The organism is Pseudoduganella sp. GW821-FHT12E03, from assembly GCF_058807115.1.
The window spans coordinates 524,645-581,070 of record NZ_JBXAQJ010000004.1 but is presented as its reverse complement, the minus strand read 5'-3'; the positions used below and the strand labels follow the sequence as shown (position 1 = coordinate 581,070).

The 56,426-nt window shown below is 62.8% G+C and carries 54 protein-coding genes (1 of these 54 cut by a window edge); 23 read left to right on the top strand and 31 right to left on the bottom strand.

Features of this window, described 5'->3' with window-relative positions:
- From AC1RRC_RS13475 to AC1RRC_RS13465, 3 genes are all read left to right on the top strand, one after another.
- Window positions 1-153, top strand: partial view of a Tex family protein gene (locus AC1RRC_RS13475; protein WP_493055978.1) — the 3' portion only. Its footprint begins 2,199 nt before the window's first position; 153 of the gene's 2,352 nt are visible here — the last part of the coding sequence; its start codon lies off the left edge, out of view; its stop codon occupies window positions 151-153.
- Window positions 154-307: 154 nt separating this feature from the next.
- Entirely contained in the window at window positions 308-625 is a 318-nt protein-coding gene (gene grxD, locus AC1RRC_RS13470; RefSeq protein ID WP_493055977.1) for a Grx4 family monothiol glutaredoxin, read from the top strand.
- On the top strand, window positions 618-1,280 hold the full coding sequence (locus AC1RRC_RS13465; protein WP_493055976.1) for a UbiX family flavin prenyltransferase: 663 nt from the start codon (window positions 618-620) through the stop codon (window positions 1,278-1,280). Before grxD ends, AC1RRC_RS13465 begins: the two co-directional genes overlap by 8 nt.
- 166 nt (window positions 1,281-1,446) lie before the next feature.
- On the opposite strand, the gene AC1RRC_RS13460 is transcribed toward AC1RRC_RS13465, so the two are convergent.
- From AC1RRC_RS13460 to AC1RRC_RS13450, 3 genes are all read right to left on the bottom strand, one after another.
- Window positions 1,447-1,623, bottom strand: a complete 177-nt coding sequence (locus AC1RRC_RS13460) for a hypothetical protein (protein WP_493056003.1) — start codon at window positions 1,621-1,623, stop codon at window positions 1,447-1,449.
- A gap of 148 nt (window positions 1,624-1,771) precedes the next feature.
- The gene (locus tag AC1RRC_RS13455) at window positions 1,772-2,179 is read right to left on the bottom strand and encodes a hypothetical protein (protein WP_493055975.1); all 408 of its coding nucleotides are present in this window, start codon (window positions 2,177-2,179) and stop codon (window positions 1,772-1,774) included.
- Window positions 2,180-2,421: 242 nt separating this feature from the next.
- On the bottom strand, window positions 2,422-3,486 hold the full coding sequence (locus AC1RRC_RS13450; protein WP_493055974.1) for an MBL fold metallo-hydrolase: 1,065 nt from the start codon (window positions 3,484-3,486) through the stop codon (window positions 2,422-2,424).
- A gap of 125 nt (window positions 3,487-3,611) precedes the next feature.
- Between AC1RRC_RS13450 and AC1RRC_RS13445 the strand changes: the two genes are divergently transcribed.
- The 6 genes from AC1RRC_RS13445 to AC1RRC_RS13420 all read left to right on the top strand — a co-directional run bounded on the left by AC1RRC_RS13445 (window position 3,612) and on the right by AC1RRC_RS13420 (window position 10,360).
- Window positions 3,612-4,016 (top strand): MerR family transcriptional regulator, encoded by a 405-nt coding sequence (locus AC1RRC_RS13445; protein WP_493055973.1) that lies wholly within the window; start codon window positions 3,612-3,614, stop codon window positions 4,014-4,016.
- A 91-nt stretch (window positions 4,017-4,107) separates the two neighbouring features.
- Window positions 4,108-5,292, top strand: coding sequence for an isovaleryl-CoA dehydrogenase (locus AC1RRC_RS13440; protein WP_493055972.1), 1,185 nt, complete (start codon window positions 4,108-4,110; stop codon window positions 5,290-5,292).
- Between the two features lie 95 nt (window positions 5,293-5,387).
- A complete protein-coding gene (gene aceK / locus AC1RRC_RS13435) occupies window positions 5,388-7,220 on the top strand; it encodes a bifunctional isocitrate dehydrogenase kinase/phosphatase (protein ID WP_493055971.1) in 1,833 nt (610 codons plus the stop codon).
- Window positions 7,213-8,427, top strand: coding sequence for an acetyl-CoA C-acyltransferase (locus AC1RRC_RS13430; protein WP_493055970.1), 1,215 nt, complete (start codon window positions 7,213-7,215; stop codon window positions 8,425-8,427). Before aceK ends, AC1RRC_RS13430 begins: the two co-directional genes overlap by 8 nt.
- A 3-nt stretch (window positions 8,428-8,430) precedes the next feature.
- Complete coding sequence (locus AC1RRC_RS13425; RefSeq protein WP_493055969.1) at window positions 8,431-9,108, top strand: SDR family oxidoreductase; 678 nt, start codon at window positions 8,431-8,433, stop codon at window positions 9,106-9,108.
- 124 nt (window positions 9,109-9,232) lie between these two features.
- Entirely contained in the window at window positions 9,233-10,360 is a 1,128-nt protein-coding gene (locus AC1RRC_RS13420) for an acyl-CoA dehydrogenase family protein (RefSeq protein ID WP_493055968.1), read from the top strand.
- 116 nt (window positions 10,361-10,476) lie between these two features.
- On the opposite strand, the gene AC1RRC_RS13415 is transcribed toward AC1RRC_RS13420, so the two are convergent.
- From AC1RRC_RS13415 to AC1RRC_RS13355, 13 genes are all read right to left on the bottom strand, one after another.
- Window positions 10,477-12,513, bottom strand: a complete 2,037-nt coding sequence (locus tag AC1RRC_RS13415; protein WP_493055967.1) for a TonB-dependent receptor plug domain-containing protein — start codon at window positions 12,511-12,513, stop codon at window positions 10,477-10,479.
- Window positions 12,514-12,698: 185 nt separating this feature from the next.
- Window positions 12,699-16,235: a response regulator gene (locus AC1RRC_RS13410; RefSeq protein WP_493055966.1), complete on the bottom strand. Its 3,537-nt coding sequence runs from the start codon at window positions 16,233-16,235 to the stop codon at window positions 12,699-12,701.
- Between the two features lie 158 nt (window positions 16,236-16,393).
- The gene (locus tag AC1RRC_RS13405) at window positions 16,394-16,888 is read right to left on the bottom strand and encodes a FixH family protein (protein WP_493055965.1); all 495 of its coding nucleotides are present in this window, start codon (window positions 16,886-16,888) and stop codon (window positions 16,394-16,396) included.
- 11 nt (window positions 16,889-16,899) lie between these two features.
- Window positions 16,900-18,243, bottom strand: a complete 1,344-nt coding sequence (gene ccoG, locus AC1RRC_RS13400; RefSeq protein WP_493056002.1) for a cytochrome c oxidase accessory protein CcoG — start codon at window positions 18,241-18,243, stop codon at window positions 16,900-16,902.
- Window positions 18,218-19,195: a cytochrome-c oxidase, cbb3-type subunit III gene (ccoP, locus tag AC1RRC_RS13395; RefSeq protein WP_493055964.1), complete on the bottom strand. Its 978-nt coding sequence runs from the start codon at window positions 19,193-19,195 to the stop codon at window positions 18,218-18,220. The genes ccoG and ccoP overlap by 26 nt, the downstream gene beginning before the upstream one ends.
- A gap of 2 nt (window positions 19,196-19,197) precedes the next feature.
- The gene (locus AC1RRC_RS13390; RefSeq protein ID WP_493055963.1) at window positions 19,198-19,353 is read right to left on the bottom strand and encodes a cbb3-type cytochrome oxidase subunit 3; all 156 of its coding nucleotides are present in this window, start codon (window positions 19,351-19,353) and stop codon (window positions 19,198-19,200) included.
- A gap of 13 nt (window positions 19,354-19,366) precedes the next feature.
- Complete coding sequence (gene ccoO / locus AC1RRC_RS13385; protein WP_493055962.1) at window positions 19,367-19,981, bottom strand: cytochrome-c oxidase, cbb3-type subunit II; 615 nt, start codon at window positions 19,979-19,981, stop codon at window positions 19,367-19,369.
- A gap of 10 nt (window positions 19,982-19,991) precedes the next feature.
- Complete coding sequence (ccoN, locus tag AC1RRC_RS13380) at window positions 19,992-21,404, bottom strand: cytochrome-c oxidase, cbb3-type subunit I (protein WP_493055961.1); 1,413 nt, start codon at window positions 21,402-21,404, stop codon at window positions 19,992-19,994.
- A gap of 104 nt (window positions 21,405-21,508) precedes the next feature.
- Entirely contained in the window at window positions 21,509-21,673 is a 165-nt protein-coding gene (ccoS, locus tag AC1RRC_RS13375; protein ID WP_493055960.1) for a cbb3-type cytochrome oxidase assembly protein CcoS, read from the bottom strand.
- A gap of 2 nt (window positions 21,674-21,675) precedes the next feature.
- On the bottom strand, window positions 21,676-24,255 hold the full coding sequence (locus tag AC1RRC_RS13370) for a heavy metal translocating P-type ATPase (protein WP_493055959.1): 2,580 nt from the start codon (window positions 24,253-24,255) through the stop codon (window positions 21,676-21,678).
- Window positions 24,255-25,073 (bottom strand): sulfite exporter TauE/SafE family protein, encoded by an 819-nt coding sequence (locus AC1RRC_RS13365; RefSeq protein ID WP_493055958.1) that lies wholly within the window; start codon window positions 25,071-25,073, stop codon window positions 24,255-24,257. Before AC1RRC_RS13365 ends, AC1RRC_RS13370 begins: the two co-directional genes overlap by 1 nt.
- A 25-nt stretch (window positions 25,074-25,098) precedes the next feature.
- Entirely contained in the window at window positions 25,099-26,529 is a 1,431-nt protein-coding gene (gene hemN, locus AC1RRC_RS13360; RefSeq protein ID WP_493055957.1) for an oxygen-independent coproporphyrinogen III oxidase, read from the bottom strand.
- A gap of 12 nt (window positions 26,530-26,541) precedes the next feature.
- Entirely contained in the window at window positions 26,542-28,200 is a 1,659-nt protein-coding gene (locus tag AC1RRC_RS13355) for a methyl-accepting chemotaxis protein (RefSeq protein WP_493055956.1), read from the bottom strand.
- 114 nt (window positions 28,201-28,314) lie between these two features.
- On the opposite strand from AC1RRC_RS13355, the gene AC1RRC_RS13350 reads away from it, so the two are divergent.
- The gene (locus AC1RRC_RS13350) at window positions 28,315-28,674 is read left to right on the top strand and encodes a TfoX/Sxy family protein (RefSeq protein ID WP_493055955.1); all 360 of its coding nucleotides are present in this window, start codon (window positions 28,315-28,317) and stop codon (window positions 28,672-28,674) included.
- On the opposite strand, the gene yiaA is transcribed toward AC1RRC_RS13350, so the two are convergent.
- Both yiaA and AC1RRC_RS13340 read right to left on the bottom strand, forming a co-directional pair.
- The gene (gene yiaA / locus AC1RRC_RS13345) at window positions 28,654-29,076 is read right to left on the bottom strand and encodes an inner membrane protein YiaA (RefSeq protein ID WP_493056001.1); all 423 of its coding nucleotides are present in this window, start codon (window positions 29,074-29,076) and stop codon (window positions 28,654-28,656) included. The two genes, AC1RRC_RS13350 and yiaA, sit on opposite strands and share 21 nt — an antisense overlap.
- A 50-nt stretch (window positions 29,077-29,126) precedes the next feature.
- The gene (locus AC1RRC_RS13340) at window positions 29,127-30,074 is read right to left on the bottom strand and encodes a DUF808 domain-containing protein (RefSeq protein WP_493055954.1); all 948 of its coding nucleotides are present in this window, start codon (window positions 30,072-30,074) and stop codon (window positions 29,127-29,129) included.
- 174 nt (window positions 30,075-30,248) lie between these two features.
- Here AC1RRC_RS13340 and AC1RRC_RS13335 point away from each other — a divergent pair, with 174 nt between their 5' ends.
- Both AC1RRC_RS13335 and AC1RRC_RS13330 read left to right on the top strand, forming a co-directional pair.
- Window positions 30,249-30,890 (top strand): LysE family transporter, encoded by a 642-nt coding sequence (locus AC1RRC_RS13335; protein ID WP_493055953.1) that lies wholly within the window; start codon window positions 30,249-30,251, stop codon window positions 30,888-30,890.
- A gap of 104 nt (window positions 30,891-30,994) precedes the next feature.
- On the top strand, window positions 30,995-33,172 hold the full coding sequence (locus AC1RRC_RS13330; protein WP_493055952.1) for a DUF6600 domain-containing protein: 2,178 nt from the start codon (window positions 30,995-30,997) through the stop codon (window positions 33,170-33,172).
- 200 nt (window positions 33,173-33,372) lie between these two features.
- Here the strand turns inward: AC1RRC_RS13330 and AC1RRC_RS13325 are convergent, their stop codons facing one another.
- A complete protein-coding gene (locus tag AC1RRC_RS13325; RefSeq protein WP_493055951.1) occupies window positions 33,373-33,846 on the bottom strand; it encodes a phage regulatory CII family protein in 474 nt (157 codons plus the stop codon).
- A gap of 110 nt (window positions 33,847-33,956) precedes the next feature.
- Between AC1RRC_RS13325 and AC1RRC_RS13320 the strand changes: the two genes are divergently transcribed.
- The 4 genes from AC1RRC_RS13320 to AC1RRC_RS13305 all read left to right on the top strand — a co-directional run bounded on the left by AC1RRC_RS13320 (window position 33,957) and on the right by AC1RRC_RS13305 (window position 36,894).
- Window positions 33,957-34,865: a hypothetical protein gene (locus AC1RRC_RS13320; protein WP_493055950.1), complete on the top strand. Its 909-nt coding sequence runs from the start codon at window positions 33,957-33,959 to the stop codon at window positions 34,863-34,865.
- 1 nt (window position 34,866) lies between these two features.
- Window positions 34,867-35,652: a DUF2491 family protein gene (locus AC1RRC_RS13315; protein WP_493055949.1), complete on the top strand. Its 786-nt coding sequence runs from the start codon at window positions 34,867-34,869 to the stop codon at window positions 35,650-35,652.
- Between the two features lie 84 nt (window positions 35,653-35,736).
- Window positions 35,737-36,504 carry a hypothetical protein gene (locus AC1RRC_RS13310; RefSeq protein ID WP_493055948.1) on the top strand — a complete coding sequence of 256 codons (768 nt, stop codon included), beginning with the start codon at window positions 35,737-35,739 and terminating at the stop codon, window positions 36,502-36,504.
- Window positions 36,505-36,615: 111 nt separating this feature from the next.
- A complete protein-coding gene (locus AC1RRC_RS13305; RefSeq protein WP_493055947.1) occupies window positions 36,616-36,894 on the top strand; it encodes a DUF493 family protein in 279 nt (92 codons plus the stop codon).
- On the opposite strand, the gene gcvA is transcribed toward AC1RRC_RS13305, so the two are convergent.
- The gene (gene gcvA / locus AC1RRC_RS13300; protein ID WP_493055946.1) at window positions 36,878-37,792 is read right to left on the bottom strand and encodes a transcriptional regulator GcvA; all 915 of its coding nucleotides are present in this window, start codon (window positions 37,790-37,792) and stop codon (window positions 36,878-36,880) included. The genes AC1RRC_RS13305 and gcvA overlap by 17 nt on opposite strands.
- Window positions 37,793-37,891: 99 nt before the next feature.
- Between gcvA and yfcF the strand changes: the two genes are divergently transcribed.
- The 4 genes from yfcF to AC1RRC_RS13280 all read left to right on the top strand — a co-directional run bounded on the left by yfcF (window position 37,892) and on the right by AC1RRC_RS13280 (window position 41,017).
- Entirely contained in the window at window positions 37,892-38,530 is a 639-nt protein-coding gene (gene yfcF, locus AC1RRC_RS13295; RefSeq protein ID WP_493055945.1) for a glutathione transferase, read from the top strand.
- Window positions 38,531-38,676: 146 nt separating this feature from the next.
- Complete coding sequence (lipB, locus tag AC1RRC_RS13290; protein WP_493055944.1) at window positions 38,677-39,360, top strand: lipoyl(octanoyl) transferase LipB; 684 nt, start codon at window positions 38,677-38,679, stop codon at window positions 39,358-39,360.
- 4 nt (window positions 39,361-39,364) lie between these two features.
- Window positions 39,365-40,351: a lipoyl synthase gene (gene lipA, locus AC1RRC_RS13285; RefSeq protein WP_493055943.1), complete on the top strand. Its 987-nt coding sequence runs from the start codon at window positions 39,365-39,367 to the stop codon at window positions 40,349-40,351.
- Entirely contained in the window at window positions 40,352-41,017 is a 666-nt protein-coding gene (locus AC1RRC_RS13280; RefSeq protein WP_493055942.1) for a uracil-DNA glycosylase, read from the top strand.
- 102 nt (window positions 41,018-41,119) lie between these two features.
- Here AC1RRC_RS13280 and AC1RRC_RS13275 read toward each other — a convergent pair whose 3' ends face one another.
- Both AC1RRC_RS13275 and AC1RRC_RS13270 read right to left on the bottom strand, forming a co-directional pair.
- Window positions 41,120-42,430 (bottom strand): DUF4785 domain-containing protein, encoded by a 1,311-nt coding sequence (locus AC1RRC_RS13275; RefSeq protein ID WP_493055941.1) that lies wholly within the window; start codon window positions 42,428-42,430, stop codon window positions 41,120-41,122.
- 15 nt (window positions 42,431-42,445) lie between these two features.
- The gene (locus AC1RRC_RS13270) at window positions 42,446-43,318 is read right to left on the bottom strand and encodes a hypothetical protein (RefSeq protein WP_493055940.1); all 873 of its coding nucleotides are present in this window, start codon (window positions 43,316-43,318) and stop codon (window positions 42,446-42,448) included.
- 179 nt (window positions 43,319-43,497) lie between these two features.
- On the opposite strand from AC1RRC_RS13270, the gene AC1RRC_RS13265 reads away from it, so the two are divergent.
- A complete protein-coding gene (locus tag AC1RRC_RS13265; protein ID WP_493055939.1) occupies window positions 43,498-43,920 on the top strand; it encodes a PaaI family thioesterase in 423 nt (140 codons plus the stop codon).
- A 79-nt stretch (window positions 43,921-43,999) separates the two neighbouring features.
- Complete coding sequence (locus AC1RRC_RS13260) at window positions 44,000-45,310, top strand: DUF3034 family protein (protein WP_493055938.1); 1,311 nt, start codon at window positions 44,000-44,002, stop codon at window positions 45,308-45,310.
- A 25-nt stretch (window positions 45,311-45,335) separates the two neighbouring features.
- Here AC1RRC_RS13260 and AC1RRC_RS13255 read toward each other — a convergent pair whose 3' ends face one another.
- From AC1RRC_RS13255 to AC1RRC_RS13215, 9 genes are all read right to left on the bottom strand, one after another.
- A complete protein-coding gene (locus AC1RRC_RS13255; protein ID WP_493055937.1) occupies window positions 45,336-45,602 on the bottom strand; it encodes a PAAR domain-containing protein in 267 nt (88 codons plus the stop codon).
- A 1-nt stretch (window position 45,603) separates the two neighbouring features.
- Window positions 45,604-47,010 (bottom strand): T6SS immunity protein Tli4 family protein, encoded by a 1,407-nt coding sequence (locus tag AC1RRC_RS13250; protein ID WP_493055936.1) that lies wholly within the window; start codon window positions 47,008-47,010, stop codon window positions 45,604-45,606.
- 1 nt (window position 47,011) lies between these two features.
- The gene (locus AC1RRC_RS13245) at window positions 47,012-48,682 is read right to left on the bottom strand and encodes an esterase/lipase family protein (RefSeq protein WP_493055935.1); all 1,671 of its coding nucleotides are present in this window, start codon (window positions 48,680-48,682) and stop codon (window positions 47,012-47,014) included.
- A gap of 23 nt (window positions 48,683-48,705) precedes the next feature.
- On the bottom strand, window positions 48,706-51,363 hold the full coding sequence (locus tag AC1RRC_RS13240) for a type VI secretion system Vgr family protein (protein WP_493055934.1): 2,658 nt from the start codon (window positions 51,361-51,363) through the stop codon (window positions 48,706-48,708).
- A gap of 224 nt (window positions 51,364-51,587) precedes the next feature.
- Window positions 51,588-52,097 (bottom strand): TlpA disulfide reductase family protein, encoded by a 510-nt coding sequence (locus tag AC1RRC_RS13235; RefSeq protein WP_493055933.1) that lies wholly within the window; start codon window positions 52,095-52,097, stop codon window positions 51,588-51,590.
- Between the two features lie 22 nt (window positions 52,098-52,119).
- Window positions 52,120-52,764 (bottom strand): BON domain-containing protein, encoded by a 645-nt coding sequence (locus tag AC1RRC_RS13230; protein WP_493055932.1) that lies wholly within the window; start codon window positions 52,762-52,764, stop codon window positions 52,120-52,122.
- Entirely contained in the window at window positions 52,757-53,353 is a 597-nt protein-coding gene (locus AC1RRC_RS13225; protein ID WP_493055931.1) for a phosphoheptose isomerase, read from the bottom strand. Before AC1RRC_RS13225 ends, AC1RRC_RS13230 begins: the two co-directional genes overlap by 8 nt.
- A gap of 56 nt (window positions 53,354-53,409) precedes the next feature.
- Window positions 53,410-53,766 (bottom strand): YraN family protein, encoded by a 357-nt coding sequence (locus tag AC1RRC_RS13220; RefSeq protein WP_493055930.1) that lies wholly within the window; start codon window positions 53,764-53,766, stop codon window positions 53,410-53,412.
- A gap of 1 nt (window position 53,767) precedes the next feature.
- Window positions 53,768-55,480, bottom strand: coding sequence for a penicillin-binding protein activator (locus AC1RRC_RS13215; protein ID WP_493055929.1), 1,713 nt, complete (start codon window positions 55,478-55,480; stop codon window positions 53,768-53,770).
- Window positions 55,481-55,491: 11 nt separating this feature from the next.
- On the opposite strand from AC1RRC_RS13215, the gene rsmI reads away from it, so the two are divergent.
- The gene (gene rsmI / locus AC1RRC_RS13210; protein ID WP_493055928.1) at window positions 55,492-56,391 is read left to right on the top strand and encodes a 16S rRNA (cytidine(1402)-2'-O)-methyltransferase; all 900 of its coding nucleotides are present in this window, start codon (window positions 55,492-55,494) and stop codon (window positions 56,389-56,391) included.
- Window positions 56,392-56,426 lie beyond the last annotated feature (35 nt).

The window sequence follows — 56,426 nt, the reverse complement described above, 5'->3', positions numbered from 1 at the left end:
CTGTCGGACAGCGCGCCGCAAGCGGGTTCCCGTCCGGAACAGCGTAGCGACCGCAATGACCGCCGCGCCATGGGTCAACAGCAAAAATCCCAGCAGCGCGAACCGGTTGCACAAGGTTCCATGGCGGCAGCGTTCGCAAAACTGCGCGGCTGACCCGTAGGGCGGGTTCAAGGGGGGCGCCCAGCCAACCCGCCTGCATGCGTCTCGACGGCGCTGCGGCGGCTTTGTAAAAGCCGCCCTACGAGACTCCGCACCATGATTTCGCATAGAATATCGGCATCTTCATCTTTTTCCCCCCGAGGCAGTTATGAGCGACGTACAAACCTGGATCAAAGAAACCGTGACCAACACCCCAGTGGTCCTGTTCATGAAGGGCACCGCCCAGTTCCCGCAATGCGGCTTTTCCGGCCGCGCCATCCAGATCCTGAAAGCGTGCGGCGTGGAAAACATCGCCACCGTCAATGTGCTGGACGATCCGGAAGTCCGCCAGGGCATCAAGGAATACTCGAACTGGCCAACCATTCCACAACTGTACGTGCGCGGCGAATTCGTCGGCGGCTCGGACATCATGTCGGAAATGTTTGAATCCGGTGAACTGAAGGCCCTTATCGACAACAATGGCTGATCACAAGTCCCTCCGGCCGGAGGGACGCTCGTTTGGGGCCCCCGCCGGGGATGATTGGCGGGCTCAGCCTGCCAATCATCCCCGGCGGCTGGTTATCGCCATCACGGGCGCCACTGGCGCCGTGTATGGCGTGCGGCTGCTGCAAGTGCTGAAGGCGCTGCCCCAGGAAACACCGGTGGAAACCCACCTGGTGATTTCCGATGCGGCCGTGCTGACCCTGCACCAGGAAACCGGCCTGCAGCGCAAGCAAGTGGAAGCGCTGGCCGACGTGGTGCACAAGCAAAGCAATATCGGCGCGGCCATTGCCAGCGGCTCATTCCTGTGTGACGGGATGGTGATTGCGCCCTGTTCGATGAAAACCCTGGCGGCCGTGGCGCACGGTTTGTCCGACAACCTGATTGCCCGCGCCGCGGACGTCATGCTCAAAGAGCGCCGCCGCCTGGTGCTGATGGTGCGCGAAACACCGTTCAACCTGGCGCACTTGCGCAATATGACCGCAGTCACGGAAATGGGCGGCATCATCTTCCCGCCCCTGCCCAGCTTTTATCACCAGCCTCAATCGATTGCCGAGATGGTCGACCATACGGTGGCGCGCGTACTGGACTTGCTGGCCATCGAACACGCGCTGGCGCCGCGCTGGGATGGCATGAGCTGACCCTGGCAGGCGCACTGCCGCCCTGCTACGGCGGCGCCATCGACCGCGTTGCGGCATGGCTGGGGCCTGTACTGGAGCGATGGGGCGTCAAAGCCCGCGTCAAACGCTTGCTGCGTTTTTCCCTCGCGCGCCAGGCCTGGCGGGTCACTGACCGGCAGCAGGCCGGCTATTTACCAAACCGGGTATCGGCCCGTTTCAATTCACGCATTTCTTCCAGCATCCGGCGCTGCGCGATCCTTTTGCGCAGCACTTCGGCATGGCGCGCCGCGGACATCGGCGGCGCGGTCATCAAGTCTTTCAATTGCGCGGAATTGCTGTAATTGTTTCGAATCAGACGGCTCAATGCAGACTCCTTGAAAACCACGTGCACGGCTATTGTGCCTGATTTTCATGTCGAATTGATGACGATTTATTACAGGGCGGGGTAAGGCGGGAAAAGTCGGATGCGGCGTGTGACGCGGCGGCGGATTGCTCCACCGCCGGAATGGGGGTTACTTCTGATAATTGACCCGCACCAGCATGCGGATAAATTCGCGGGCAATCTGCCGGTGGTGTTCGTCCAGACGCTGTAAATCGGCGATGAGTTTCACATCGGCCGACTCAAAGCGGGACAGGTTGGCGCCATTTTCACTCGCCGGGGCTTCCGATTCCGGACCGCCAAAACGCAGCCAGTCAGCGGGCACGCCCAGCCATTGCGCGATCATGCGCAATTTTTCCTGCGTGGGAATAGCTTCGCCCACCAGCCATTTGCGGGCGGCATGGACGGTAATAGGCCTGCCGTCAAACCGGATATTAAATTCCCTGGCCAGGCGGGTGGGGCTGTCGGGTGAATAATGTGCGTTTTTAAGAGCCTGCTGAAGTCGCTGGCTAAAGCTTTCGCGTTCGTTGGATGAATTCATAGTTGCACTATTTCACGTTGCCGCATGAATGTCAGTCTCTCGGCGCTTGTGACAATCGAGAATTTAAAATGCGACATTTCTCGCATGCCTGTCCAGACACAGAATCCGGCACTTTCCAAACTTTGTATCAAGTTGGGAATAATATGGAAAATTGTATTCAGTGACGGCAATGGTGGATTGAACGTTCGTTCATTCGGCACATTTTCGCCACATTCTATCCAATTGTCACATAAATGTGACACTTATGGGGATACCATGAAACGTATGATGCCGTCACCAGAGGTCGCTCGTCGCACGATACCTTCCCGCCACAGTTTATGCAGGTGGGCCAGCGCTTCGCCCAGCGCAAAACTCAGTTGGTGCGCATCGAGCGGACGGCGGAACATCAGCGGCACAATCTCGGCCGCCGTGCGCCATTGGCCGGTACAGGCCTCCACCACTTCCGCCAGGCGGGCATCGTGATGGTCGCGCAACTGGCCGATACGGGTGTGCAGGCCACGGAACGGTTTGCCATGCGAGGGCAAGACCAGCACGTCTTCCGGCAAGTCCGCATATTGGCCCAATGATTCCAGGTATAACGCCAGCGGATTGGCTTCCGGTTCCACCGCAAACACCGACACGTTGGTGGAAATACGCGGCAATACCATGTCGCCGGAAATCAGTGTGTTCAGGCTGGCGCAATACAACGACACGTGCTCGGGCGCATGGCCAAAGCCGGTAATCACGCGCCAGTCATGGCGGCCGATGGTGATCGTATCGCCATGCCGCATGCGGGTATACGCCGCCGGCACCGCCGGCACCAGCGACGGATAATAGTTGCGGCGGCTGCCCATCTTTTCCAGCATGTCCGGGTCATTCAAGCCATGGCGCTCGAAATGCGGCAAGGCCGACGTCCCATCCACGCCCGGCAGCGCGGCCGCCATCATGCGGGCAAAGCCGAAGTCCGCGGCCGACATCCACAGCGGCGCCTGCCAGCGGCGGCACAGCCAGTCGGACAAGCCCACGTGGTCGGGATGGCAATGCGTCACCAGCACGCGCTGCAGCGGCTTGCCCTGCAAGCCTTGCGCGAACACGGTTTCCCACCCGGCCCTGGTGGCGTCGGTCGCGGCGCCGCAATCCACCACAGTCCAGCCCGCTTCCTTCCGCTCGCCAAAGTTGTCTTCCAACAGCCACAGGTTGATGTGGTCCAATGCAAATGGCAGCGGCATGCGCAGCCAGGCCAGGCCGGGCGCCAGCGGGTGCACCTCGCCAATGGCAGGGATGGTGTCGCCAAACGGATAGTGCAGTTGGGATTCGAGAGGGTTCATGTTACTCACATTCGAGACAAGCGCGCTACAATGTGCTTGACGTTACGTAAACGGAAGATAGGAAAGCGCAAGCTTGTCATTATGGCCCGTTCATCCGCGTCTTTCCACCTGAAACTGCCACTGACATGCCGACTTATACCATTACCGAACTCTCCCGTGAATTTGACGTCACGGCGCGCGCCATCCGCTTTTATGAAGACCAGGGCTTGCTTAGCCCGTCGCGTGAAGGCGCGGGGGGCCGCAACCGCGTGTATACGCCGCGCGACCGCACCCGCCTGAAGCTGACCCTGCGCGGCAAGCGCCTGGGCTTGTCGCTGTCGGAAATCAAAAGCCTGGTCGACATGTATGAATCGCCCAAGGACACGTCCGCCCAGATGAACCGTTTCCTCGGCGTGCTGAACCAGCACCGCGAAACCCTGGAACAACAACGCGAAGATATTGAAATGACCCTGGCGGAAATCACCGCGCACGAAGATGAGTGCAAGCGCTTGCTGGCGGGGTTGAATGAAAAACCCGCAGTGTCCACCTGAGCCGGATATGGGGCGTTACTTGACGTTTACGTTAACGTAAGTTCAGCGTATGATGATTGCTTCATTACTCCCCTTATAAAACGAGGACGACATGCTCCACCTTCCAGGCCTGACCTTTGACCACGGCGAAGACATCGCTGCCCTGCGCGAAGCCGTACAACAGTTTGCCGCTGCGGAAATCGCCCCACGCGCCGCGGAAATCGACCGTACCGACCAGTTCCCGATGGACCTGTGGCGCAAGATGGGCGAGTTGGGCCTGCTCGGCATTACCGTGCCGGAAGAATACGGTGGCGCCAACATGGGCTACCTGGCGCATATCATCGCGATGGAAGAGATTTCCCGCGCCTCCGCCTCGGTTGGCTTGTCGTATGGCGCGCACTCGAACCTGTGCGTCAACCAGATCAAGCGCAACGGCACCGAAGAACAAAAGAAAAAATACCTGCCGAAACTGATTTCGGGTGAGCACGTGGGCGCCCTGGCCATGTCCGAACCGAACGCCGGCTCCGACGTGGTCAGCATGAAGCTGCGCGCCGACTGGAAAGGCGACCGCTGGGTGCTGAACGGCACCAAGATGTGGATCACCAACGGTCCTGACGCCGACACTCTGGTGGTGTACGCGAAAAACGACCTGGAAGCCGGTCCGCGCGGCATGACCGCGTTCCTGATTGAAAAAGGCTTCAAAGGCTTCTCGATCGCGCAAAAACTCGACAAGCTGGGCATGCGCGGCTCGCACACCGGCGAACTGGTGTTCGAAGATTGCGAAGTGCCGGCGGAAAACGTGCTGGGCGGCCTGGGCAAGGGGGTCAACGTGCTGATGTCCGGCCTGGACTTCGAACGCACCGTGCTGTCCGGCGGCCCGCTGGGCATCATGCAGGCGTGTATGGATTCGGTGGTGCCATACATCCACGACCGCAAGCAGTTCGGCCAGCCGATCGGCGAATTCCAGCTCATGCAAGGCAAGCTGGCCGACATGTATTCGACCATGATGGCGTGCAAAGCGTACGTCTACGCTGTCGGCCAGGCCTGCGACCGCGCCACCTCGCCGGAAGCCGTGCGCCAGCTGCGCAAGGATGCCGCCGGCGCCATTCTGTATAGTGCTGAAAAGGCAACGTGGATGGCCGGCGAGGCGATCCAGACCCTGGGCGGCAACGGCTACATCAACGAGTATCCGGTCGGCCGCCTGTGGCGCGACGCCAAGCTGTATGAAATTGGCGCCGGCACCAGCGAAATCCGCCGCATGCTGATCGGCCGCGAACTGTTCGCGGAAACCAAGTAAGCCTGCGCGCCCGGAATGCGGTGGCCGGCATAACTTATCTGATAGGTGGGAGCCCGGCCTGAAGACCCGGCACCCAGATTTTAACAGTCCTGTTTATGATCCCAGCCGCTGCATTTCCGAAACTGCTGTCTTCCCAGATCGCCTTCGATATCGCGCGCACCATCCGCGACGGTTTCGACAAGCATTACCGGCTGTTCCGCCAGAGCAGCCAGCAAGCCAAAGTCCATTTCGAGCAGGGCCGCTGGAAAGTCGCGCAAGAAGCGGCGCGCGAACGCATCGGCTTTTATGACAAGCGTGTGCAGGAATGCGTGCACATGCTGGAAGATGAATACGACCCGCAAGAATTGACCGATGACGTGTGGCGCGAATGCAAGCTGCACTTTATCGGCCTGCTGTCCGGCCACAAGCAGCCGGAGTTGGCGGAAACGTTTTTCAATTCGGTCTGCTGCAACATCCTGCACCGCAGCTACTTTCACAACGAATTCATTTTCGTGCGCCCGGTGGTGTCGACGGAATACATCGATACCGAAGAACCCGCGCCCACCTACCGCATGTATTACCCCGGCGCGGACGGCTTGCGTTTTACGCTGAAACGCATCGTCACGGATTTCCAGCTGAATGCGGCCTTCGCCAACCTGGAGCGCGACGTGGGCCAGGTGGAAACGCGCCTGCGCGAACTGTTTGGCGGCGAAGAGCTGGAACCGAACCACCAGATCCAGGTGTTATCGAGCCTGTTCTTCCGCAACAAGGGCGCCTACATCGTCGGCAAAGGCATCAACGGGGCGCGCGAATACCCGTTCGTGGTGCCGATCCTGCACAACCGCAATGGTGAACTGATCCTCGACACGGTGTTGTTCGACAAGGAACTGATCATCATCCTGTTTTCGTTTACGCGCGCCTACTTCCAGGTCGACATGGAAGTGCCGTCGGCCTACGTGCAATTCCTGCGCACCCTGCTGCCGCGCAAACCGCGCAGTGAAATCTATACGGTGCTGGGGCTGCAAAAACAGGGCAAGACACTGTTCTATCGCGACTACCTGCAGCATTTGAAGCACTCGTCGGACCTGTTCGACGTGGCGCCCGGCATCCGCGGCCTGGTCATGCTGGTGTTTGCCCTGCCGTCGTTCCCGTATGTGTTCAAGATCATCAAGGATTTCTATCCGTCGCCGAAGGAAACCACGCGCGCGCAGATCAAGGAAAAATACCTGCTGGTCAAACACCATGACCGCGTGGGCCGCATGGCCGACACCCTGGAATATTCGAACGTGGCCTTCCCGCGCCACCGCATGAAAGAAGAACTCATCGCGGAAATCAAACACCACGCGCCGTCGCTGCTGGAAGAAGATGGCGACAACATCGTCATCAAGCACCTGTACATCGAGCGCCGCATGGTGCCGCTGAACATGTGGCTGATGCACGCGGAACAGGTCGGCGATGACGCCCGCATCGAACATGGCGTACAGGAATATGGCAACGCCATCAAGGACCTGGTGGCGGCCAATATCTTCCCCGGCGACATGCTGTACAAGAACTTCGGCGTGACGCGCCACAAGCGCGTGGTGTTTTACGACTACGATGAAATCGAGTACATCACGGATTGCCAGTTCCGCGATATTCCCCAGGCCCGCAACGAAGAAGATGAAATGGCGGCCGAGCCATGGTACCCGGTCGGCCGGTATGACGTCTTCCCCGAACAATTCGGCCGTTTTTTGCTCGGCAATGCCAAGATCCGCAAATACTTCCTGCGGCACCATGCGGACCTGCTGACGCGCGAATTCTGGCAAACCCGCAAGGAGCGCATCCTGGCGGGCGAAGTGGAAGATATCTTCCCGTATCCACAAGAAGTACGTTTTTCGTACCAGGGCTTACCTACACCACCACCGGCGCACATTGCGCCGACCTTACTGGAGACTACTGAAAATGAATGATCCGATTGTGCATGATCCTATCGTTATCGTTGGCGCAGCCCGCACCCCGATGGGCGCATTCCAGGGCGATTTTTCCGCCAAGAGCGCGCATGACCTGGGCGCCGTGGCCATCGCCGCCGCCGTGGAGCGCGCCGGCGTGGCGCCTGCCATCGTCGAACACGTGTACTTCGGTAACTGCCTGATGGCGGGCCAGGGCCAGGCCCCGGCGCGCCAGGCGCTGCTGAAAGCCGGCCTGCCGACCACCACCGGCGCCGTGACCCTGTCGAAAATGTGCGGTTCCGCGATGCAGGCCGCGATCTTCGCCTACGACACCTTGGCAGCCGGTTCCGCCAAAGTCGTCATCGCCGGCGGCATGGAATCCATGACCAACGCACCGTACATCATCCCGAAAGCGCGCGGCGGCTACCGCATCGGCCACGGCATGATGTTCGACCACATGATGTACGACGGCCTGGAAGACGCGTATTCGCGCAATGACAAGACCGGCGAAGGCCGCTCGATGGGCACCTTCGCGGAAGAATGCTCGGCCAAGTACGAGTTCTCGCGCGAAGACCAGGATGCCTTCGCCATCGCGTCCGTCAAGCGCGCCCAGGAAGCCACCAACGAAGGCTACTTCAAGTGGGAAATCGCGCCAGTGACCGTGACGTCGCGCGCCGGCGACGTGGTGATCGACAAGGACGAAGGCCCATCCAAAGCCAAGCCGGAAAAAATCCCGTCGCTGCGTCCCGCCTTCAAGAAAGACGGCACGATTACCGCCGCCTCGTCGTCGTCCATCAACGACGGCGCCGCCGCGCTGGTGATGATGCGCGCATCGACCGCGAAAGAACTGGGCCTGACCCCGATCGCGAAAATCCTGGCGCACGCCACCAACGCGCAGGAACCAAACTGGTTCACCACCGCTCCGATCGGCGCGATCCAGAAGGTATACGCGAAGACTGGCTGGAGCACCGCCGACGTCGACCTGTTCGAGATCAACGAAGCCTTTGCCGCCGTGCCGATGGCCGCCATGCGCGACCTGGCCATCCCGCACGACAAGGTCAACATCCATGGCGGCGCGTGCGCGCTGGGCCACCCAATCGGCGCCTCGGGCGCCCGCATTATGGTGACCCTGATCGGCGCGCTGAAGCGCACCGGTGGCAAGCGCGGCGTGGCGGCGCTGTGCATCGGCGGCGGCGAAGCCACCGCGATCGCGATCGAGCTGGTGTAAGCCATGCCGTCCGCACTCATCATCGGCGCCTCGCGCGGCATTGGCCACGAACTGGTGCGCCAGTACTTGCGGGACGGCTGGCGCGTGATCGCCACCGCGCGCAAATCGGACGACGTGGCAGCGCTGGCCGCGATGGGTGCGGAAGCCCATGGCCTGGACGTCACCAACGTGGAAGCAGTGGCAGGCCTGGGCTGGAAACTCGACGGTGAACAGCTGGAGGTGGCGGTCCTGAACGCGGGCGTATTCGGCCCCCGGCACGACGGCTTCCCGATGCAGACCGATTTCGACCAGGTGATGCACACCAATGTGCTGGCCGCGATGCGGCTGTTGCCGATCATGGCGCCCTGGGTGGGGGCGGTGCGCAGCAAGAACGGCAAACTGGCCGTGCTGTCGTCGCGCATGGGTTCCCTCAGCGAACGCAATCACCCCAGCGGTTCGCTGTACCGCGCCAGCAAGGCGGCCCTGAATTCCGTGCTGATCGATACGGCGCTGACCTTTGGTCCGCAAGGCGTCACGTGCGTGGCGCTGCATCCGGGCTGGGTGCGCACCGATATGGGTGGCGCGGGCGCCGATATCTCCGTCGAGGACAGCGCGGCCGGTATCCGCAACACACTGGCGACCTTGCCGGTATCAACCACAGCCACGTACCGCAATTACGACGGCACGGTGATCGGCTGGTAAGGATCCACGTAGGGCGGGTTTTATAAACCCGCCGTGCATGCATTTCGACGGCGCATCGGCGGCTTTGTAAAAGCCGCCCTACGGATATACGCGCCGCATACATATCCAAAACAAGAGACACAACATGATTCTGAGCGAACAACACCAAATGATCCGCGACGCCTTGCGCACTTTTTCGCAAGAGCGCCTGGCGCCGCAAGCGGCCCGCTGGGACAAGGAACACCACTTCCCGAAGGAAGAATTGAAAGAACTGGCCGCGCTGGGCGCGTTCGGCGTCGCGGTGCCGGAAGAACTGGGCGGCGCGGGCATGGATTATGTGTCGCTGGCCGTGGTGCTGGAAGAAATCGCGGCCGGTGACGGCGGCACTTCCACCATCATTTCCGTCAACAATTGCCCGGTCTGCAGCATCGCCATGATGTATGCCAACGATCAGCAAAAGCAGCAGTGGCTGCGCCCGCTGGCACAGGGCGAGATGCTGGGCGCGTTTTGCCTGACCGAGCCGCACACCGGTTCCGATGCGGCCGCGCTGCGCACCACCGCCACCAAGGACGGCGACCACTACGTGCTGAACGGCGTCAAGCAATTCATCACCAGCGGCAAATATGCGGATGTCGCCATCGTCATGGCGGTGACCGATAAAGCCGCCGGCAAGAAAGGTATCAGCGCGTTCTGGGTGCCGACCAATACGCCGGGCTATATCGTGGCCAACCTGGAACAGAAAATGGGCCAGCATTCGTCGGACACGGCGCAAATCCTGTTCGAGAATTGCCGCATCCCGAAAGAAAACCTGATCGGCGAAGAGGGACAAGGCTACAAGATCGCACTGTCCGGCCTCGAGGGCGGCCGCATCGGCATCGCTTCGCAATCGGTGGGCATGGCGCGTTCCGCTTATGAAGCGGCGCTGAAGTATGCCAAGGAGCGCGAAAGCTTTGGCCAGGCCATCTTTGACCACCAGTCGGTGCAATTCAAGCTGGCCGACATGGCAACGCAAATCGAAGCCGCGCGCCAGTTGATCCTGCATGCGGCGTCGATGAAGGATGCGGGCTTGCCGTGCCTGAAGGAAGCGGCGATGGCCAAGCTGTTCGCCTCTGAAATGGCGGAACGCGTGTGCTCGGATGCGATCCAGGTGCACGGCGGTTATGGCTATGTATCCGACTTCCCGGTCGAACGCATTTACCGCGATGTGCGCGTGTGCCAGATTTATGAAGGCACCAGCGATATCCAGAAGATCCTGATCGCCCGCGCGATCTGATCATCGCGACCCGTGGCGGATAACCCGTAGGGCGGTTTCCGCAGCGCGGAAGCCGCCATTCCTGTGCCGCCCCCCGGTGCACGCAGCACCGCAACGCATGCATGGCGGCTTCAGTATTACAGTGCCAATTCCAGCGCCACCCGCACTGTCCTGGCGCCCTTCGTCCAGGTCCGCCGCACCGAACTGCTGTCTTCATCCCGGTAGCGCTGCATCACGTAACGCTGCTGGGCCAGCGCATCGGCCACGCTGATGCGCACCTGGCGCCCGGCGGCCGGCTTCCACAATACGTACCAGTCCAGCACCCGCTCCGGCCCCGTCACGCCGTCGAGCTCCGTGGAGCGGCGCAGCGCGCCGCCGCCTTTGTACGTGAAATTCGCCCCGGTACTCCACGCGGCGCCGGGCCGCACATCGAGCCCCAGGTTGGCGGACAGCGGCGTCTGGTCGGCCAGCCGGTTGTCCGGCCCCGGCACACTGTCCAGCCGAGACCAGTTGCGCGCCGCATTGGCGCGCCAGGTCCACGCCATGCCGGCCCACGCCGCCGCCGGCAGTTTCATGTCGAACTCGATGCCACCCACGGACGCCTGGCCATCGTTGACCAGCGTGGCCACCCAGTCGCGGCCATCGCGGAACAGCCGGCGCACCGTCACATCCGTCACGCGGCGCGCATAGGCCGACACGCCCACCACGCCGCCGCCCTGCCCGGCGGGATAATATTCCACGCCGCCATCGAGACCCCACGCCAGTTCCGGCCGCAATGCCGGATTGCCCTGCACGTGCGGCGCGGTGGGGCCGTTATCGTTGTTGATGGTGTAGCGGCGCGGCACCAGGTCGGCCGTCTGCGGCGCCTTGTAGGTGCGCGCCAGCGCCATCCGCAAGCGCAGGCGCTCGCCCTCTTTCCACAACATGTGCGCGACCGGACTCCACACGCTGGAACGCACGCCCGTCTTCGCCATCATGCGGCCGGTAATCGACGTATCGAGCCCCTCCCAACGCAGGCCCGCATACACTTGCAGGCGCGGCGTCACTTCCCACTCATCTTGCGCATACAGCGCCAGGCGGCGCACGTCCGCCGTGTAGGCCTGGTCCAGCAGGAACAAGGTTGCGCCTTGCGGCGTGCGGTCATGCTGGAGACGGGTTTCGCCGCGCCGCGTCCAGCCTCCATCCCAGCCGGCGCCAACGCTGTGGCCCGCACCGAGCGGCAGGCTGGCCTTGCCGCTGGCGGTCGCGCTGTCGTCGCTCGCGCTCGACAAGACGGCGCGCAGCATCCAGGGAGCATACGCGCCGTCCGCGCCGGTGAACAGGTAATCGCCATGGCGCCGGTTCAGCGCGATGCCCCCCTTCGCTTCCAGCCGGCCTTCGTGCTCGAAGCGGTGGGTCCAGGTGGCGTCGCTGCGCAGGGTTTCCGTATGCGACGCGAAGCGCACCTGCACATGGGGCGAGGCGGTGGAATCGCCCTGCAGCGTGGTTTCATCGGCCACACCGCCGCTGCGGATGCGGCTCGCGTCGAACAGGCTTTGCCACACCAGCGTATCGCCGTCGCCTTTCCATTCGAAGCGGGGCGCGATGCCGGCCTTGTCGATGCGGGTCGTGAAGTATTCGTCGAAGCGCCGCTGCGATGCGCCGGCCGGCCCGCTATCGGCGGTCAGCGCGTGCGACAGGTTGTCGTTATGGCTGCGCGCCAGCGTGGCGGCCACCGTGTACGCGTAGCCGCCGTCCCGGCCCGCCACCTGCAACGTGGCGCCGGGCGCCAGTTGGCGGCGACGCGATTCCACGTTCAGCTTGACGTCATTGCGCGCGGCGGTGGCGCGGCGCAGCACGATATTGATGCTGCCGGCGACAGCTTGCGCGCTGGTGTCCGCCGTGGCGCTGCGCTGGATTTCAATCCGCTCCACCAGTTCCGGCGCCAGACTGTCGACGGTAAAACCCGGTGGCGCCGGGTCGCCGTTGATCAGCACCTGGGTGTAACCGCTGCCCAGGCCGCGCATGCGCACCTCGTTGCCGGACATGGTCACGCCGGGCAGCCGCTGCAGCGCACCGGACAACGCGCCATCACCGTATTGCAGCAATTCGTCGCGGCCCACGACGATGCGGCCCACCGGTTCATTGCGGCGCTGCGCCTGGGCGGCGGCGCCGGTGATTTCCACCCGCTGCATAGGTGGTTCTGCACTGTGCGCGATGCCACAGGCGGCCAAAGCGCCGGCCACTGCGGTCTTCAAAATGACATTCATCGGTATGGCGAAAATGGCTGGAATGGCCCGCAGTGTAAGGGCCGGCGGCGCGCATTATAGCGGCTGTGTGATGAAATGCCGGCGCCATGGGATGAATGGCGCCCGTGGTTTCAGGTGGTCTCGTTTTCCTCGCGTTCGAGCCACTCTTCCGCCTGCTGCAAGGTCTCCGCCAGCACCGTGCGCACTTCGGCGAAATGCGCGGGCCAGGCGTCGCTTTGCTGTTCCGTGATGGCGTGTTCCGCATCCAGGGTGGCGCGGATCAGCCGCTTGGCGCCCAGCACGCCGATCGCGCCGCGCAAGCTGTGCAAGATGCGCGCCGCATCGGCCGGGCGGTTTTCACGCAGCGCCAGGTCGGCATCGTCGGCCGGCTTCATGCCGGAACTGACCGCGCCCCGCACCATACGGAACATCACGGCGCGTCCCTTCGGATCCTTGCCCATGACTTTCATCAGGCCGGACATGTTGAACAGCGGTTCCGGCTCGGGCTGCACGACGGGAGCCGCCGTGTCCGCGGCCACCATCGGGTTGGGGCTCGAGACAGGGCTCGGGATAGGGCTCGGACTCGGGAGCGGGCCGGCCGCCAGGCGCGCAGCGGCTCCGGACGGCAAGTGGCGCGCAATCACTGACAGCATGTCTTCCACCACCACCGGCTTGGCAATGAAATCGCTGATGCCCGCTTCCACGCAGCGGTCCCGTTCCGACGCCAGCACCCCGGCCGTCATGGCAATCACGGGCAGCGTGAGATGCAATTCACGGCGCAGCATGGCGGTGGCGGAAAAGCCGTCCAGCACCGGCATTTGCATATCCATCAGCACAATGTCATAGCGCGCCGCATCGGTACGCAGCACGTCGATGGCTTGCTGGCCATCGCCCACAGTGTCCACTGTGGCGCCCGCGTGCTCCAGGATGCCGCGCGCCACGGCCTGGTTCAGCAAGTTGTCTTCCACCAGCAGGAAATGCACGCCCTGCAAGCGGCCTGCAATGGCGCTGGGTGCGGTGGCGCCATCGGCGCCGGCCGCCTTGATGTGCAGCGCCTGGTGCAGCGCGTCGTACAGGCTGGATGACGTCACCGGTTTGACCAGCACCGCATCCGGCTGCGACTGCCGGCCGGAGGTGGCGGCCGCATCGATGCGCTCGCGGGCAAAGGCGTTGAGCATGGTCACCACCGGTAAATGGTCGGCAATGCGGCGTACCTTGCGCAGCGCATCCGGCACATCCATGCCGGGCATGTGCCAGTCCGCCAGGAGCAGATGGCAAGGCGGCTGCGCCTGCAGCCGCTCCATGGCCTCATCGAACGATACCGCTTCTTCCGTTTCCCAACCCCATACCCGTATCAGTTCGCAGATCAATCCACGGCTGGTGGCATTGTCGTCGGCCACCAGCACGCGCTGCATGCCCGGTCCCGGCTGACGGATCGATTTGGCCCCACCGGCCACCACGCCGAACGGCAAGCTGAACCAGAAACGGCTGCCTTTGCCCGGCGCACTGTCCACGGTGATGTCTCCCCCCATCAATTCAATCAGTTTCTTGGTAATGGCCAGGCCCAGCCCCGTGCCGCCGAAGCGGCGCGTGATGCTTTCATCGCCCTGGGTAAAGGCATGGAACAATTGCGCCTGCTGCGCCGCGCTGATGCCGATGCCGGTATCGGCCACCTCGAAGCGCAGCGTGGCCCGGCCGCCGTCGCGCGCCTCGAGCGCATCAAGTGCCACCCGCACCACCACTTCGCCCTGCTGCGTGAACTTGATCGCATTGCCGGCCAGGTTGACGAGGATCTGCTGCAGCCGCAGGGCATCGCCATGCAACTGGCGCGGCACATCCGGCGCCACGGCGATCGCCAGTTCCAGTTCTTTCTCGCCCGCGTTCATGGTCATGGTGGTGGCCAGGCTGCTCATGGTGTCGTCGAGATCGAAATCCACCGGCGCCAGTTCCATGTGGCGCGCTTCGATCTTGGAAAAATCCAGGACATCATTGAGGATCGCCAGCAGGGTCTGGCCGGACGCCTGCACCATGTTCAGGTACTTGCGCTGCTGCGCCGTCAGCGGCGTATTGCCCAGCAAATGCGCCATCCCCAGCACCGCATTCATCGGCGTGCGGATTTCATGGCTCATGTTGGCCACGAAATCACTCTTGGCGCGGTTGGCGGCTTCGGCGCGGTCGCGCGACTGTTCCAGCACCAGCGCATGGGCTTCGCTGTCCTGGCGCACGCGTTCACGTTCGGTAATGTCGGCAATCACCGCCAGCACTTTCCGCCCTTCGCCGGTGCGGATGGCCGACAGGTTGATCTCGACCGGGAAGCGGCTGCCATCCTTGCGCAAGCCTTCCAGCATGCGGCCGCCGCCCATGCGCACCGGTTCCGGCGACAGCCGTGTCGACACGAAGCCCTGGCGCAGCTGCTGGTGCACCATGCGCTGATCGGGTGGAATCAGGCTTTCCACCGGCTGCCCCAGGATGTCTTCCCGCGCATAGCCGAAGCAGCGCTCCGCTTCGCGGTTGAAGGTTTCTATCCGCCCTTCCGCATCGGTCACCACGATGGCGTTTGGCGCCAGGTCGATCATGTCCAGCAGGCGGCGGTCTGCCATTTCACGCTGGCGCATCAGGCTGTTGAAGGCCAATGTGACTTCGCCGATTTCATCCTGCGCCGAGACGGGAATCGGTGCAAAACTGTCCTGGCTGGAACGCATGCGCAGGATCGCCGCATGCAGCCGCGCCAGCGGCGCCATCAGCTTCATGGTCAGCCAGCCGATCAGCGCGGCGGCCGCCAGCGACGCCAGCACGCCCCACGCCGCCACCCGCGACAACATGCTGTCGAATGGTTCAAATGCTTCCTCCACCGGCAGCGACGCGGCCAGCACCCAGTCGACGGATTTCAATGTCTTGAAACTGTTGAAGGCGCGCAAGCCGCTGCTGTTGGTGCTGATGGCGGTGCCTTCGAAGCCATCGTCCAGGGCGCGGGTGGTGGCGGGATTGGCATTGGGCGGGCGCGGTTTCAGCAGGCGTTCGAGATCGGGGTGCAACACGTACAGCGGCACTTCCGAGCGTGTGACCGCGAAGTAATAGCCGGTCCGGCCGACTTTCGCGGTGCGCAGGTGGCCCAGCACGTTATCCTTGTACAGCCGCAGCACACCGACCAGCACGGCCTGCACTTCGCCTTTCTGGTCCAGTACCGGCGCGGCCATTTGTACGATCGGCTGTTTGCCGGAACGGCCAATCACCGGTTCCGCGATCAACGGCTGGCGCGTGGCCAGCACCCGCTTGAAGAAGGCGCGGTCGCCCGCATTGACCTGGGTGCGGCCCGCCACTTCCGGCAAATCCGCAATCACCTGGCCTTTCCGGTCCAGCACCAGGATATCGTCGAACAGCGACAGGACAGCGCGGTCCGCATAGTACGCGCGCAGTGCTGCGGGATCGTGGGCGATCGCCAGCGGCTGCACCTTGGCGGACATCGCAACGATGCCCAGCAGCATGCCCAATTTGTCGTCGAGTTCTTCCGCCGTGCGGTTGATCAGCGCGGTCTGCTGGGCAAACAGGACACGGGTGAAATCCTCTTCCAGCTTGCGCATCTGCATCGCAGTCACAAAGCCCACCACGACGACCGACGTGATGCTGGTGGCGAGTGCAACCTTGACTTTGATGCCGAGCGGTTTCATGTCGTCCTTGGAGGGGGAATGCTGGGAATTTTCCTACCGAAGCAAGTCCGTGGCAAGGATACCATGGCAAAAAGATAGGGGCTCCTGACAACATTCCCAGGGAAGACCACAGGAAAACAGGGGACACGCGGCCGTTGGCCGCCGATCGGATACGGGTTTTACGTATTCCCCGCCACCAGGGTCACTGTTGGCTGGACCGGCCAGTGCCAGCGCCCTTCCAGCCGCCAGTCGCGTTTGCCGCTTTCCACCAGCACTTGCCAGCGGGTGCGCTCGAGCATCGGCAAGGCCGCGCCAAACACGCCATCGGGCGCCGGATGCACGGTCAGCACGATGTCCCTGGCCGGCTGCGTGGCGTGCGCCAGGCGCAGCATCACGGTCGATGGCACGGCGCCGTGGCCGTCGATCTTGCCGGTCAGGATGCCACGTGCCGGGTCATAGCGCAGCACGGCCGTGATGCCCAGCTCCGACGCCGCGCGGTCGCGCCGCAAGTCCTGGTTGATGGCCTTGCCGCGCTTGTAGTAATCGCCCACCACCAGCGCATCGGGCTGGGAAAAGGCCAGCCAGCCGGTATAACAACCCGCCAGCAGCACAATAAATGGTCCCAGCATCAACAGCCAGGGCCAGCGCTGGCGCCACCACGGTGTGGTATCCATGAAATATCCTCTCAACGGCGCGGTATGATGAAGACCGCTTCTTCCTGCACATGCAATGCCGGGTCATCGAGCGCGGTCAGCGCAACGGTAATCCGGTTCGACCCTCTTTGGCCATTCCCTGCCGCGACACGCAGGCGCAATGGCGCCGCCAGTGTTTCGGTCGGACCCACCGCCACCACGTCGTCCGTCACCGGCGCCAGCGATTCCAGACCCGACACCGTGATGCGGTAACGGTGCGCCTGTTCCGTGGTATTCATGATTTGCAGCCGGTACACGTTTTCAATCGCGCCATCGTCCACTTCGCGCCCCATCGCGCCACGGTCGCGTAACACATCGAGCTTGAGCGGCGTGCGCAGCCACAACGCCGCGCCAAACGCGGCAATGACCAGCCACAGGACCGCGCTGTAAATCAGGATGCGCGGCCGCAGCACGCGGCGCCACGAAGCCTGCTTGCCATTGCCGGCCGCGTAGTGGATCAGGCCACGGGGCCGGCCGATCTTGTCCATCACGCCATCGCACGCGTCGATGCACACGGCGCAACTGATGCATTCATACTGCAATCCCTGCCGGATATCGATGCCGGCCGGGCACACTTGCACGCACATCGAACAATCGATGCAGGCGCCGCCGTCCTTGCCCAGCGGGACACGCGGTTCGCCGCGCTGCGCGTCGTAGGTGACGATCAGCGTTTCACGGTCGAACATCGAACTCTGGAAGCGCGCATAGGGGCACATGTAGCGGCACACCTGTTCGCGCAGCCAGCCCGCATTGCCATAGGTGGCGAAGCCGTAAAACAGCACCCAGAACCATTCCCACGGGCCGAACTGCAAACCGCTCAACACGCGGATCGGCGTGAAGTAGCCGACAAAGGTAAAGCCGGTCCACAACCCCACCAGGCCCCACGACAAATGCTTGCCACCACGGCGCCAGGCCTTGTCGAACGTGAAGCCCTGCTTGTCAAGCCGCAGGCGCGCGCTGCGCGGGCCTTCCCAGCGGCGTTCCAGCCACAGGAAGATTTCCGTATACACCGTTTGCGGACAGGCGAAGCCGCACCACACTCGGCCCGCCACCGCCGTCACCAAAAACAGGCTATAGGCGCAGATGATCAGCAGGACCGCCAAGTAAATAAAATCCTGCGGCCACAGCACCAGGCCAAAGATGTAGAACTTGCGCGCAGCCAGGTCAAACAGCAATGCCTGGCGGCCGTTCCACTGCAGCCACGGGGCGGCATAAAACGCGATCTGCGTCAGCCAGACACACAGCCAGCGCAGCCGCGTGTAATGGCCTTGCGTTTCGCGCGGGTGGATCGCCTCGCGCGGCGCATACATCTTAATGATTCGTTCCGGGGCGTTCATCATGGGTTACGGCCACTGCCGCCTGGTTAGCCGGTTTTGCTGCCGGTGCATTCGACAAGCTCCACACGTACGCCGCCAGCACATGCACCTTGCCTTCGCCCAGGAAATCGGCGAACGCCGGCATGGTGCTGTTGCGGCCACGGGTGATGGTGTCCTTGATCGATTCCAGGCCGCCGCCGTGCAGCCACACCTTGTCGGCCAGGTTCGGCGCGCCCAGCGCCTGGTTGCCGGTGCCGGCCGCCGTGTGGCAAGCCATGCAGGCGGCAAACTTGTTCTTGCCGAAGACCGCCTTGATCGGATCGGCCGAACCGCCGGACAGGCTGGCCACATAGTGCGCCACGTTTTCCACATCCTTGTCCGAACCCAGCGCGGCGCCCATCGGCGGCATCACACCGTTGCGGCCATGCAGGATGGTGGCCTTGATGACGTCCGGCGCGCCGCCATACAGCCAGTCCTTGTCCGCCAGGTTGGGGAAGCCCTTGCTGCCGCGCGCATCGGAACCATGGCATTGCGAGCAATACGTGAGGAACAGGCGCTCGCCCATCGCATGGGCTTGCGGATCGGCCGCCACGGCCACAATATCCTGTTTCAGATAGCCATCGAACAGCGGGCCGTAATCCTTGGTGGCTTTGTCCAGTTCGGCCTGGTACTGGCCGCTGGACTGCCAGCCCAGTTTGCCCGCATAGGTGCCCAGGCCCGGATACAGGAACAGGTAAGCCAGGCCGAACACGATGGTGATGTAGAACAGCCACATCCACCAGCGCGGCATCGGCGTGTTCAATTCCATCAAGTCTTCGTCCCACACGTGGCCCGTGGTCCCGACCGGGTTGTCCTTGCCGGCCTTGATCTTGTGCACCGACTGCGAATACAGCAGCACGGCGCAGCCGATCACGCCCAGCATGGTGAGGACGACGATGTACAGGTTCCAGAATTCGCTGGTGAAGTCGGACATGATCAATCCTCCCCGTCAGCGAATGGCAGTTGCGCGGCTTCCGCGAAGCGGGGCTGGTTGTTGCGCGCCCAGGCCCACAGCACGATGCCCATGAAAGTGATGAAAGAAACGACCGTCATCACGCTGGCGGCGCGGTCGAACAATAAATTCAGGTCCATGTCAGTTCCTTGTTCAGTTGCGTGTCTTGATGGCGGTGCCCAGGCCCTGCAGGTACGCGATCAGCGCATCTTCTTCGGTCTTGCCTTCCAGCTCTTTCGGTGCGGCGGCAATCTCGGCGTCGGTATACGGATCGCCCAGGCGCTGCAGCGCACGCAGGCGCGGCACGATCTCGGTGGGTTTCAGCGCGGTCGCCGACAGCCATGGATAGCCGGGCATGTTCGATTCCGGCACCACGTCGCGCGGATTGACCAGGTGGGTGCGGTGCCATTCATCGCTGTAACGGCCGCCCACGCGGGCCAGGTCCGGGCCGGTGCGTTTCGAGCCCCACTGGAACGGGCGGTCATACACGAATTCACCGGCCACCGAATAATGGCCATAACGCTCGGTCTCGGCGCGGAACGGGCGGATCATTTGCGAGTGGCAGCCGTAGCAGCCTTCGCGCACATACACGTCGCGCCCGGCCAGGCGCAGCGGGCTGTATGGCTTGATGCCCGCCACCGGTTCCGTGGTGGATTTCTGGAAGAACAACGGGATGATTTCCACCGCCCCGCCCACCGATACCACCAGCACCACCAGCACGATCAGCAGCCAGGGATTTTTCTCGATCCATTCATGGGAAAATTTCATTTGGCTCTCCTCAGGCAGCTTTTAATTCGGGAATGCGAGCTTCCGGCGTCTTCTGGCCGCGCAGTGTCATCCACGTGTTGTAGGCCATTACGCACATGCCGCTCAGGTACAGCACACCACCCAGGACACGCACCACGTAGTACGGATAGGTTGCCTTCACGCTTTCCACGAAGGTGTAGGTCAGGGTGCCGTCCGGGTTCACCGCGCGCCACATCAGACCTTGCATCACGCCGGCAATCCACATCGCGGCGATGTACAGCACGATGCCGATGGTGGCGACCCAGAAGTGCAGGTCCACCAGTTGCGTACTCCACATTTCCTTGCGGCCCGCCAGGCGCGGCAACAGGTAGTAGATCGACCCCATGGTGATGAAACCGACCCAGCCCAGCGCGCCGCCGTGGACGTGGGCGATGCCCCAGTCGGTGTAGTGCGACAGCGCATTGACGGTCTTGATCGACATCATCGGGCCCTCGAACGTGGCCATGCCGTAGAACGACAGCGAGACGATCATGAATTTCAGGATCGGGTCGGTGCGCAGCTTGTGCCAGGCGCCCGACAGGGTCATCATGCCGTTGATCATGCCGCCCCACGATGGCGCCAGCAGGATCAGGGAAAACACCATGCCCAGCGACTGGGTCCAGTCCGGCAGCGCGGTGTAATGCAGGTGGTGCGGACCGGCCCACATATAGGTGAAAATCAGCGCCCAGAAGTGCACGATCGACAGGCGGTACGAATACACCGGGCGGTTGGCCTGCTTCGGAATGAAGTAGTACACCATGCCCAGGTAGCCGGCGGTCAGGATGAAGCCCACCGCATTGTGGCCATACCACCACTGGATCATCGCGTCCTGCACGCCGGTGTAGAACGAATACGATTTCCACAGGGTGGCCGGCATGCTCATGCCGTTCACCACGTGCAGCAGGGTCACCGCCAGGATAAAGCCGCCGAAGAACCAGTTGGCGACATAGATGTGCTTGACCTTGCGCTTGATGAGCGTACCGAAGAACACGATGGTGTAGGCGACCCACACCACGGCGATCAGCAGGGTGACCGGCCATTCCAGTTCCGCGTATTCCTTGCCGCGCGTGAGACCGGCCGGCAGGGTGATGGCGGCGGCCACGATGACCGCTTGCCAGCCCCAGAACGTGAAGGCGGCCAGCTTGTCCGAGAACAGCCGGACCTGGCACGTGCGCTGCACCACGTAATACGATGTGGCAAACAGGCCGGAGACGCCGAATGCGAAGATGACGGCATTGGTATGCAAAGGCCGCAGGCGACCGTAGGTCAGCCAGGGAATGTCAAAATTCAGCGCGGGCCATGCCAGCTGGGCGGCAATGATGACGCCGACCAGCATGCCGACCACGCCCCACAAGACAGTCGCGACGGCGAACTGCTTGACGACCCGGTAATTATAGTTTTCCACTTTGGTGTTCTCCCGTAGAACGCTTTGATGATGTAGGTCAAAGGTTACGGGGAGGGGCGGTAAAAAACTTTGATGTGGATCAAAATTGCCCGAATGGATTTCGTTTAGCGCGGCGGCGTTACGTCCGCCCGATCGTCATCCTGCAAGACGCGCAAACCCGGTCCCACCAGGTCGTCGAACTGCCCGCCGTCGGACGCTTTGAAGAATAGCCAGATCGCGCCAAACACCAGCGCGACGCTCAACGGCACCAGCAAATACAAAGCTTCCATGATTATGCCTTTCGCAACCGCATGGCATTGATGACCACCACGGCGGAACTGAGCGCCATGCCGACGCCGGACAGCCAGGGATTGAGGAGACCAAAGGCGGCGGCCGGTATCGCGGTGGCGTTGTACAGCATGGCCCAGGCCAGGTTTTGCCGGATCACGCCCATAGCGCGCCGGGCGCTGTGCGCGCTGTCCGCCACCGCATGCAACTGGCCGTTCAACAACACCGCGTCGGCATGGGCCTGCGCCAGCGCCGCGCCGCTGCCCATGGCAAAGGACACGTCGGCGCTGCCCAGCACGGCCGCATCGTTGATGCCGTCGCCCACCATGGCAACCACCGCGCCGTCCTGCTGCAAGCGCTGCACAACCTCGACTTTTTGATGCGGCAGGCAATCGCCCTGCACCATCGCAATGCCCAGTTGCCGCGCCACTTGCCGCGCCAGGGCATCGCGGTCGCCGCTCAGCAGCACCACCTGCTTGCCGTGCGCGCGGAAATAATCGACCGTCTGTCTGGCATCGGCGCGCAGCGCGTCGCTGATGTAAAAACAGGCCAGCCAAGCGTTGTCGGCGCCGAGGTAGACAGCGCCCATGCTGTCGCCGGACCATGCCGGGCCGCTCCCCTGCTCCGCGTCTTGCTTTGCTCCCGACTGCGCGCCCTTCTCCGGTCCGGCAATCGCCGCCACGAAGGCGGCATTGCCCAGGCGGTAACGCTGGCCGCAAATCGATCCTTCCAGGCCCTGGCCCGCGGTTTCCCGCACGTCCATCGCCGTCCATCGCGCGGCAATGCCGCCTTCCGCCGCAGCGGCCAGGATGGCGCGGGCGATCGGGTGCGCGCTGTGCGTTTCCAGCGCGGCGGCGATCTGCAGCGCGGCGCGGCAGTCGGGGCCTGCGCCCGGACCCAGCCGCGCCACGTGGCGCACGGCGGGTTTGCCTTCGGTCAGCGTGCCGGTCTTGTCAAACACGATATGGGTGGCGCGGTGCAGGGTTTCAAGCACGTGTGGCTGCACCACCAGGATGCCTTGCGCCAGCAGGCGGTCGGTGGCGGCCGCCAGCGCCGATGGCGTGGCCAGCGACAGCGCGCACGGGCACGACACCACCAGCACGGCAATCGCGACCGGCCAGGCGCGGGCCGGGTCCATCCAGTGCCACCACAGCCATGCCGCCGTGGCCAGCAACAACAGCGCCGCCACGAACCACGATGCGGTGCGGTCGGCCCACAGGGCGATGGCAGGCTTGGCGCTGCCGGCTTTTTCCACCAGCTTCAGCAAGCCTGCCAGGGTGCTGTCGCCGGCCGCCCGCGTCACGCGCAACAGCACGGCGTGGCCGGCATTGATGGCGCCACCCGGAACACTGGCGCCGGCGGCAACGGTTTGCGGCGCGCTCTCGCCCGTCAGCAGCGACAGATCAACCGAGGTGGTTCCTTCGACAAGATCGCCATCGGCGGCAAAGGTTTCGCCGGGTCTCACGGCAATGATGTCACCCGCCTTCAGCACCGCCGCATCGACCACGGTGGCGCCGCGCGCGGCAGGCCAGCCGGCCAGCAGCGATGCCGACGCGGGCAAGCCATGCTGCAGGCGTTCCAGCGCGGAAGCGGCCTTGCGCCGCGCCGCCAGTTCCAGCCAGCGGCTGCACAGCAGCAGGAAAATAAACATCGTGACCGAGTCGTAATACACGTCGCCGTGGCCGCGCCAGGTGGCGGTCACGCTGGCGCCAAAGGCGGCGGCGATTCCCAGCGCCACCGGCACATCCATCCCCAGGGCGCGGGCGCGCAGGCTGGTCCAGGCGCCACGGAAGAAAGGCGTGGCGGAATAGCAGACCGCGGGCAAGGTCAACAGCAGGCTGGCCCATTGCATCAAGGCCGCCATGCCCGCATCGAGCGTCCCTTGGTTGACCGCGTCATCGGCCAGGTAAGCCGGCGCCACATACATCATGACCTGCATCATCGACAGGCAGGCCACGAACAGGCGGCGGCCCAGCGCGCGGCCCGATTGCTGCAACTGGTGGCTGTGGCGGGCCGCGTCATACGGCCATGCCGGATAACCGATCGCATGCAGTGCGCGCAGCACGTCCGCCGCTTCGCATCCATCCTTGCGCCAGCGCACGCACAGGCGGCCCGTCGCCACATTCATCTCCGCACCGGCCACGCCCGGCAAGCGCAGTAAACTGCGCTCGATCAGCCACACGCACGCGGCGCAGCGGATGCCTTCGACCAGCAGCACGGCCTGGCAATCGGTGGCATCGAACGCAAAACGGGGATCGTCGTTGCGGTACAGCGCCAATTCTGGTGGCAGCGCATCGGCGCCCGCCGCCGTGGCGGCATAGCCGTCGCGCGTGGCATACCACGACGATTGGCCGGCATCGACGATGGCTTGCGCCACGGCGGCGCAACCGGGGCAACACATGGTGCGCTCCGCGCCATCGATGGCAACTTGCCATTGGGAAGGCATTGCCGCCGGCAACCCGCAATGGAAACAGCTGGCGCCCTGGCGCCGGGCCGCATCCGGGACAGCCGCGCCGCCTTCCCGCGCGCGCGCAATGCGCCGTGCCGCGCCCCTGCCAAAAGCCGTTTCGAATGCGGCGTCCATCACACACCTCCGATACACAACACATCCGCCCACCCGTGCAGCGCCGGCATGCCGGGAATGAGCACGCCCGCCAGCCGCAGCAGGCCCAGCACGCCAAACATCATCACCAGCACGCCGCAAGCGATGCGCACCGCGCGCCGCTGCAGGAAGCGGCGCAGCGCCAGGCCCGCCAGGCCCGCCGCAAACAGCAGCGGCATCGTACCCAGGCCGAAGGCCAGCATGATGGCCGCGCCCTTGAAGCCATCGCCACTGAGCATGGCGGTCGCCAGCATGCTGTACACCAGCCCGCACGGCAGCCAGCCCCACAGCGCGCCCGCCGCCAGCGCCTTGGCCGGCGTATCCATTGGCAGCAGGGGACGCAGCAGCGGCTGCACGCGGCGCCAGACATGCTGGCCAAGCCGCTCGACATGGGCCAGTCCCTGCCACGCATTCATCAGATATAACCCCGCCGCGACCAGCATCAGGTTGGCCAGCGCCAGCGCGGCGCTTTGCAGCGGCGCGGCCGCCGCCAGTCCCAACACGCCTTCCGTGAGGCCGCCCGCCACGGCGCCCGCCATCATGTAGCTGGCGATCCGGCCCGCGTTGAAGCTGGCGATGCGCAGCAGGCGGGCCAGCATGGCATATGCCGCCAGCGCGGCGCTGGCAGTGGTAGCGATGGCGGCGCCGTCACGGGGTGCATGGAATACCAACGGCGCCACCGTCTCACCGGAGGGTGGCCGTGCCGCCGCGCCACCCAAGGTGGCGGCGATCCCGCCGCACATGCCCACGCAGTGAACGCTGGCGGCCAGGCCGGCGGCAAAGAAGGGCAGCAGGTTCATCGCATCAATCCCTCAAGTCAACCCGTCAAATGGTGCGGGAAAAGCGCAGCGGCTGGACCTCGGCGGTTTCCTGCACGGCGCGCGGCAAGCCCAGGTAGCGGTCGAACACCATGCAGATATTGCGGATCAGCAGGCGGCCCTTCAGGGTCACGGAAAGCCACGCGCCGTCATATGCCACCAGGCCATCGGCTTCCAGCGCCTGCAACTGCGCCAGCTCCTTGGCAAAGTAGTGATCGAAGCGGATCGGATACGCCTGTTCCAGCGACGCCACCGCCAGTTCGAAATTGCACATCAATTGCTGGATCACGTGGCGGCGCAGCAAGTCGTCGGTATCGAGGCGGATGCCGCGCGCCACCGGCAGGCGGCCCAGTTCCAGCTGTTCGTAATAGGCGTCCAGCGTCTTTTCATTCTGGCTGTAGGTATTGCCGACCGAGCTGATGGCCGACACGCCCAGCGCCACCAGGTCGGCGTCGGCATGCGTCGAGTAACCCTGGAAATTGCGGTGCAACCGGCCCTGGCGTTGCGCCACGGCGAGGTCGTCATCGGGCTTGGCAAAATGGTCCATGCCGATGTACACATAGCCCGCCTGCGTCAGTTCGTTGATGCACAGCGCCAGCATGTCGAGCTTGACGCCGGCCGGCGGCAAGTCGTCTTCGCTGATGCGGCGCTGCGGCTTGAACAAATGCGGCATGTGCGCGTAGTTGTACAGTGAAATGCGGTCCGGGCTGGCCGCCACCACCTTGGCGATGGTTTGCTTCATGGTCTCCAGCGTCTGCTTCGGCAAGCCGTAAATCAAGTCGATGCTGATCGAACGGAAACCCGCGTCGCGCGCCGCCCGCATCACCGCCAGGGTTTGCGCTTCCGGCTGGAGCCGGTTAACGGCTTTTTGCACGTCGGCGTCGAAATCCTGCACGCCCAGGCTGATCCGGTTGAAGCCCTGGTTGCGCAGCGTGTGCACCCGCTCCGGCGATACCGTGCGGGGATCGATCTCGATCGAATATTCGCCCGCGCCGTCCGGCGCGAAGGCAAAGTGGCGGCGCAGGTGCGCCATCAATTCGTCCATCTGGCGGTCGCTCAGGTAGGTCGGCGTACCGCCGCCGAAATGCAGCTGATCGACCTGGTGCATGCCAGCGAACAGCTTGCCCTGCATGTCGATTTCCTGCTTCAGGTATGACAGGTAGACCGCCGCCTTGGTGCGGTCGCGCGTAATGATCTTGTTGCAGCCGCAGTAGTAGCAGATCGATTCGCAAAACGGGATGTGCACATACAGCGACAGTGGACCGCGCGGGCCGCGCATCTTGATGCCGGCCAGCGCTTCGAGGAAATCACCATAGCGGAACCCGGCGGTAAACCGGTCAGCGGTCGGATACGACGTGTAGCGGGGACCGGACGTGCTGAGACGCTCAATGGTGCAGGCGTCGAATTGCACAGGGTACTGGGGTGCGATGGTATGCATGACGGGACTTCCTTAAGCAGCCAGGCGTTTGACGCTGGTGGGCGCGGATACTTGGGCGCCACGGATCGGACGCACGGTGGACGGGGCGGCCGGCAATACCGCCTTGCCGAACTTGAACAGGCTGACCGCCTGCTTCAAGCCACCGGCTTCGTTGGCCAGGCTGGCCGCCGCCGCCGCGGCTTCTTCCACCAGCGCGGCGTTTTGCTGGGTCACCTGGTCCATATGGGCGATCGCCTGGTTGACCTGGTCGACACCGATGCTTTGTTCGCGCGAGGCGACGGAAATTTCCCGCATGATGGCGGTCACTTGCTGCACCGCGCCGACCACCTGTTCCATGGTGTCGCCGGCGCGGTTGGCGCGCTCCATGCCCAGGCTGACCTTGTCGACGGAAACGTTGATCAATTGCTTGATGTCCTTGGCCGCCATCGACGAGCGCTGCGCCAGGTTGCGCACTTCGCCCGCCACCACGGCAAAGCCACGGCCCTGTTCCCCGGCGCGCGCCGCTTCCACGGCGGCATTCAGGGCCAGGATATTGGTCTGGAAGGCGATGCCTTCGATCAGGCCGATGATGTCGACGATTTTTTTCGACGACGCATTGATTTCATCCATGGTGGCAATCACTTCGGAGACGATCTGGCCGCCTTCCACCGCCACGTCCGACGCCGCCACCGCGAGGTCGTTGGCTTGCGCGGAATTTTCCGCATTCTGTTTCACGGTGGACGAGAATTCATCGATGCTGGAGGCGGTTTCTTCCAGGCTGGCCGCCTGCGACTCCGTGCGGCCGGACAGGTCGGCATTGCCGGCCGCGATCTGGCGCGTGGCCACCGCCATGGTTTCCACGTTGACGTGCACATCGCGGATGGTGGCGATCAGGTTGCTGTTCATTTGCTGCAGGGCGCGCAGCAACTGGCCCACTTCATCGGTGGCGTGGGTGTCGAAGCTGCCGGACAAGTCGCCGGCGGCAATCGAGCGCGCCCCGTCCAGCGCCCGCCCCAGCGGCTGCAGCACGCTGGTGCGCAGCGTGTACCACAGGAACACATTGACCAGCAGCCCGATAAAGGTGGCGCCAAAGATGGTGTAGCGCGTCAGGTCGGCCGCGCCGTCGCCGAACAGGCTGGCAATGCAGACCAGCGCCAGCAGCACGTTGACGCCGCTGGTGGCGGCCCAGATACGCATGCCCAGCGACATATGGCTGAGGCGCGACAGCAGGTTGTTGAAGCCGAGGTGGATTACCTGGCCATTGCGGATGGCGATGCGCTTGTCGCCGGCGCGGATCAGTTGGTAAGCCGCTTGCGCCGCGGCGACCTGGTCGCGGTCCGCCTTGGTGCGCACCGACATGTAGCCCAAGGTGCGGCCGGCTTCCCGGATCGGCGTGATATTGGCTTTGACCCAGTAATAATCGCCATTCTTGCAGCGGTTTTTCACCAGGCCGGTCCACGGCGTGCCCTCTTTGATCGAATGCCACAGGTCGGCGAAGGCTTCCGGCGGCATGTCCGGGTGGCGCAGGATGTTTTGCGGCGCGCCGATCAGTTCGTCTTCGGCAAAACCGCTGACCTGGACGAAATACGGGTTCACATACGTGATGTTGCCATTCAGGTCAGTCTTGGAAACAATGGCCTGGTCGGCCGATAATTCGACTTCACGGTTGGTAACGGGTAAATTCGTGCGCATCGCGCCCTCCGGCAGTTGATATTCTTGCTATATCGCAAGCTATGCAGCCAGTTTACGGAGTGGGGCACGAAATTTTATTGACGTAGATCAAAATTCCCCGGATTAGGAGAGCGTATGGGATCGCAGCAAAGCACTGTGGATTTCCTGGTGGACCAGTTCGCCGCGGCAGGCCCGGTCGACGCCCGCAAGATGTTTGGCGAGTATGCCATTTACTGCGATGGCAAGATGTTTGCGCTGGTGTGCGACGACCGCCTGTTCATCAAGCCGGTCCCCGCCGGCAAGGACTACATGGGCGAGCCGGAACAGGCGCCGCCGTATCCCCAGGCGAAGCCGTGGTATGTCGTGCCGGAAGAGAAATGGGATGAGCGCGAGTGGCTGTGCGGGCTGGCGCGGGTAATGGCGGCGGCCCTGCCGCCGCCATTACCAAAGAAGCCAAAAAATCCGAAGAAGAAATCAGGCCAGGTCGCTGGTTGACGCGCGGGAGGTGCTGCTGTCGCGGACATTCTTTTGCACCGCCACCGCAGCGAACAGGCTCAACACGAACGACATCGCATAAAAGCCTTTTTCGCTGGAGGCCAGCGCCGCATTCCACAAACCGACCGTCAGCAACAGCAAGACCAGCAAAACCGACATCCAGCACAGGCCGAAGTACAGGTTCGTCACGGGAATGCCTTCCATGCGGTCGCGCACGGATTTTTGCAGCGAGACGGCGGAAAACAGGCCATACGCCAGCAACGTGAAGTAATACCCCTTTTCATTGAGCGCCATGGAGGCGTTCCACAAGCCGGACAGGTAAGTGATGACGCCCACCAGCAGGGCTGCCCACGATGCGCCGACAAACGCGGCGCTGGGACGCTGACTCACAGGCTCCTTCATCATATTTCCTCCTTGCAAAGTTGAAACACCATCATCGGTACCCCTCAGCCTCAGGCCTTGCGGCGGAACAAATTCACCACCTTGCCCACGGCGGTGACCACGGCCAGCACCAGGCCACCCGCCACCACACCGGCAATCGCATCGAGCGCCGGCGGCGTGACGGCCGCCAGCGCCGGGCCGACGCCACCGATGCCTTCCACGGCTTCGGCCGCATGGTGGATCACGTCATGCGCACCCGGGATGCCGTGCGTCAGGATGCCGCCGCCCACCATGAACATGGCCAGGGTGCCGGCCACCGACAGGAATTTCATCAGTTTCGGCGCGGCGGCCAGCAGGAAGCGGCCCACGCCCTTGGTGAAACCGCTGGCGCCGGGACGCTGCGACAGGTACAGGCCCGCGTCATCCATTTTCACGATGGCGGCCACGATGCCATACACACCCACCGTCATCAGGCCGGCAATACCGGCCAGCACCGCCACCTGTTGCCCAAACGGCGCTTCCGCCACGGTGCCCAGTGCAATCACGATGATTTCCGCCGACAAAATAAAGTCGGTACGGATCGCGCCTTTGATCTTGTCTTTTTCCAGCGCCACCATGTCGACCGCCGGATTGGCCAGCGCCGCCGACAGTTCGGCGTGGTGCGCTTCATCTTCGGCGTCGCTGTGCAGCAGCGGGTGGGCGACTTTTTCAAAGCCCTCGAAGCACAGGTAGGCGCCGCCGATCATCAGCAGCGGCGTCACCGACCACGGCGCGAAGGCGCTGATGGCCAGTGCGGCAGGCACCAGGATCGCCTTGTTTTTCATGGAACCCACCGCCACCGCCCAGACCACAGGCAATTCGCGGTCGGCTTGCACGCCCGCCACTTGCTGCGCATTCAGCGCCAGGTCGTCGCCCAGCACGCCGGCGGTTTTCTTGGCGGCGACCTTGCTCATGGCGGCAACGTCGTCAAGGATGGTGGTGATGTCGTCAATCAGCGCCAGCAGGCTGGATCCGGCCATATCAGCAGCCCTCCGTATGCAAAGTGGACAATCGGGTATGTGGGGCAGGTTTCATGGCAGTGGAAATTGGGTTGATCTATGTTAAACGTAGCGGCAATCTTACCGCATATGCAACAGGCCACCCAAAAAATAGACTGCCGCTACAATGGCTGAATCTTTCCCCGGAGTACTGCCATGACCTTCGCCACCTGGATCACCTTTGTTATCGCCGCCTGCATCATTGCCGTCTCGCCTGGTTCCGGCGCGGTGTTGTCGATGTCGCACGGCTTGTCGTACGGCGTGCGCAAGGCCAGCGGCACCATCCTGGGCTTGCAGGCCGGCTTGCTGCTGGTGCTGGCAATTGCCGGCGCCGGGGTCGGCTCGCTGCTGCTGGCGTCGGAAGTGGCGTTCAATGTGGTGAAAACCGTGGGCGCGCTGTACCTGATCTGGCTCGGTTTGGCGCAATGGCGCGCCACGGCGGCGCCGGGACCGGGCGCGCAAGTGGTGCTTGAGCAAGCACCGTCCTTGCGCCGCCGCGTGCTGACTGGTTTTCTCACCAACGCGACCAACCCCAAGGGCATTATTTTCATGGTGGCCGTGCTGCCGCAATTCATCGCGCAAGACCATCCGCTGGTCCCGCAATTGCTGATCCTGGCCGTGACCATGTGCACCATCGATTTGATGGTCATGCATGGCTATGCCTTCCTGGCGGCTTCGATGCAGCGCTTTTTCCGCGATGCCAAGGCGGTCAAGGCGCAAAACCGCGTATTTGGCGGTTTGTTAATGGGCGTCGGTACGGCTTTATTCTTCGTCAAACGCGGTGGTGCGCACGCTTGACCTTATACAGAGCGCCTGGTTGAAAAAATGTGTAACGGACGTCGTCGTTGCGGCCGATCAAGCGTTTAATACCTATCATTCCCCTGCTCCCGGAGCGTAACGCCATGCATCGCAAAATCAAGCATCTCATTCTGTTGTCCGCGCTGGTCGCCGTGACGTCATTGGCGATGGCCGATGACCCGCCGGCCCGCGTGGCGCGCGTGTCCGTGGTCGAAGGCCAGGTCACCGTGCAGGAAGCCGATGGCGACGAGGCGGGCGGCAACCTGGTGAACTGGCCCGTGACGTCGGGCACCCGTATCACGGCGGCGCCGGGATCGCGCACGGAATTCCGCGTCGGCTCGACCGCCGTGCGGCTCGATGGCGACTCCAGCCTGGAAGTGCTCGACCTCGATGACAATGTGCTGCGCCTGCGCCTCGATTACGGCACCGCCAGCGTGCGCGTGCGCAATCCCGAACATGTCGGCGGTTTTGAACTGAGCACGCCACAGGCGCGCGTGACCTTGACGGAACCGGGCGCGCTGCGGGTCGATACCGAACGTGCGCCGGACACCAGCGTGGTGACCATGCTGGCCGGTAGCGGCCGCGTCGATGGCGCCGGCACCTCGATGAGCCTGCGCGCGGGCAAGCGCCTGGAAGTGCGCGGCGACGACTTGTTCACCGGGGTGGCGCAGCGCACGCAGTTTGACGACTGGGTCCAGGCGCGCGACCGCCGCGATGACAATTCGCAATCGCTGCGCTACGTGACGGCCGACATGACCGGCTATGAAGAGCTGGACCAGCATGGCAGCTGGCGCGAAGACCCGGATTACGGCCCGCTGTGGGCGCCCCGTGGCGTGGCGTCCGACTGGGCGCCTTACCGCGATGGCCGCTGGACGTGGCTGGCGCCGTGGGGCTGGACCTGGGTCGACGATGCGCCGTGGGGCTATGCGCCGTCGCACTATGGCCGCTGGGTGTTTGTGCAGTCGCGCTGGTTCTGGGCCCCGGGCCGCACCGTGGTGCGCCCGGTGTGGGCGCCGGCACTGGTGGGCTGGGTCGGCGGCAGCGGCTGGAACGTCACGTTCCGCGACCACCGCGCCGGTCCCGGCGTCGGCTGGTATCCGTTGACGCCGCGCGACCGCTATGTGCCGAACTACCGCGTGTCGGTGGAACATGAGCGCCGCCTGGAATGGCAGCACAACGGCAAGGTGCGCTGGAAGGAAGATCCGCGCCGCGACGGCCGCCGCGATGGCGTGACCGTGTTGCCGCGTGAATATTTCGAACGCCGCAGCATCGTCAATGTGGGCCGCGAACCGCGCGTGGCGCTGCCGCCGGGCGATGTGCGCAAGGCGCCGCTGATCAGCGCGCCACCGGTGGCGCCGCCACTGGCCAACCGTCCGGGCCGCGTGATTGAAAACCGCCGCGAATCGCGCGATGACTGGCGCGACCGCCATGGCGATCAGCGCCCGGCAGTGGGCCAGCCGGTGCCAGGCAATGCCTTGCAGGGCCAACCGCAGCGCGTCATGCCGGGTGGCACGGTGGTGCAGCAGCCAGGCGCCGGGCAAGACGAGCGCCGCCGCTTTGACCGTCCGGGCCGCGACGATGGCGAGCGCCGCAATGACCGCAATGACCGCGATGAACGGGGCCGCATCAGCCAACCGCAACCACAAGCATTGCAGCCGGGGCAACTGCCGCAGCAACACGTCGAACAGCAGCGGCAGGAGCGCCAGCGGCTGGAGACGCTGCGCCAGGACCAGCAGCGGCAAGAGGGGCAGCGCCAGGAACGCCAGCGGCAGGACGCCCAGCAGCAGGAACAGCAACGCCAGGAAGCGCTGCGCCAGGACCAGCAACGGCAGGAAGTCCAACGCCAGGAGCGCCAGCGCCAGGATGGCCAGCGGCACGAGGCGCAACGTCAGGATGCGCAGCGCCAGGAAATGCAGCGGCAAGAGCAGCAACGCCAGCAGGAAGCCCAGCGTCAGGATGCGCAACGCCAGGAGCGCCAGCGCCAGGAATCCCAGCAGCGCGAACAGCAGCAACGCCAGGACCAGCAGCGCCAGGAAATGCAGCGGCAAGAGCAGCAGCGCCAGCAGGAAGCCCAACGGCAAGACGCCCAGCGCCAGGAACAGCAACGCCAACAGCGTGAAGCCATGCGCCAGCAGCAGGCGCAGCAGCAACAGCAGCAGCGCCAGGAACCGCGCCAGGAAGCCCGTCCCCAGCCGCAACCTGCACCGGCGGCGGAACAGCGCCGCCCGCAACGGGAAGAAAAGGACAACAAGGATAACGGCCGCCGCAAGAACCAGGAATGACACGGCCTGGGCGGATCGCTGCCGCCCAGCCCTGGATTTTGGTCGTTCATCCCTGAAATTCTGCAGTCCGTCCCAACGCGGTGGCCGGGCCGGGAGGAAGTCGTTACAGTGGCGTCACGTGATCTTCACGCACTATTTTCCTCCCAATACAAAATAGTTTATGCCAGCCCTTACCGGCTGGCATTTTTTTTACCGGGGAATCAGCCGCCGCCTTTCGGATCGGCCAGCAAACGGATCCGGGCGCGCCATTCGCCCAGCGCCGACAGGGCGGCATTGAATTCGCGTTCGATCAGGTCGGCCTCGGACGGCGTGATCTTGCCGTCCATGAGCGACTGCGACACGGCTTCCGCCACGTCGCCGACCTGGCTCATGACGCGGCACACGGTTTGCGACAAGTCATCTTGCGCAATCTTTTCCGGTACCGGCACCACGAAGGCCGCCATACCATGCCGGACCAGCATCGCGTGCAGCGGCATCAGCGCATTGGGGACGCCGGCTTTCTGGCACAGGTCGATAATGGTCGATACTTCTTCAAACGAAGGGTAATGGGAAGCGATGGTTGGTGACAATTTGTTACGTAAAACGTTCACCGAAATGCCCATGCATTGGGACAATGCTTCGATGCCGCCAGGGTAGTTTCGGGCGACGGTATACAAAGCGTCGTGCTGATTCATGTCAGAGTATTTGCGTGTCATGGTGGTAAAGCTGGTGTTTTTTTACCGATGCGTAAATGTTTGCCAGCTATTATGCTGTTATTTAATCAACCTCAAGACGATCAGGATACATGATGAAGTCTCTCCGCAAAGCCGTAGTACTCGCTTTATCGCTGTCACTGGCGATAGGCGGGCCGCTGGCGGAAGCCAGGCCAACCCAAAGTTCGGGTTCTTACAAAGGCGGATTTTCGTCGCAACGCAGTAACACTGCCAAGAGTACGCCGTCGCGCAGCCCAACGGCCGCACCGTCGTCGAACCGTGGCTCGTTTGGCACCTTTGGTTCCCGCCGCGCGCCGGAAGCGGAGTCCGCTTCCGGCGGCAGCCGGTCCGCCATGAACCGCGACATGTCGCAAAAGTCCGCGCAAGACAATGCGGTGCGCACGATGGACCAACGCACCGCGCAACAGCGCCAGTTGCCGCCATCGGACCCGGTGATGCCGCGCCAGGCGCCGCAGCAGCCGCCGCAGTATGGCAACAATGGCGGCTACAACAACAACCCCGGCTACAACGGCGGTTATAGCGGTGGCAATAACGGCGGCTACCGCCAGGACCAGAGCCGTCCGAGCGGCTGGGGCACCGCCGGCGCGGCTGCCGCCGGCGCCGTGCTGGGTAGTGTGATTGCCGGCGGCGCCCATGCGAACCAGGCGCCACAGCAGCAGCAACAGCAACAGCCGTTGCCGACCAACGTGCCGTCCGACGTCGGTTCCATCGGCCCGGTTGGCAGCGGCGACACCAGTACTTCGCCCGGGATGGCGACGGTGCCCAATCCGATGAATCCGGATGCGCCGACCGCCACACCGGTACCGCAAGCGCAGGAACAGCAACCTGCGCCAGTGGCGGAACGCAAGGCGCCCAAGGAATCCTCGGGCATCGGCTGGTTTGGCTGGGTGATGCTGGGCATCATTGGTTTTACGCTGTACAAGGTCTTTACGCGCCGCAAGGCGAGCCGTCCAGGCGCTAACTATTCGCTGGGAGATTGAAATGGGTTGGAAGGATGCATTCGGATACATACGCAACGCGGCGATGAAGCAGGGCGCCGTGGATGCGCCGGAAGACCAGCGATTGCCGCTGAATGCACGTATCGGCAGCATGGTGACGATCCAGCAGGGTTCGCTGTTGCGCGCCAATACCGCCGGTTCGCTGATTGCGCTGCCGCAGGCGGCCGACTTCCGCATCCTGGCGATTTCGCGGCTGAAGCTGAATTTGTCCGGCAAGGTCTACCGCTATTACCTCGACAAGGGCGATGACCAGGCCGATGAAAAATTCCTGCAAGTGTATGTCGATGCGCAGGGCAACGTGGCCGAAATCATGTACTGCACGCAGCTGGCGCGGGTGATCCCGGAAACCGTGGAAGACCAGGAAGCGTACACGGGCGAACGGGGCTATGGCCTGGGTGACCGCAGCTACACGCTGTGGCGCAACCAGCTGGGCGACTATGGCCTCGATGCGCAAGACCTGGAACTGGTATTTGGCGCCGAAGAGGGCATCGATTTCCAGCGCGATGCGGGTGATCCGAACGCCGAATGGGTCCAGCCCTACCAGGGTGGAGAAACCCGCATCGACGACGCGGCGGGCAGTAGCGGCTTGCAGCAGGATGTGTATTTCATGCCCTATGTGCGGGAACTGCGCGGCGGGGCGGGACCGGAATATTTGCTGATCACGACGGAAATCATCCGCAGCGTGAACGGCGACAGCAGCAAACGCGGTATCCATGTGGACTTTGTCATTGGGATACCGGTGGAGCAGGAACGGATCGTCATCCAGTGATGATGGCCGCGTTGTTTTTCATGTGGAAGCCCGGCCTGAATGCCCGGCGCCCAAGTTATTTAAACTGAAAGGAAGGACACGACTATGAGCAACTCCAATGGCTGGGGCCTGACCGCACGCCTGATCTCGAAACACTTTGGCGCGCTGGGCGACCGCGTATCCGAAGCAATCGCCAACTTCGATCCAGAAACGGCGACCGAGGCAGACCGTGACCGCCTGGCCGACACCTTGCGCGCCACTGCGCAAAAGCTGGCCGCTGCCCGTTCCTCCTTCGACAAGGAGCGCAATGACGTCATCAAGTTGCGCGACCTGATCGCCAACGATGAACGCGCCGCGGATACGCTGGGTGAGCGCCTGGCGGCCGGCAAGATTTCGGAAGCCACCATCAACCTGTTCTGCGACGAGCTGGAAGCGAATAAAGCCCGCTTGCCGCTGGAAGAACAGGAAGCGGCCGATGCGCAGGAATACATGGATGAGCTGCAGAAAATCGTCGATGCCCTGTCGCAGCAACTGGCCGACTTCGATGCCGCCGCCAAGAAAGCCATGCAGGCGCTGGCGACCGCGAAAGCGCAGCGCGATTTGCAGCAGGTGCGCGCCGAGCGCCAGGAACAGTTGAATGGCCTGAAAGGCTTGCAGGGCAATTCCAGCGCGCTGAATGCACTGACGCGCCGCGCGCAAGCGGTATCGAATGAAGCGGCCGGCATGAAGATCGTGGCGGACATCGGCCAGCGTCCGCACGACCAGAAAGCCGAACTCGATGCGCTGCGCAAGTCGGTGGCCAACGAAGCGGCGGGCGGCGGTGAATCCGCGCTGGACCGCCTCAAGCGCCTGTCGGCCAAGCCGGCCGCCTAAGTCCGGGACGGCGGCATGGAACCCGTGCCGCCGTCCTTGCCGGCGACTTGAAAGCCGCGTGCTACGGTACAATATTGCCTGTATCTATTTGTTTTGACAGGAATTACTATCATGGCCACGCCTACCGCCCCCTCCGAATCGCTGATCGAATACCCAAGCGATTTCCCGATCAAGATCATGGGCCTGACCCACGACGAGTTTGCCACGACCATGCTGGCGCTGGTGATCAAGCACGACCCGACTTTCCATGAAGGCAAGATGGAAGTGCGTCCGTCGTCCAAGGGCAATTACACCGGCCTGACGGTAATCGTGCGCGCCACCAGCCGCCCGCAACTGGACGCGCTGTACACCGAACTGTCCGGCCATCCGATGGTCAAGATCGTGATGTGATGTCCGACCCCAGGCGCAATTGCGGCAGGAATTCCGCAATTTGCGCCAACAGCCACGCGCGGAAGGCTTGCACGTGGGGCTGCGCCGCCGCCGCCGGCGGGCTGACAATGTAATATTCATCCGCACTGGGCGTGGCGATATCAAACAGCCGCACCAGTTGTCCCGATGCGATTTCCTGCATCGCCACCACGTGGCGCACCAGGGCCACGCCGTCGCCATCAACGGCCGAGCGGATCAGCATCGACAAATCCTCGTACATGACGCCGCCCGACGGTTCCGCCAGGTGTAATCCCGCCGCCCGGAACCATGGCAGCCATGGCTCGTTCGAGCGCAACAAGGTCGCCTGCGCCAAGTCTTGCGGCGTGCGCGGCAAGTCCCCGCCCCGGTAAGACGGACTGACCACGGGGTAATAAATATCCCCCATCAAATGCTGCACCACCAGCCCCGGATAGCGGCCCCGGCCGAAGCGGATGCCGACATCGATGGCTTCCCGCTCCAGGTCCTGCAACTGGCCCGACGCTTGCAGCAGCACTTCGATATCCGGGTGGCGCTCGATGAACTGGCCCAGCCTGGGCGCCAGCCAGCGCGCGGCAAAGGACGGGATCGAGGAAATCGCCAGGCGGCGGCATCCCTGCTGCGGCCGCACCGCCTCCGCCGCCTGCACGATATCGGCAAAGGCCTTGTTCAAGGCTTGCGCAAACTTGCGGGCGTCGGGCGTGATTTTCACGTGGCGGCCATTGCGGATGAATAACTGCACACCCAACTCGTCCTCCAGTGCGCGCACCTGGTGGCTGATGGCGCCGTGAGTCAAATGCAATTCATCAGCGGCACGGGAAAAATTCTCATGCCGCGCTGCCGCCTCGAAGGCGCGCAGGGCGGGAAAGGCGGGCATGCGCATTTTCTTGTGAATAAAATTAACAAGGATGGAGAAAATATATCGTTATGTGGCTAATTGAGCAAGACGTAACATGAAATGCCAACCACAAGGAATTGCCCCATGAACCTCAAGCTTTACGTCAACAGCGAATTTTCCAGCCCTTACGCCATGTCCGTGTTCGTCACGCTGACGGAAAAGGGCATTCCCTTTGACCTGGAAGTGCTGGACTTGAATGCCGGCCAGCACCGGCAACCGGCTTACCGCGACCTGGCGCTCAATGGCCGGATTCCCGCGCTGGTGCATGGCGACTTTGTGCTGACGGAATCGTCGGCGATCACCGAATACCTGGAAGAAGTGTTTCCCGCCCCTGAATACAAGGCGGTATATCCGAAAACCTCGCAGCAGCGCGCCCGCGCCCGCGAAGTCCAGGCCTGGGTGCGCAGCGACTTGATGCCGATCCGCGAAGAACGCAGCACCCTGACTGTTTTCCACGAGCCGGCCACGCAACCTCTTTCCCCGGAGGCGCGTGCGGCCGCGGACAAATTGTTCCGCGCCGCCGATAAGCTCATCGACGGGGCCAACCTGTTCGGCGAATGGTCGATTGCCGACACCGACCTGGCCATGATGCTGCAGCGCCTGGTCGCCAGCGGCGACGAGGTGCCGGCCAAGCTGAAGGACTACGCCAACGCCCAGTGGCAGCGTGAACCCGTGCAGCAATGGCTGAAACTGGTGGAAAAAGCAAAATTGGCCGCCGGTTAAGCTTGCCGGCCGCATCAACAAAGCATCGAAAAAGCCTGCCAAATCACTATCATTCTGCAATTTTCTGCCACCAAAATAGGCAGGGCGCCGGGAAAGTAATTCAGTACTGACTTATAATGGCGGGGTTTTCAGTAACAAACCCGTCCATGTCTACTGCCCCGGCGCTTATTCGCACCCTCGGCCAGGCCGAATACGAACCCACGTTTGCCGCCATGCGCGCGTTCACCGACGCGCGCACGCCGGACACGCCCGATGAACTGTGGATCGTCGAGCACCCGCCCGTCTACACCCTGGGCCTGGGTGCCGACCGTGGCCACCTGCTGAGCGCCGCCGCCGCGATTCCCGTGGTGCAGACCGACCGTGGCGGGGAAGTCACCTACCACGGCCCCGGCCAGGTGGTGATTTACCTGATGATGGACCTGCGCCGCAACAAGCCGGGCGGCAAACTGTATGCGCGCCAGTTCGTCCACAAAATCGAACAAGCCATCATCAACGTCTTGCACACGTATAATCTTGCCGGTGAACGCATCGACGGTGCGCCGGGCATTTACATCGCTGGCGGCCCGAAACAAGGCGCCAAGATCGCCGCGCTGGGACTCAAAGTGCGCGGCAACGGCTGCACCTACCACGGGGTGTCGCTGAATGTGGGGATGGACCTGACCCCATTTTCCTGGATTAACCCCTGCGGTTACTCTGGTCTGGAAACCATCGACATGCGTTCGATGGGCGTGGAAGCGCCGCTGGCCGATGTGCAGCTGGCGCTAGCCAACGAACTGGTGCGGCTGCTACAAGCGGCCGAGCCTGCCGAAGTAACCACTGTATCGAATTAAGCCTATGACTACCGAGACCACTTCCAGCAACGCCCCCGCTTACAACGCCAGCGAAAAGCAGAAAGGCGCCAGCAAGACCTCGCGCATTCCCATCAAGATCACCCCGATCGAGCAGGTGGAGCGCCTGAAAAAGCCGGAGTGGATCCGCGTCAAGGCGGCGTCGACCTCGTCGCGCTTCTATGAAATCAAGGACATCCTGCGTGAAAACAAGCTGGTGACCGTGTGCGAAGAAGCGAGCTGCCCGAACATCGGCGAGTGCTTCGGCAAGGGCACCGCCACCTTCATGATCATGGGCGACAAGTGCACCCGCCGCTGCCCGTTCTGCGACGTGGGCCATGGCCGTCCGGACCCGCTGGACAAGGAAGAACCGCAAAACCTGGCCAACACCATCGCCAAGCTGCGCCTGAACTACGTCGTGGTCACGTCGGTCGACCGCGACGACTTGCGCGACGGCGGCGCCGCCCACTTTGTCGAGTGCATCCAGAAAACCCGCGAACTGTCGCCACAGACCACCGTTGAAGTACTGGTGCCGGACTTCCGTGGCCGCCTGCAAAAGGCGCTCGATATCTTCGCCGACGGCTTGCCGGACGTGATGAACCACAACCTGGAAACCGTGCCGCGCCTGTACAAGGAAGCCCGCCCGGGTTCCGACTACATGCACTCGCTGAAGCTGCTGAAAGACTTCAAGGCCCTGTACCCGAACGTGAAAACCAAGTCCGGCATCATGGTCGGCCTGGGTGAAACCGACGAGGAAATCCTGCAAGTGATGCGCGACATGCGTGAGCATGACATCGACATGCTGACCATCGGCCAGTACCTGGCGCCATCGAACAGCCACCTGCCGGTGCGCCGTTACGTGCACCCGGACGTCTTCAAGATGTTCGAAGAGGAAGCGTACAAGATGGGCTTCAAGCACGCGGCCGTGGGCGCGATGGTGCGTTCGTCGTACCACGCGGACCAGCAGGCGCACAACGTATTGGAACAAGCCTGATTGGCTGAAGTCCGCATCGAAGCGTCCTGGAAGCGCGAGCTCCAGGACCAGTTCGAACAGCCGTACTGGGACGGCCTGACGGCGTTCGTACGCAATGAATATGCGTCCGGACGCTGTTTTCCCCAGGGCCGCGATATCTTCCGCGCCTTCGATTTGACGCCGTTTGACGACGTCAAGGTCGTCATCCTCGGGCAAGACCCGTATCACACGCCGGGCGCCGCCATGGGCTTCTGCTTTTCCGTCCCGGAAGGCAACCGCCCGCAACCGAGCCTGCAAAACATTTTCCAGGAACTGGCCGACGATACCGGCATCGCGCGCACACGCACCGACTTGTCGGACTGGGCACGGCAGGGCGTGTTCCTGCTGAACGCCGTGCTGACCGTGCGCGCCCATACCGCCGGTTCGCATGCCGGTAAAGGCTGGGAACAATTCACCGACAGCGCGATCCGCAAGCTGTCACAGGACCGGGACAACCTGGTGTTTATCCTGTGGGGCAGCTATGCGATCAAGAAACGCGAACTGATCGACACGCGCCGCCACCTGGTCATCACCTCGCCCCACCCGTCCCCGCTGTCCGCGCACCGGGGCTTCTTCGGCAGCAAACCGTTTTCACGGGCCAACGCCTACCTGGAAGCCAAAGGCAAGACGCCCATCGCCTGGGCATAATCTAATCGACATTACGGGGCTTGGCCCCAAAAGTACTATCGTTCGCTTTAAGCGTGCAGACAAAATGCTATCGCGACGAGGCGCCAGGCTTCCGGAGCACCGTTACTTCACGCGCTGCGTTGGCGCTGTGGCCAGCTTTTCCGGGCGTGGGCTCACGCGCGCCAGTTCCCGCTCGTCGATGACGACCGCCCGCTGCTGGCGTTGCAGCACGCCCATGCGGCCCTGGTCGAGCAGGAACAGTTCGCGGATTTCATAGGGCCCCGTGGCAGCGGCCCGCAATTCCGGCGCAAAGTTCAGCGCGATGCTGCCGCTGCCCGCTTCCATCCATTGCGCCGCATGCGCCACGCCGACCGGCTTCAATGTTCCCTGCACCGTGCCGTACAGCACACCGCGCACTTCATAGCGTCCGGCCTGCGCCGCTTCGACACCGAAGTTCACGCTGATGCCGCCCTTGCTGTCGGCCAACGCCACTTTGCGGTCCAGTTTGGCGGTTGGCATCGCCACCGGGAAGGCCAGGCGCAGCGAGCGCATGACTTCGCCCTGCTTGGCCTTCCCGTGCCCGTGCGCATGGACTTCCCACAGGCCCGGCGCCAGTTCTTCATCCGCATCCAGCGCCAGCTGCGCCGTCATGCGCCCGCCCGCGCCATTTTTGAACGTCAGCGGGAAACGGCGGCCGGTCGGCGACATCACGTACCCTTCCAGTTTGGACCACGCCGGTTTGGCGCCATCCTTGCTGCGCAATTCCGACGATAACGACAATTGCTGGCCATGCAGGTAAGCGGCGGCGCCCGCCTGCATCGTCAGCGAGACCGGGCTGTCCGGTTCCACCACGTTGATCAGGAAGCGTTCGTTCTCGCCCAGGTTGTCCGCGCGCAGCTTGAACTGGCCCGCACCCAAGCCCTGGTGCAGGCGGAACGCCGACGTGCCGGGCGCAAACGGCAAGTCGGCCTTGGCCAGCTTGTCGTCCGTGACCAGCGCTTCCATCGCCTCGGCGGAGCCGTGGGCGCGGCCCGCCTTGTCGATCACCGTCATCGATTGCGGGTGGATCGCCAGGTTGGAACGGGGGCTGGACCTATCGAACGCCTGCACCCGCACCACGGCGCGCGGCGCGGTGGTATGCAGCGGCACGCCCCTGGCCAGTTCCGCGCCCGTGACGATGGTGTACGACTCGCGGCTTTCCGCTTCATGCGGCGTGGACGCCGCCACGCCGGCATCCGCCGACGCCCAGCTCAGCGCCACCGCCTCGCGCGACTGCCCCGGGACGCCCGCCTTGGCCGTTTGCATGGCCGGTTTTGCCGCCGCCACCAGCGCCGGCTCCAGGTCGCCCGCCTGTTTCGGCAACAGCTCCACGGCGGCAGCGGAAACGCTTGCAGCAGCCAGCGCCGCCGCCATCATCGATAATTTCAAGTTCATGTTGGGCTTCTCCGTTCAGATATCGTTGCGCAGGATGACGTCCAGGCCGAAGCACTGGCGGCGGCTCTGGTTGTGCGACAGGGGTTCGGCCTCGGCCGTGCGTTCCTTGTCCTGGAACCAGCGCAAGCCCGCGCCGGCCTGGCTGCTGCAATCGAGGAAGCCGTCCGAACAGCTGTTCAGCCAGGCCTGCGTGACTTCCAGCCCGACGTTCAAGTGGTAGCCGCCGCAATAACTGTCGCCATCGAACAGCGATGAATCCACGTCCGTGCCCACCACGTGATAAAACGGTTTCGGCAGCGCCGGACGGCCCGCCGTGCCATACAGCCAGGAAGCGTTATAGCTGGCCATCCAGCTGGTCTGCTGCTGGCGTACCGCGTCGCTCTTGTAGCCCAGCAGCCAGCCCACGGCGCTCTCGAACGCGTTGCCGCTGATGGTGGCGTCGGCCAACGGCGTGCCCAGCGACGACGGCGCCAGCGCATTGACCCAGCGGATCGCATTGATGATGGCGGGATAGCGGCTGTCCTGGGTCGGGTTGGACATTACCCAGCGCAAGATGTTGCCGCCGTTCGAATGGGTCTCCACCACCAGGTCCGTGATGTTGTTGTTGACGATGAAGGGATGCAGCTGGTCGGCCAGGCAGCCCGCCGCGCCGGCAGTCCACATGTACTGGTCGAAGTCACAATTGATGACAATGGTCAGGTTCTGGTTCGGCAAACCCTGGCGCACCGAATTGATCATGTCATGGGTCCAGTAATCGGTCGCGGCGTCGGTTTGTTTGCCGGTGCCGTGGACGAAGGCCAGTCCCGTATTGCCTGCCATTGCGGGTAGCGCGGCCGAGGCCAGGGCCAGGGCGCTCCCCATTACTGCCAACTGCTTTTTCACCACCATTCTCGTCTCCTGTTTTGGTTATAAAAAAACGCTCGTGCCAAATCAGTCTAGGAGCCGGGTTCCCGCCGAGTATTGTTAAAAAATGTCACCGTCTTGATTTATTACGCCAACTGCTTGAAGAACCGCGCCACGCCGTGCAGGTATGATGTTGCGTTATCTCTACACGCAAGGACTCTGTCATGGACGCATCCCGCTTCAACCTCGACAACTTCAACCAGCGCAGCAAAGGCAAGCTGCCCGACCACCTGGGGATCCGCTTCACGTCGATCCAGGAAGGCGAATTACAGGCGGAAATCACCATCCAGCCATTCCACCTGGCGCCGAACGGTTTCCTGCACGCGGGCAGCGTGGTGACCCTGGCCGATACCGCCTGTGGCTACGGCTGTATCGCCCACTTGCCGCAAGGCGCGGAAAACTTCACCACCATCGAACTGAAATCGAATCACCTGGGCACGGCCCGCGAAGGCGTGATTGCCGTCACGGCAAAACCGGTGCACCTGGGCCGCACCACGCAGGTGTGGGACGCCACCGTGATCCATAAAGACACCGGCAAAACGATAGCGTTGTTCCGTTGCACACAAATGGTGTTGTGGCCGAAATAAGCACCGGCAACCGGCAAGACAAGCGGGTGATCTGTTACATTGGACCGGCAGTGCCCACCCGTTTTGTCGAGGACAAATAATGCGGAAAACCACCCTGTTTGCTGCAACCGGCCTGCTGTTAGCCTCTTCGCTGGCGCTGGCCCAGACTCCCTACCCTGATGACGCCACCTTCCATGGCCTGGGCGGCAAGGAAGGCATCAAGAAGATCACCGATACCTTCCTCGACCTGGTGCTGGCCGATCCCCGTATCAAAGACAACTTCGCGGATTTCGATATCCCGCAAGTGAACCAGCGGCTGCAGGAACAGTTCTGCGAATACGCGGGCGGCCCGTGCAAATACACTGGCAAATACCGCGACAAGACCATGGACGGCGTGGGCACCGTGCGCGACATGAAGTCCGTGCACATCGACCTGAAAATCACGGACGCGATGTTCAACGCGCTGGCCGAGGATTTACAGCTGGCGATGGAGCGCCACGGCGTCTCGACCTACGTCTCGAACCGGCTGATCGCCAAGCTGGCGCCCATGCACCGCGATATCGTCACCTCTGCCGCCCCGCCGGCGCCAGCCCGGCCGGACAAGGGGCGCTTCCTGGCCACGGGCGGCGTCAGCATGGTGGAAGGCGCCGGCGGCGGCGGTATTTCGCCGTGGGCGCTGATTACCGGCTATGGCACGCGCGACAGCTGGGGCGGCAATGTGCATTACACCCGGGTCCAGACCCAGGATTATTCGCTGGGCACGTACGGCGTGGCCATCGGCGTGGCCGACCGGCTGGAATTGTCCTTGGCGCGGCAGGATTTCCAGGGCGACCTGGCACCGTTGAATCTACTGCGGATCAAGCAGGATATCGTGGGCCTGAAAGTCAAACTGGCCGGCGAAGCCGTGTATGACCAGGACCGCGCCATGCCGCAGGTGGCGCTTGGCATCATGTACAAGAAGAACAAGGGCATCAGCGGTTTGGGCGCACTGGGCGTGACCAATGTGAAGCAACTCGGGGCGAAGGATGACAGCGGCTTCGACTACTACGTGTCGGCAACGAAAATCTGCCTGGAACACAGCCTGCTGGTGAACGGCACCCTGCGCGCCACCAAGGCCAACCAGATGGGGATCCTGGGTTTCGGCGGCGACAAGGGCGACCATGCCAAGCTGCAGCCGGAAATCTCGGTGGCCTGGCTGGCGCACCGCACGGTGGCGATCGGCGCGGAATACCGGCACAAGCCGCACAACCTGGGGGTTGATCCGGAAAAAGCGTATTACGACGTGTTTGCCGCGTGGTTCCCGAACAAGCACATGTCGGTGACGGCCGCGTACGCGAACCTAGGCACCATCACGGTGTTCAATCCGAAGACGCAAAAGGGGTGGTATATGTCGCTGCAGGTCGGGTTATAACGCCGCTGGCGCCGGCGGCCACTTGCTACCCGGCCACAAAGACGCTCTGGCTGGCCACCAGCACCGCCCCGCACGTCGTCTTGTGTCCTTCATAGGCGACCGGGACGCCATCGATCGTATGGTCGGGATTGCCTTCCGCAATCGTGCATCCGTCATGTCCGCGCACGGGACATGAACACCGGTCGCCCTTCCGGGCTGCCGGGATACCATCGATGGTGTAATGCGTGGCGGTGACACCGATGACTTTCCCCCCGTGACTGGTGGCGTCGCCGAGCCGAATAACGTTAGGCATGTCACGCCGCTCCGTTGTCCGGGCCTGGCGCAGCGGGCCCGGACGCGATCATGCCGCCGCCATCAACTGGCGGCGTCCCTTCAGTCGTGGCTGCATACGCGACCAGTTTCCAGACCGTCGTGGCCCGGTGCGATGGCAAATTGCCGCTGACTTTTTGCCACAGGTTGCCCGTGCCGCGCAGTACGGCCTGCGGCATCACGTCGCCCTGGCGGAAGAATTGACGCTGCCCGCCTTCCACCACGCCCGGTTCGCTGCATTGCCAGTAGCCGGTCTCGGGACAGGGATTGCCTGTGGCAACCAGTTCTCCCAGTGCTACCGGTTGCTTGGGCGCCGCCTGCCCGGCCTGGCTCTTGGAGGAGGTCGGACGCAACCGGATACTGGATGTGATCTTTTCCCACAGCAGGAGAACAGCCTCATCGGAGAGGCTGGAGCTGACGGGCTCGCCTGGCCTGCCCTTGCCGGTCTCCAGTTCCAGCGCCAACGCTGGCGCCAGCAAGTCCGACGGCTTGCCCTGCCCCTCCCACATGAAGATATGGGCGCTGGTCCCATTGAATTCCTTGACCCGATCAAGTACCTCTTCGCCATCAATGCCATTCAGGGCCCGACGCTGCCGCTGGAACGACTTGAAGTTGAATGGGTGCTCCTGCTTGATCGTATTGCGTGTATCCCGCAGCAAAAGCGAGTCGGCAATCTGGTCGCCATTGACGGTGGTGTCGAAGCGGATCGCGACGTCCGGGTGTCCTTTTAGGGATGCGAACATGGTAATGGATTCAGTTTCGCGTTTCATATCATCATGAATGAGGCCATTTTCCGTGCAAAATCCAGGCTGCTCGGGGATGGAATTGGCACCACGGGCTTCGAAGCTTTTTACAAGGTCCACAACTGCATTGTCCCGCTTTGGTGAAGACAGACTTTCACCTCTAACACTAAACAGCAAGTTGTCATGCAGCCCGTAAGCTTCAACGGAGATCGCCTCTCCTACTCCAGGGGCCGGCTTACCAAATGCGACCCCTGGCAACGGTTTTTGACGCCCGTAATACATCAATGTTGTTTTGAAATTCAATGCATCGGCTTCGATTTTTCTTTCGAAACTCGGCCGATCGTATTCGTTCTTTTGCTGGCTCAACTCCTGCTCACGTAGCGCAAGCTCATCCTTGAACTTGGTCTCGGTGTAAGCCTGCTGGACGTTGATATCGAGGCCCGCAACCCGCGCTGAAGTGAAACTGACCTCGGCATCCTCCGGTAAATCGATGAGAAACCTCCCCACACATACTGTCTTCATTTTTTCCGTCATTTTCTGCGCGACTTTCCTGTTTTCATTCTGAATCCCTGACGACACGGCCCAAGCCAGGGAAATCATCGTCACGGCGGCCATGGCCGATAAGCAAATTTTGGTAATGCGTCTCAATTTATTTTGCCTCCTGGGCGATGCGTACGATCAGGTGAAAAGTCAGAGGCACCATGTGTTCATCTTTATAGCTCCCCTGATGTGAAAAGCCGGTCGTACGGAAAACGCGTTTGACCTTGCTGCGCGGCCCATCACCAGACTGGTGGGATACGGTCCCATCGCCCGGTGCATCCTGTTCGCTTGGCACAAAATAATAGCTTTTCCCGGCATCGGCAAAGTGCTTGGGCATGACCATGGTGCGGCCGCCGTTGAAGCTGGTGCTGACAGGCTTCCCGACCACCATCAGGGAACGTGCAGACTGTTTCAATGCACTCTGGTCATCGGTTATCCAACGAAAAACGCCATATGACAGCTGTTGCGCATCTGCCCCGTAATATGCATAGGAATTCGGGTGATAGTAGGAGTCAATTACTTTAGTGTGAAACTTCTCAGCTTGGGCAATGGCAGTCATCACGGCACGTCGCATTTCCTCCTCGTTCTTCTCGTACTTGAATGCCGGGTCAACCAGCTGCAGATCGATCACCCGATACCAGGACGAAAAATCACGGTACAAGTCATACACATTGGGATAAAACAACTGGCAGATGTCTTCAATGCTCCCATCCGGTTTTTTCACGGACGCCATCAACCATGGCCCCGGATACAAATGGTTCGGCAGTAACTCCAGCGCCCCGCATGCCGTTGCCATGGTCGGGGTGGTTTTCTCGGTCGTATCCCCGGCGATGTCAGCAAACTTCTCCATCGAGATGTTGCCCTTCCAATTGGCGGACGGCGAACTTTTCTCGACGCCGCACGCCATGCGGCGATAGGCCAGCGGCGCACCCAGCGCGGGCATCACTCCGTGCAATACGCCGGCAATCTGGTCCGGAATCTGCTTCGCACAGGCGCGGGCCACCAGCCCGCCCATCGAGTGCGTCACCAGGATCACTTGCTTGCAGTCGAATTTGCGCTTGACCCAAAAATCGATGATGTCCAACACGCGTTTTTTCAGGCGCTCGCCAGAAAGTTCATTTGATTGTGTCCAGTTGTAACCACAGGCATAAACCGGATACTGGTATTGCGCGAATTTTTCAAGGTGAGCTTCGGTGAGCGCGGGCATGTCGGCGGCATTCCACTTTTCACGGTCATATTCCATGATGGATTCCCAATGGCTGTTGGGTTGCCGCTTCTTCAGTATCCAGGACGGTTCGAATGTGCTGTTCAACTTGCGGTGCAAATCGCACAGCAACGGACCATAGCTGTCCCAATGGACTTCTCCCCACCATCGGTTGCGCATCTGCGCCGCTTCCATCCCCTCCTTATCGTCAGGTATTTCAATCAGCCCGCTATCGTCGACCTCGAGCGTAGCCCCATCGAGTATTTTTTGCCGGACGGCTGGGCTTCGATCTTTCCACGCGGATGCTTCACGCAACCCTGCCAGCGTACCGTTAGGCGGACGCCACGCGGGGCTACCCGCACGTAATTCCTCATTTTTCTTTTTGTCGGGGCCGGTATTCGCACGCAGATTGCTTCCCATAATTCCGGGAACGAGGATCACGGGAATCACTTTATTGGAAGGAATCGCAATCGCACCGCGTGTTTTCATGGCCTGCGGCGTCAAGGCGCTCTTGCCGACCAGTTTACCGTCTGCATTGACAGTCGGATCGGGAAGCCGTCGTATGGGTTCAGTCATAAATTTGTCGTGATATGGCGAAGTTACGCGCCGTCGGCATGGGGTTCGATGATGATCCGCACTTCCCCCATGGAAGCCGATTGCATCAGTTCAGTGCGGCCTTCCGCATCGGTCTTGCCTGCAATTTCCTGGCCATCATCAAGAATCGCGCGATAAGCACGGTTCTTCACCGGCAGGCCGGTTTGCTGGTCGAACAGGACAATACGTTCATCGGTCTTGAGATCGCTGGCGGGAAGAGACAGCGCTTCGACACTGCCGCCACCGCCCGTGACATGGGCAAATTTCGCGGACTTGATGGTATGGTTGCCGCTGCTCTGCTGCACGATCTGGTCGCCGCCGATGTCAACCTGCGCCCCCTTGGCAACAAACCGTATCTGCGGCGCCTGCAATACGATTTCGTCCGCGGCGCTCAGCACGATCCGCTTGGCTGACGTCAGTGCGATGTCATCCTTGTGAGTCTGCAATTCCAGTTTGCCCGCCGCAGCGATCAGTTTCATGCCGAGCTTGTGGGCGAACAGACTGACCGTCCCGGCGGCCCGGACCAGGAATGTCTTGCCGGCACTGACCTGCACTCCGCCTACGCTGATGAGGTCGATCTGGCTTTGCGCGCCGAGCAGCATGTTGTCCTGGCTGCCGATCGCGACACCGGCCGGCGCACTCACCGCCACGATCGGCGCCTTGCCTGCCGCACCTTCGGGGTTCACGTTCGAGCCGCCATCCCATGCCTTGAGCCGATTGGCCAGCGCTTCCAATTTCGCCGCAGGTGTCGGATCAGCGTGATGCGTCTGTGCCAGTTCCGCCAATTGCTGCTGCACGCTTTGCAGTACCTCCGTCAATCCCAGCAGCGCGTCACGCTGCAGCAAATCCCCGCTTGCGCCAGGCTGGCCATCGGCGCTGATCAACACGCCGGCCTTGCCTCGCACCGCCACGGCCCGGTCCGAGCGCAACTCCGCGCCTTCTCCACGCGCATTGCCCTGCCCGTTCCTGCGCGGCTGCGTCAGCCATCCCAGGTTGAGCTGGCTGTGGCCATGTTCACTCGCCAACTGGGCGCTGATCTGTCCGGGCGTGTCGTCAAACCGGAGCTGGTTGTAGCGGATGCCTTTGACTTCCTTGCTCTTGATTCCCGCCAGGAAGCGGTTGCCCGGCAATTCGCCGGTATGGCTGAACGCCGGCGGCAAGGCATTGCCATACATGGCGCCAACGACCACCGGCTTGTCAGGATCGCCGCCAAGGAAATCGACCAGCACTTCATCGCCGACCCGGGGCAAGTGCATGCCGCCCCATTTATCGCTGGCCCAGAAGCTGGCCACGCGCACCCATGCCGAGTCGCCATCGCTGTTCGAGGCGCCGCCCCCGGCCCCATGATCCTGTGTGCGCGTCCCGGGAAAGCGCAGCTTGATCCGGCCCATGGTGTCGCAATGGACTTCTTCCCCCGCCGGACCGACCACAATGGCGCTCTGCAGCGCCACCCTTGGCAAGTCCGTGCGCGGATCGAACGCCGGAACAATGGGAATGCCGCGCCGCACGCAGGAAAACCGGTTCGTGTAGCGCACGTCGCGCTCTTTGCTGGCGGCATGGAGTTCCGCGGCGGCGCCAAAGCTGTGCCAGCCATTGACGGCAAACAGGCGCCCCACCTTGTCGTCCATGGTTTGGGGCAAATTGTTTTCAGCGCTCAGCCACAGCTCCGTCAGGACGAATTCGCGCTGGTCTTCAGCGTGGGTATCGATTTCCGGGTGCCCATCGAGCCGGAACCATTCACCGACACACAAGTCACGCACGCCCCCTTCGCCATGGAAGCATTTCGATTCAAACTCGTGCCGCTGGATGCGCAGTTCCCCCAGGCGCCGGTAGTCGGCGGCATCGTCACCGGCATGCGGGGGATCGACGAGGTAGTCATCCAGGCTGAATGCGAACTGGTTTCCCGTTTCGCCATGCTGCATGATGGTGGGCGTATGGGCCGACATCAGGGCGCCGCTGCGGTAGTCCCAGCTTTGCCGTGTGACGCTGCCACTCTTCAGCGTGCGCAATGCGCTCCAGTTGTAGATGCTGTCCGCCGCCAGGGTTGCCCGGTCATGCTGGAAACGCACGGTCCCGGCGGCATTCCGGGCAAGGCTGTCGCCCGTATCGAACAGCACCAGCGTATGAGCCGGTGTCAGGTCACTGCCCGTATCGCTGGCATGCCCGGGACGGATGAACCACGAAATGCCACGCCGTTTCCACAGCCGCCGCAAGAAAGCGGCATCCGATTCATTGTGCTGCATGGTGAATTCACGCGCGGGGTAAGTCTCGCGCACGCCCGACAGGTCGACATCGAAAGCTTTGGCCAGGATCGGATTGATGGCGCGCCATTCATCCAGCAAGGCAGAAGACACATCAACCTCGCTGGCGTTGCGAAACACCCGCGTATTCACCCGCTGGTCCATCAACGCCAGCGCATCGCGCACGACCAGCTGGTACGTTGCCAACCCGCCGTCACTCTGGCCTGCCGCGGCTTGCGCAACAATGCCGCAGACGGCACGCAACTGCCCGCGATCGGTCACAAACTGGAGTTCCACCGGCAAGGCAATCAAGGCCTTCAATGGCAGTGCGGCATCGGGCGACACACAGTACAAGCGGTATTCGATGCCGCCACACAGTGTCTCGTGCCCACTGACGTGCTTCACGAGCAGCAAGTCGTCCAAGACCCTGTCCTGGCTGGTCAACCGCAAGCGTATGGCGCGGTTCGCCTCGCTCAGCCCGGCAAGCGGCGATACAAAATCCTTGAAATTCATCCCACCTGTTTCCCCACGACCGACGCATGCAAATGGATTGCAGCAAATGTTAAAAAATATAAATTATTATATATTTAACATCACGGGGAGGCGCGCACCCTAGCGGATGCGGCATAGAACAGGAATGGGCGTGATCAGCCCTTCAGCGCCTTTTCCAGCAACAGGTGCAGGGCCTGGAATTCAGGCTCGCCCACGTAGCGCTTGATGATGCGGCCCTGCTTGTCGATGACGAAGGTGGTCGGCGTCATTTTCACGTCGCCATACGCCTTGGCGGCTTCGCCTTTGACATCGAGCGCGACCTTGAAGGGCAACTGGCGGTTTTCCGCGAAATTGAGCACGTAATCGGGGCGGTCGTAATCCATCGCCACGGCAATGAATTCCAGCCCCTGCGCCTTGTACTTGTTGTACGTGTCGACCATTTGCGGCATTTCTTTCACGCACGTGGTGCACGACGTGGCCCAGAAATTCACCATCACCACCTTGCCTTGCAAGCTGGCCGGGGTGATCTGTTCCCCTTTGATGCCGATAAACGTGACTTTCGGCGCCGGGTTGGCGCTATTCAACGAAAAATAAGCGGTCAGCCCGACACCGGCCAGGACAGCGGCGGCCAGTGCGGGTTTGATCCAGGCGCGGGAAGTCGTCATATCGGGCATCCGGGGAGATCGGTCAGTTACCGGCCTTGGCCTGGTACTGTTTCCATTCGTCGTCGGAAATATATTCGAAGACTTTGACAACTTTATACACGCCAGGCACGCCACGGGCGACGTCGGACGCGATATTGCCTTCGCGCTGCGTCACACGGCCCATCAGGTACACGTTGCCGCGCTCGGAAACGACCTTGACGGAATTGGCGGAAATATCTTTCGCATCGACCAGGCTGGCCTTGACCTTGGTGGTCAAAATGGCATCATTGGAACGGGACGTGTAGCTCGACACACCCGCGATTTCCAGTTCATTGGTCACCGACAGCACGCCTTCGATGGCGCGCACTTCGCGTTCCACGGTATTGCGCAATTCCTCGTCGCGCACTTCGCCGGTCAACAGCACGCGGCGGTTAAAGCTGGCGATATTCACGTGGCCGGCGCTGCCGACCAGGTTGGGGAACTTGACTTCGGCCTTGACGGCGATGGCCTTGTCTTCCGTTTGCGCACCAAAGGTACGGCGGTCGGAAGCAGCCAGGGTGCCGCCCACGGCGCCGGCGGCCACCAGGCCGACGCAACCGGACAACGACGACGCCAGCGCGGCGCCCAGCAACACCACGGCCAGCGGGCGCTGGATCTTGCCAGCAACCTGGCGTACAACTTTATTCATTCACATCTCCACCAAACAACGCGACATCAATGCCGTCGCACAAGGCATGGATCGTCACCAGGTGTACTTCCTGGATACGGGCGGTCCGTTCCGTCGGCACACAAATATGCACATCCGCATCGGTCAGCATCTTGCCGATCGCGCCGCCGCCTTTGCCGGTCAGGGCAATCACGCGCATTTCCCGCTCCAGCGCTGCTTCAATCGCCGCCATCACATTGGCGGAATTGCCGGACGTGGAAATCGCCAGCAAGATATCGCCGGCCTGGCCGAACGCTTGCACTTGTTTGGAGAAAATTTCACGGTAGCTGTAATCATTGGCCACCGCCGTCAGGATCGAGGTATCGGTCGCCAGTGAAATCGCCGGCAGCGGGAAGCGCTCGCGCTCGAAGCGTCCTACCAGCTCCGCCGCGAAGTGCTGGGCATCGGCAGCGGAACCGCCATTGCCGCACGCCAAGATCTTATTGCCATTGGACAAAGCCGAAAACATCATTTCAATCGCCTGCCCAATGGGCTGCGCCAGTACCGTCGCGGACTGGATCTTGATTTCGGCACTTTCGTGGAAGTGGGAGAGGATGCGTTGAGTATTCATGGGTGAGAATTATAGTGCAGTCGTCAGCGGGCTCTGACAAGCGCGGTAAAAAATGCTTACATTCCTTCAACGATAGCATTGCGCAGCCAGTTCAGGTGATCGCCATCGATGGCCACCACGTCGAAGCGGCACGGCGGGTACTGCCGGTAGCGCTGCAGGTAAAATTGCGCGGCGCGCACCATGCGGCGCTGCTTGGCCGGCGTCACGCTGGCCAGCGCGCCGCCATGGGCCAGGCTTTCGCGGCGGCGCACTTCCACGAACACCAGGCATCCCTGGTCGTTCATGACCAGGTCGATCTCGCCCACCTTGCAGCGGAAATTGCGCTCAACCAAGGTCAGTCCGTGCCCGGACAGGTGGTCCAGCGCGCGGTCTTCGCCCGCCTGGCCGTGCAACTGGCGGCCGGTGGCGCCCATGTCACGGTTGCTGGCTAACGGCCAGCGGCACCGGCACGCCGTTTTTATACACCGCCTGCAGCTCGCGCCGCTCGAAACGGGCCGCGCCATCGCCAAAGCTGACGTTCAACTGCCCCGTCACGCCATCGATGCGGAAGCGCGCGGCCGGCTGGTCTTGTTGGCGGGCGATTTCGCGGGCCACGCGGTACGCGTCGATCCCCAGCGCATACAGGCGCTCCATGTCGGCATCGGGCTTGCGCTCGCTGGAGGGCGCCAGTTGCGGATAGACCATGACGGCCGGATGGTCGCGCTGCAATTGCCATGGCATGTCGAGCAGGCGCACGCCATCCATTTCCGTCCCGGGCACTTGCCGCGCCCGGCCCGGGTTCAGCGATGACGTGCCATAGATCGGCACCTCGCCCAACGGCGGCGCGGCCAGCGCGATGCGCAACTGGCGGGTCTGGTCCGGGTCCAGCGCGGCAAACACCACGGCGCCCGGCTCTGTTTGCAGGCGCCCGCGCAGTGCCATCAGCTCGCCATCGTTGAGGTAACCATTCACCGTGCTTACTTCCACGGCCTTGGCGGCATGGCCGATGCGCTGCCACTGCGCGGCGAAGGCGCCCGCGCTGCGGCGCTGCCACGCCACGCTGCCGCCCACCACATACGCGGTGGCGCCGGGCTGTTCACGGCCGGCCCAGTCGGCCATCTGGCGCGCCTCATCTTCGATCGACAGGCCGATCACCATCATTTGCGGCGGCAGGACCACGGTATCGCGGTTGTCGGGGTAATTCAGCGCAATCGTGGGTTTCGCCACCTTGCGGCTGTTGGCCACGGCGGACACGGCGGAGCGGGCCAGCGGCCCGACGATCATGTCTTGTTGCGCCAGCGCGTCCATATAGGACGCCAGCACGTCCGGCGCGGCGTCGCCGGTCTCGATGACCGACACCGTGACGCCCTGCTTGTCGCGCTCCCAGCCGGCCAGGAAGCCGGCGCGCAGCGCTTCGGAAGCCTGGCGCAGGGCATCGGAACGCAGCGGCAACAACAAACCAATGCGGTAAGAAGGCGGCGCGGCGTCGCCTTGCCGGACGGGTTGCACCGTGCCGGAGAGGTCCTGCAGTGCGGCGCTGCCCGGGGCACGGGCGGCGGCGGGGACGGTGGCGCCCGAGGCGCCGGACGCGCCGGAAACACCGGAGACGCCAGTGGCGCCGGAAACACCCGACACACCCGAAACGCCTGAAACGCCCGAGCCACCGGCCACGCCGGCTCCGCCAGTCCCACCCGTCCCGCCTGCAACGCCGCCAGCGCCACCGGCACCCGCCGCAGCCTTGCCGCCGCTGTCCGCCGTGCCGCCCAAGTCTCCTTGCCGCGGCTCCGATGCGCCGACATTCCCATTCGCCCCCGATGCGCCGGCCGTATCATGCACCGGCGGCGTCTCCACTTCGACTGTCAACCCCGGCTGCGCACCGGGCAGCACCCCGGCCAGGTCAACCGGGAAAGTCTGCACTTCGGCCGGCGGACCCAATTCACGGCGCGGCGCGGCGTTCGCCAGCGGCGCCGGTTTGGGCTGAGGCACGGCTTTTGGTGCGGGCGCCCTTGTCACAGCCGGGCCGGACGCGCACAATTGGGCGCTCACGCCGCACGCCATCGACGACATGGCCGGCATGGGAGAGTTGCAGGCGCTGGCAAGTCCGGCTACCAGGCAAACCAGCAGCAATTTCACTTTTATCGGCAGCATCCCAATCTCCAATGACAGATCAAGCAACCAGCATTGCCACCCTGCCCGTCCTGGGCGAAGCGGTGAACCAGACCTATCCTATCGCAACATTGTATGTAGTGGCGACGCCCATAGGAAACGTTGCAGATATCACTGTGCGCGCCTTGCATGTCTTGAGTTTAGTCAATGCGGTGGCGTGCGAAGACACCCGCAACACGGCGCAATTGCTGACCCGTTTTGGCTTGCACAAACCACTGATCGCCGCGCACCAGCACAACGAGCGCGAAGCGGCGGACAGCCTGATCGCCCGCTTGCAGGCGGGGGAACGGATTGCGCTGGTGTCCGATGCCGGCACGCCGGCCGTGTCCGATCCGGGCGCGCGCATCGTCGATGCGGTGCGGGCGGCGGGCTTGCGTGTGATGCCCCTGCCGGGCGCCTCGGCGGCGGTGACGGCGCTGTCGGCCAGTGGCCTGGTGAACGATCAATTCCATTTTGTCGGCTTCCTGCCGGCCAAGGCGAAACAACGCGACACGGTCTTGCAGCAATTGCGCAGCGTCACCGCCACGATGGTGTTTTATGAAGCGCCGCACCGCATTGCCGAGTGCGCGGCAGCGCTGGCGGCCGCGTTCGAACCCACGCGCCAGGTGGTGTTTGCCCGCGAATTAACCAAATTATTCGAAGAAATCCACCGCTGCCCGCTGTCGGAAGCGGTGCAATGGCTGGCGGCGGACGCCCACCGGGAAAAAGGCGAATTCGTGGTGCTGGTGGAAGGTGCGCCACAGGCGAGCGATGCGGACGCGGCGGAAGCAGAGCGGATTTTGAACATTTTGCTGGCGGAATTACCGGTCAAACAAGCCGCCACCCTGGCGGCGCAGATCACCGGCAAGAAAAAAAATGCGCTGTATGACCGGGCCTTGCAAATTAAGGGTTGACCGTTTCCGCAAGGCCAGCTATAGTCTTGCTTCTT

Excerpts from the sequence above, each read along its gene's own strand:
- AC1RRC_RS13390 (WP_493055963.1), bottom strand. The coding sequence starts at position 19,353 with ATGGACCTGAATTTATTGTTCGACCGCGCCGCCAGCGTGATGACGGTC.
- ccoS (WP_493055960.1), bottom strand. The coding sequence starts at position 21,673 with ATGGAAGCTTTGTATTTGCTGGTGCCGTTGAGCGTCGCGCTGGTGTTT.
- AC1RRC_RS13450 (WP_493055974.1), bottom strand. The coding sequence starts at position 3,486 with ATGAACCCTCTCGAATCCCAACTGCACTATCCGTTTGGCGACACCATC.
- AC1RRC_RS13340 (WP_493055954.1), bottom strand. The coding sequence starts at position 30,074 with ATGGCCGGATCCAGCCTGCTGGCGCTGATTGACGACATCACCACCATC.
- AC1RRC_RS13235 (WP_493055933.1), bottom strand. The coding sequence starts at position 52,097 with ATGACGACTTCCCGCGCCTGGATCAAACCCGCACTGGCCGCCGCTGTC.
- AC1RRC_RS13355 (WP_493055956.1), bottom strand. The coding sequence starts at position 28,200 with ATGCGCACGAATTTACCCGTTACCAACCGTGAAGTCGAATTATCGGCC.
- grxD (WP_493055977.1), top strand. The coding sequence starts at position 308 with ATGAGCGACGTACAAACCTGGATCAAAGAAACCGTGACCAACACCCCA.
- AC1RRC_RS13415 (WP_493055967.1), bottom strand. The coding sequence starts at position 12,513 with ATGCAGCGGGTGGAAATCACCGGCGCCGCCGCCCAGGCGCAGCGCCGC.
- AC1RRC_RS13370 (WP_493055959.1), bottom strand. The coding sequence starts at position 24,255 with ATGGACGCCGCATTCGAAACGGCTTTTGGCAGGGGCGCGGCACGGCGC.
- AC1RRC_RS13365 (WP_493055958.1), bottom strand. The coding sequence starts at position 25,073 with ATGAACCTGCTGCCCTTCTTTGCCGCCGGCCTGGCCGCCAGCGTTCAC.
- AC1RRC_RS13265 (WP_493055939.1), top strand. The coding sequence starts at position 43,498 with ATGGACGCATCCCGCTTCAACCTCGACAACTTCAACCAGCGCAGCAAA.
- AC1RRC_RS13310 (WP_493055948.1), top strand. The coding sequence starts at position 35,737 with ATGAGCAACTCCAATGGCTGGGGCCTGACCGCACGCCTGATCTCGAAA.
- gcvA (WP_493055946.1), bottom strand. The coding sequence starts at position 37,792 with ATGCGCATGCCCGCCTTTCCCGCCCTGCGCGCCTTCGAGGCGGCAGCG.
- AC1RRC_RS13245 (WP_493055935.1), bottom strand. The coding sequence starts at position 48,682 with ATGACTGAACCCATACGACGGCTTCCCGATCCGACTGTCAATGCAGAC.
- ccoP (WP_493055964.1), bottom strand. The coding sequence starts at position 19,195 with ATGTCCGACTTCACCAGCGAATTCTGGAACCTGTACATCGTCGTCCTC.
- AC1RRC_RS13455 (WP_493055975.1), bottom strand. The coding sequence starts at position 2,179 with ATGAATTCATCCAACGAACGCGAAAGCTTTAGCCAGCGACTTCAGCAG.
- AC1RRC_RS13220 (WP_493055930.1), bottom strand. The coding sequence starts at position 53,766 with ATGGGCGCCACCGGCCGCCAGTTGCACGGCCAGGCGGGCGAAGACCGC.
- AC1RRC_RS13430 (WP_493055970.1), top strand. The coding sequence starts at position 7,213 with ATGAATGATCCGATTGTGCATGATCCTATCGTTATCGTTGGCGCAGCC.
- AC1RRC_RS13315 (WP_493055949.1), top strand. The coding sequence starts at position 34,867 with ATGGGTTGGAAGGATGCATTCGGATACATACGCAACGCGGCGATGAAG.
- AC1RRC_RS13230 (WP_493055932.1), bottom strand. The coding sequence starts at position 52,764 with ATGAATAAAGTTGTACGCCAGGTTGCTGGCAAGATCCAGCGCCCGCTG.
- AC1RRC_RS13330 (WP_493055952.1), top strand. The coding sequence starts at position 30,995 with ATGCATCGCAAAATCAAGCATCTCATTCTGTTGTCCGCGCTGGTCGCC.
- ccoG (WP_493056002.1), bottom strand. The coding sequence starts at position 18,243 with ATGAACGCCCCGGAACGAATCATTAAGATGTATGCGCCGCGCGAGGCG.
- AC1RRC_RS13405 (WP_493055965.1), bottom strand. The coding sequence starts at position 16,888 with ATGGATACCACACCGTGGTGGCGCCAGCGCTGGCCCTGGCTGTTGATG.
- AC1RRC_RS13225 (WP_493055931.1), bottom strand. The coding sequence starts at position 53,353 with ATGAATACTCAACGCATCCTCTCCCACTTCCACGAAAGTGCCGAAATC.
- AC1RRC_RS13275 (WP_493055941.1), bottom strand. The coding sequence starts at position 42,430 with ATGAACTTGAAATTATCGATGATGGCGGCGGCGCTGGCTGCTGCAAGC.
- lipA (WP_493055943.1), top strand. The coding sequence starts at position 39,365 with ATGACTACCGAGACCACTTCCAGCAACGCCCCCGCTTACAACGCCAGC.
- AC1RRC_RS13260 (WP_493055938.1), top strand. The coding sequence starts at position 44,000 with ATGCGGAAAACCACCCTGTTTGCTGCAACCGGCCTGCTGTTAGCCTCT.
- AC1RRC_RS13320 (WP_493055950.1), top strand. The coding sequence starts at position 33,957 with ATGATGAAGTCTCTCCGCAAAGCCGTAGTACTCGCTTTATCGCTGTCA.
- AC1RRC_RS13350 (WP_493055955.1), top strand. The coding sequence starts at position 28,315 with ATGGGATCGCAGCAAAGCACTGTGGATTTCCTGGTGGACCAGTTCGCC.
- AC1RRC_RS13270 (WP_493055940.1), bottom strand. The coding sequence starts at position 43,318 with ATGGTGGTGAAAAAGCAGTTGGCAGTAATGGGGAGCGCCCTGGCCCTG.
- AC1RRC_RS13335 (WP_493055953.1), top strand. The coding sequence starts at position 30,249 with ATGACCTTCGCCACCTGGATCACCTTTGTTATCGCCGCCTGCATCATT.
- hemN (WP_493055957.1), bottom strand. The coding sequence starts at position 26,529 with ATGCATACCATCGCACCCCAGTACCCTGTGCAATTCGACGCCTGCACC.
- yiaA (WP_493056001.1), bottom strand. The coding sequence starts at position 29,076 with ATGAAGGAGCCTGTGAGTCAGCGTCCCAGCGCCGCGTTTGTCGGCGCA.
- ccoO (WP_493055962.1), bottom strand. The coding sequence starts at position 19,981 with ATGAAATTTTCCCATGAATGGATCGAGAAAAATCCCTGGCTGCTGATC.
- AC1RRC_RS13445 (WP_493055973.1), top strand. The coding sequence starts at position 3,612 with ATGCCGACTTATACCATTACCGAACTCTCCCGTGAATTTGACGTCACG.
- aceK (WP_493055971.1), top strand. The coding sequence starts at position 5,388 with ATGATCCCAGCCGCTGCATTTCCGAAACTGCTGTCTTCCCAGATCGCC.
- yfcF (WP_493055945.1), top strand. The coding sequence starts at position 37,892 with ATGAACCTCAAGCTTTACGTCAACAGCGAATTTTCCAGCCCTTACGCC.
- AC1RRC_RS13440 (WP_493055972.1), top strand. The coding sequence starts at position 4,108 with ATGCTCCACCTTCCAGGCCTGACCTTTGACCACGGCGAAGACATCGCT.
- AC1RRC_RS13425 (WP_493055969.1), top strand. The coding sequence starts at position 8,431 with ATGCCGTCCGCACTCATCATCGGCGCCTCGCGCGGCATTGGCCACGAA.
- lipB (WP_493055944.1), top strand. The coding sequence starts at position 38,677 with ATGTCTACTGCCCCGGCGCTTATTCGCACCCTCGGCCAGGCCGAATAC.
- AC1RRC_RS13305 (WP_493055947.1), top strand. The coding sequence starts at position 36,616 with ATGGCCACGCCTACCGCCCCCTCCGAATCGCTGATCGAATACCCAAGC.
- AC1RRC_RS13420 (WP_493055968.1), top strand. The coding sequence starts at position 9,233 with ATGATTCTGAGCGAACAACACCAAATGATCCGCGACGCCTTGCGCACT.
- AC1RRC_RS13325 (WP_493055951.1), bottom strand. The coding sequence starts at position 33,846 with ATGAATCAGCACGACGCTTTGTATACCGTCGCCCGAAACTACCCTGGC.
- AC1RRC_RS13410 (WP_493055966.1), bottom strand. The coding sequence starts at position 16,235 with ATGAAACCGCTCGGCATCAAAGTCAAGGTTGCACTCGCCACCAGCATC.
- rsmI (WP_493055928.1), top strand. The coding sequence starts at position 55,492 with ATGACAGATCAAGCAACCAGCATTGCCACCCTGCCCGTCCTGGGCGAA.
- AC1RRC_RS13215 (WP_493055929.1), bottom strand. The coding sequence starts at position 55,480 with ATGCTGCCGATAAAAGTGAAATTGCTGCTGGTTTGCCTGGTAGCCGGA.
- AC1RRC_RS13465 (WP_493055976.1), top strand. The coding sequence starts at position 618 with ATGGCTGATCACAAGTCCCTCCGGCCGGAGGGACGCTCGTTTGGGGCC.
- AC1RRC_RS13255 (WP_493055937.1), bottom strand. The coding sequence starts at position 45,602 with ATGCCTAACGTTATTCGGCTCGGCGACGCCACCAGTCACGGGGGGAAA.